Origin of the sequence: Bifidobacterium choloepi (assembly GCF_010667615.1) — a bacterium.
Taxonomy (GTDB): Bacteria; Actinomycetota; Actinomycetes; order Actinomycetales; family Bifidobacteriaceae; genus Bifidobacterium; species Bifidobacterium choloepi.
In genome coordinates this window covers 1-54,646 of sequence record NZ_VYSG01000005.1, presented here as the reverse complement: position 1 = coordinate 54,646, position 54,646 = coordinate 1, and the positions used below count along the sequence as shown (strand labels likewise).

The window sequence follows — 54,646 nt, the reverse complement described above, 5'->3', positions numbered from 1 at the left end:
GGCCGAACTGGCAATCATTTGACTATAAAGAAGTAGTACAGTACACGCTCTTGAGTTCTCAAACCACCACCACGCGCAAGACCGGAAGCGGCCGGAGAAGCACTCCGGGGCGGCCGTGCGGCAGCAAGAGATAAACTTACACTCGATGCCCAGTTTCCGCAACCGGGCATGGCAAAACCCGCGCGGGAGAACACCTCCACGGCGTGTCGCGCACGGCGCGGGAACCCGGACACCCGCCTCCTGGGCGGCCCCAAACCGGCGAAAATAGCTTCGACAATGTCTTTCCGGGCGTGTCGTCATCCACGCTAACCGTCGGGAGCATCGTCCGGAAGACGTTTTCCGCATTGCGAAACGAAATGTCTAATAGAAGGAACGGCGCTACGCTCCGCGATAACAACCGGCTTCTTCCTGCCGGCCTTCTCTTGTCATGTCGCCAATCCGGGCTGCCGGCTCGGGTTCGTGACATGAACAGGGCGGAGGAATCGTTCGCAAATCTATAATTGGCGGCATGACGAAGAAGATTGCTGTACTGACGGGCGCCGGGATTTCGACGTCGGCTGGAATTCCTGATTTCCGCGGGCCGGAGGGCGTGTGGACGAAGCATCCCGAGCAGATGTCCGTCTACGACATCGAGCGATTCCTGACCAGCAAGGAAGACCGCGAGTATTCCTGGCGCTGGCAGAAGGAGTCGCCGGTGTGGAACGCGCAGCCCGGCAAGGCGCACTATGCGCTGGCCAAGCTCGAGCAAGCCGGCTTGCTGACGCTGCTGGCGACGCAGAATTTCGACGCCCTCCACGAGAAGGCCGGCAACACCGACAATGTCATTGTCAACCTGCATGGCACGATCGGCACGTCGCACTGCATGAAGTGCCATGCCGAATACGAGACCGCCGACATCATGGCGCGGCTCGACGAGGAGCCGGATCCGCATTGTCACCGCCGGCTGCCGTACAGCGGCAACATGCCGTGCAACGGGCTCATCAAGACTGACGTCGTCTACTTCGGCGAGCAGCTGCCCGACGGCGCGATGGAGAAATCCATGCGGAAGGTCCAGCAGGCCGACGAATTCTGGGTCATCGGATCCACGCTGGAAGTGTTCCCGGCCGCGTCGCTCGTGCCGGTCGCCGCGCAGGCCGGCGTGCCGATCACGATCATGAACATGGGCAAGACGCAGTACGACTACCTGGCCGACCGGCTGATCCACGAAGACATCGCGGTGGCGCTGCCGGAACTCGTCGAGCAGGCGATCAACGAGAACAAGTAATCAGTAGATCCGCTTCGGCTGGAAGCCGGCGGAGCGGAGGGCCGTCAGGATCTGCTCGATGTGTTCGGGGCCGTTCGTCTCGACCGTCACGCCGAGCGCGACCGAATTCGTGTAGTGGCCGGAGGCCTTGAACTGGTCGTGGTCCAGCGCGATGACGTTGGCGCGCTCCTTCGCGAGCAGCGTGGCGACCTTGACGAGCTGGCCGGGGACGTCCGGCAGCTCGACCTCGAAGTTCATGATGCGGCCACGCGCGATCATGCCCTTCTGGATGACGGCGCCGATCGTGACGGTGTCGATGTTGCCGCCGGAGACGATCGGGACGACAACGTGGTCGCCCTCGGCCGCCGCGAACTTCCGCGAGCGCAGGTTCAGGTGCTCCAGCGCGGCCAGCGAGACGGCGCCGGCCGCCTCGACGACCATCTTGTGCTTCTCGAGCATCAAGAGGATCATCTCGTTGATGTCGCGCTCGGAGACCTCTACTAGATCATCGAGGAATTCGTTGAGCAGCGCGAACGTCAGGTCGCCGGGCCGCTTGACGGCGACGCCTTCGGCCGACGTCGCGACCTGGTCGGCGGCGACGACCTTGCCGGCGGCGAACGACTTGCGGAAGGCTGGGGAGCCTTCGGGAATCGCGCCGATGACGCGCACTTCGGGACGGAACATCTTGACGGCGAGCGCCACGCCGGCGCCCAGTCCGCCGCCGCCGAGCGGCACGACGATGTCGGTGACGTCCGGCACGTCCTCGAGGATCTCCATCGCGATCGTGCCCTGGCCGCACAGCACTTCGTAGTCGTCGAACGGCGGCACGTAGATGAGGCCTTCGCTCTGACTGAGCTCCATCGCGTAGGCGGCGGCCTCGTCGAAGACGTCGCCGTGCAGCACGACGTTGGCGCCGTAGGCCTTCGTCGCGTCGACCTTGAGCGGCGGGGTCGATTCGGCCATGCAGATCGTCGCCTTGGCGCCGCGTTCGCGCGCCGCGTAGGCGACGCCCTGCGCATGGTTGCCGGCCGACGCCGTGACGATGCCGCGCTCGAGTTCCTCGTCGGTCAGCGACGCGATCTTGTTGTAGGCGCCGCGGATCTTGAACGAGCCGGTCACCTGGAGGTTTTCCGGCTTGAGCAGGATCCGGTGGCCGGTCATCTCGGAGAGCACCGGCGACTCGATGATCTCGGTGTGCCTCGCCGTCCCGTCCAGTCGTTCCTTGGCCAGCTTGAGTTCGGCGGCATGGTCGCGCCTCATCGCCTGCAACACGTCTTTTTGTTCCATGCATTGCATTGTATGGATCGTTCGTTGCCCGCCCGGCCGTCCGTCCGGCAGTCGAACGGGAGAATCGTGTCGAATATATTGGCACGATTCGCACGACGGAAGCTTCTCCTTCCTGATGTCGCGAACCCGGGCTGCCGGCCCGGGTTCGCGGCATCAGGACTGTTCTCAGCGGACGTTGCGGATACGGGTGATCAGGAAGGCGGCGACGAGGACGATGCAGATCGCGACGACGAAGACGAAGGCGTAGGCCTGTACCGGCGCCTGGGTGGTGCCGAGCGCCGACTTGACGATCAGCACGACGGCCGACGTCAGCAGCGAGCCGATGACGGTCGACAGCGTGTTCGCGAGGTTGAGGATGCCGAGATCCTTGCCGGCTTCCTTCGGGTTCGGCAGCACGGCGACGTTGAGCGCCTGGTCGATCGCGTTGTAGATGCCGTAGCCGAGGCCGGCGATGCCGGCGAACAGGTACATGCCGACCGGCGAGCGGAACAGCAGCGGCATCAGCGAGCCGACGGCGAACAGGCAGCTCGCGAACGCGACCGGCAGCTTGCGCATGCCGAGCCGGTCGGTGATCGGGCCGGCGGTGACGGCGGCGACCAGCGAGACGATGAGCGTGACGATGGCCATCGACGCGATCAGCGCGGCGGCCTTCTTGGTGGCGTTCGGGTCGCCGGCGTAGATGTAGTCCTGTGCAATGTAGAGCTGGTAGGTGTTGATCATCCAGTAGCCGCCCATCATCAGCGTGCGGCCGGCGAGCGCGTAGTAGAAGTCCGGAGCGTGGCGCGGCGGACGGAAGCTCATGACGACGCTCTTCGCCGTGATCGGCGCGCGGACCTCGGTCTTGTTGCCGCGTTCGCGCGGCCAGACGGCAACGACGAAGATGCCGCACAGGCCGAAGATGCCCATGCCCATCATCCAGGCGGAGAAGATGCCGGAGCTGCCCCGGGCGAGCAGCAGCGCGCCGACGAACGAGCCGAGTGTCTGGCCGATCGCGATGCCGGCGCCGTAGAAGCCGGAGATCGTGCCGCGGACCTTGTCGGGGACGCGGTCGGACATCGTCGCGACGTACGGGGCGAGCATCATGTTGTAGCCGATCTGCGCGCAGCACCACAGCGTGACGATGACGGCTTCGTTGTTGACAATCGAGATCAGGCCGATCGAGGCGCCGGTCACGAGGCCGCCGGCGACGATCCACGGCGTGCGCTTGCCGAAGCGGGAGCGCGTCAGGTCCGACAGCGTGCCGAAGACGATGTTGGCGAGCAGCGCGGCGATCGAGCCGATCGCGTTGACGAGGCCGAGCATGGCGACCTTCGTGTCCGGATTGATGAGCTCGAAGACGCGCGGCAGGATGATCGTCGACAGCGCGACCCACGGGATGGCGCAGGCGACGGCGGAAATCGTGAAGCCGACGCCGAGGCGGATGAGCTCGGCCGTCGTCGGGCGGTGGCCGTCGGCGGAGACCATCGGGTCGCGCATGTCCATGAACGCGGAGGCTTCGTCCGGCACGGCGGTGTCGACACTGGCCAGCGTGGCCAGGCCGCCGGCCACGGTCTCGTCGCCGGTCGCCAGCTTCGCCGCCTGCACCGGCACGCTCGTCGCGGTCGGCGCGGCGGAGGCCGGTGCGGCCGGCTGGCCTGATGTGGTTGGTGTGGTTGATGTGGTTGGCGTAGTTGGTGTGGTTGATGTGGTCGACGTGGTTGACGACTGGGCCGGCGCGGCGGAGTCGGCTGGCTGCTTGACGTCGTTGTCATCGGTCATCTCGGTCATCTTCTTCCTTGAATGGCGGGGATTCGATCGGTTTGTGCTGTGGTTCTTGGACGGATGAATATGGCACATGACCCGGGTCCGCGGCTCGGGCCGCGGGCTCGGGTCATGTGGCAGAGAGGAAGGAAAGGAAAGCGAAAAACAAAAACGGGACGTTCCAGTGCGCGGCTACGCCGCGGTCGACCCCCTCGGGGGATTCGTGGCCTAGCGGAAGACCGGAGGGTTCGCGAGGAGGTCGGTGGTGGCGTGGGAGCCTTCGTGGTCGGTCCAAGACAAGGAGGCGACCGGAGTCGGGTCCTGCGAGTCGCGCGCAACGCCGGGCATGAACGTCAGCGTGGCCGAATAGTCGCCGTTGATCCACGTGAAGCGCAGGGCTTCGGCAGCTTCGTGCGAATCGTTCGACGCGGACGAATCGTTCAGCTCAGCCCAGCTGAAGTCGCCGTCGAACGCGGGCGAAGCGTTGCGGAAGCGGGCGAGGGCGTTCAGCGCGGCGACGACGGGACGCTCGAGAGCCGCGTCGATTTCCGCCGGCGTGAAGTAGTGGCGGTTGATGTCGCGGCCGACACCGGTGCGGCGCAGCAGTTCCATGTCGTTCTCGCCGGCGAGCGCGCCGACGTAGTAGACCTGCGGGACGCCGGGCAGGAAGAACTGGACGGCGCGGGCGGCGAGGTAGTGCTCGTCGTTGCCGGCGAGCGCCGAGTAGTACGTGCAGTTGACCTGGTAGAGATCGAGGTTCGACGCGGCGGCGCCGGTCGCCTCGCGCGACTGGCCGTCGCTGTTCGCGGCGATCCGCTCGACGAGCCGGTCGACGTCGTCGTCGGCGACGAGGCCGGCGAGCGAGCGGTCCTGCTGGTCCGAACCGATGTCGATGACGCCGATGCCGTCATGCGTGTCCAGCACGGTGACGGCGTTCTCCGGGCGGATGTCGATCCAGTGCGCAAGCGCGGCGACGTCGCCGGTGAACAGCGAATGCAGCAGCAGCGGCGGCAGCGCGAAGTCGTAGACGCGGTCGACCTTCTTGGCGATCTCGACCTGCTTGCGGTAGTAGGAGTGCACTTCGATCAGGATCTCGAGACCGCGGCGGGCGGCTTCCTCGCGAAGGCGACCGATCAGCGCGAACGTCTTCGGCGTCATGAAGCAGCTCGTGCCGGCTTCCTTCGCGCCGTAGCCGACGGCGTCGAGACGCAGCGACTTGACGCCAGCACCGGCCATCGTGTCGAAAATCGACATCAGGTAGTTCCAGCCGACCTGCGAATCGGTGTCGATGTCGACTTGCTGCGGCGTGAACGTCGTCCAGACGAAACGATTCTTGCCGGCGAACTTGTACGGAGTGAACGGCAGGCCCGGGCGCGGGCGGTAGATGCCGGCGAGCTCCTCCTCGGTGGCGCCGTCCGGAAAGACCGAGCTCATCGTCAGGAACAGCGGATAGTACGGCGATTCCTCGCCGCGGGCGAGCACGTCCTGGAACTGCTTCGAGTCCGAGCTCATGTGATTGACGATCGCGTCGACCATGATGTCGTGCGTCTTCGAAAGCTCGGCGATGTCGTCCCAGCTGCCGAGGCGGGGATCGACGGCGGTGTGGTCGATCGGGTCGAAGCCGGCGTCGGCGCCGTCGAACGGCGTGAAGAACGGCAGGACGTGCACGCCTTCGTAGGCCCCGTCGAACTTCGTGCGCAGGATATCGGTCATTGTTTCCAGGCCACCGCAGCCGAGACGGTCGGCGTAGGTGATCATCTGTACCTTGTTCTTCATGGTTGCTGGTCTCCTCCTCGAGATTTCACCGGATTGGTATTGGTTCCGTGGCGGTTCCGTCTTGGTTCCGTGATGGCGAGCCACCGGCGGCCTTCATCGGTGCCGACTTCAGCGCCGACATCGGTGCCGGCGCCCGCGAAACAACGTTGCGGGAACCGTTTCGCCACCCGAGCTCCGTCCAGCAATCTTGCGGTCCTCGATCTCGCGATCCCGGACCCTTGCCATCCTGCGCGACCGGATTGGCGATCGCGCCCGCGCCCCGCATCCCCTCTCGAGGCGCAGATGCACACAGAACAGATCGATGGTTGCAATTTCAGGTATCGAACCGGTTCGATATATAGATATACACCGCCATGCCCCCGTTGGCAACGATTTTCGCTCCACGCGGCGTGTCGAACCGGTTCGATAGACGTTCGGGAATCGTTCGACCAGTGGCCGGCGAGAGATCCGGAGCCAGCGGCGACGAGAGAATCGTGACAACATGAACAATCTTTTTGAAAACCGGACAATTAGTCACGGAAACGACGGCCCGAACGTGAGAAAACATCCGTCCCACAGACGAACAGACGATTAGTCATGAAAACCAAAGAAGGAACGCGACCAAGTGGACGGTTCGCTGGCGGATCGGGCCGGACATGTGAAAAGGGTGCCGTCTAGAAGCGACGGCACCCTTTCTCCCCCACTGCGTGTCCCCCAACAGTCGGAGAGTCCTTGAGGAGTGTTCATGAGAAGCATGCGCCGGACGATCCGCACACTCCCCCGGGCGAATCGTTGCCGAGAAGATGTCCGGGATTCCACGGGTACCAACCAACAAGCACCGGCGGCGCGATCGTTGCGCCGGGGAACCGGCCGGCGTTCCGTTCATCCCCTTTCGATCGGAACGCCAGCTCACCACCCATCAAACCGAAAACCTTCTCGCCACCCAGCATACCCCCTTTTCGGCGGGAAACCACCGGAATACCAAGATTTTCCCGGCGCCGGCCAGCCAACCACTTTTGCAAAATCGTTACGAAAATAGGCCGGGATCCGTTCTGGCGAGTCGATTCTGCCGGGCGACCGAACGATTGACGGACGGGAAAATCTTCACAATTGGGGGCCGCGCAAGGCGGCCAAGAGGCGGACCAATTCCCCACCCAGTCGACAACGGATGCACCCGGGAATTCGCGTCGAACCGCGTAATCAGGTGTTTCCACCCTTTCCCAATGGGCATGCCGGTTACGAAAAAGACCCCAGATCGCACATATACGGCGAGTGGACGCACCAAATTTTTGCCCCGAAAAAATCTGGTGCGCTTCCGCACAAAACCTAACATTGGAAATCGGCTTAATTCCAACGTTCCCGGCACATTCCAGAAAACGCGTGACGCACCCGATTTTTTCGGGGCAAAAATCTGGTGCGTCATTCCACGATATTTTCCGAAAACACCCCAACTCCGCCCCGGAATCTCCGAAATGATGGCACAAAATCCAGGCCGCCAGCCCGGATCCGCGCCATCAGGAAGCGGCAGCGGCGACACTGGTACAGTGGGCGGCAGTAGTGGGGAAACAATCAGGGCAATAAACAATCAGGGCAATAGCCGCGACCAAGACGGTATTTGAATATGTGGAATGTGGGGGCGTGACCGACATGGGGATCGGCAACAGCAGCGAGAAATCGGGCGACGATAGTGCACGGATCAGGACAGACGGAGGCGACAGTGCACGGATCAGGACAGCCGAACGCACGAGTGCACGCACCGGGACGGTCGGAGGCGTGAGCGTGGAACGGGTGCTCGAACGGCTGCACCGGTTCGACGGGCAGCTGTACCGGGCGGCACATCGTCTGCGGCGCACGGCGCCAGTGCCGGACGCCCCCGAACCCGTGCTCGGCGCGGTCGGCAAGGAGTCCGAGGCCGCGAATCCGGCATCGGCCTCGTGCATGATGTTCGTCGATTTCGACGGCGTGCTCAACCCGATGCTCGACGACCCGCGCATTTCCTACGCCGACATCGGCCGGCTCGACAGCCCGGCCGACGCCGCCGGCAAGCCGGATGCCGGGCTGTTCGGCTCGACGACGGCATTCGTCGTCGACGACGACGCGATAATCGTCCTGCACGACGACGACGGGATGCGGCACGGCTATCACGTGCGCTGGTCGGGCGAGCTCGCCGACAGCCTGTTCACGCTGATCGCGAGCCGCCGCGTCGACTTTCGCTGGCTGACGACATGGCAGCCGTACACCGCGCGGCTCGCGATGGCGCTCGGCTGGGATCCCGACCGGCTCGCGACCGTCGAATGGTACGATCCGGACAGCCGGCTCGGGCTGTTTTCCGGCAAGTTCGCGACGATTGCCGGAGAGGTCGAGCGGCAGCGTGAACGGCGGACCACGGGCGAGCGGCCCCGGCCGATCATCTGGATCGACGACGAGGAAATCACCGACGAGACGAGCAAGGCGCTCGCCAACGCGCGGCCGGCGGCGCCGGTGCTGCTCGTCAAGCCGGACGGCAGGATCGGTGTTTCACGTGACCAGTGGAAACAGATTGTCCGGTTCGCCGTCACGCCGCCGGCCGATCCGGCCGTCTACCTCGCGCCGGTTACCGGGCACGAGTTGCGGCGCGTGGAGCCCGGTAACGACAAGGCCGCCCCGGCGCATTGGCGACCGGGGCGGCGGACGGAACACAAGGGGTTCTAGTTGATCGCCTTGCCGTTGACGTAGAGCTTGTAGCCGTTGAAATCGATGTTCGAGTAGCTGCTGTCGGCGTCGTCGAGGGACGTGACGTAGGTGTCGGCGGTCAGCTTGAGCTTCGAGTCGGCGCTGAGCTTCAGCGTGATCGACTTCGCCGTGTTGTCGGTGTTGATCGCGCCGGTGAACGAGGAGCCGTCGGCGAGCGACAGCGCCAGCGTCGAGATGTCGTCGACGACGATCGTGCCGGAGGCTTCCTGGTCGCTCAGGTTCATCGTGACGTCGCCGCCGTTCGAGCCGGAGTTGCCCCACGAGTCGGCCTGCACGCGCAGGAAATTGCCGGACGAATCGTTATTGACGAACGTGTTGCCGGACAAGTTGATCGTCGCGGTCGTGTTCGTCACGTAGAACGTGTCGCCGTTGTTCGTCGTGATCGTCGAGTTCGTCGCGTCGAACTCGCTCGTGCCCTCCGCCGCGTCGCCGGACATCGACTGGTACAGGAAGATGTTCTTGTACGTCGTCGACTGGCCGTTGAGCTTCGTGTTGCTGTCGGTGAGCTTGACGTTGTTCAGCGTGATCTTGTTGCTGCCCTCGATGACGGCGCCCTCGCTCGCCTTGGAGACGAGCGTCGCGTCGTTGACGGTGACGTCGGCGGTGGAATACACGGCCGGCGAGCCCTGGCCGGTCGTCGTGTACGTGCCGTCGTCGACGGTGACGGTGCCGCCGCCACGGTCGGTGCGGATGGCCGCCGAGCTCGTGCCGGCCGTCGTGACGGTCAGGTTCTTCGCCGTCATCGTGCCGCCGCCGGTCGTCATGATGCCGCCGGAGTTGTCCTGCTTCGTCGTGATCGTCGAGTCGGAGATCGTGACGGAGGTGCCGTCGGAATTCGAATTGTCGGTCGTCGCCGATCCGCCGTAGCTGAAGACGCCGTTGGCGCCGGTCGCGTCGGTCGTGATCGTCGCGCCGGTGATCGTCAGGTTCGCGCCGTCCTTCGCCAGGATCGCCGAATTCGTGCCGTAGAAGCTCGTGCTGTCGCCGCCGTCGGAGTCGCCGGTCTTCGTGACGGTCGGGTCGGTCAGCGCGACGTCGACATCGCCGGTGACCAGCAGCGCGTTCTGGTCGGCGGTGGAGGAATCGTACGATCCGTCCTTCAGGTCGCCGGACTCGGTGACTTCAGTCGCGCCGTTCCACGTGACATTTGAATTGGACGATCCGCCCGGCTGCATGCCGCCCGCGGTGTTTCCCGTGGAACCGGCAACCTGCGACGTCGTGACCGACGGCAGCACGACGTCCCTGGCGACGAAGTAGTCGGCGAGCGCGACGTTTTCGGCGACAAGCGCCGTCGCGAGCAGGAAGACGGCGATGCGACCGCCGCTGCTGAATGTCTCCCTGAAGCCGCGCTTGTTGCCGCGCGAGCAGATCAGGTACATGCCGGCGCCGGCGAACACGATCGCCTCGACGACGAACAGCGTGGTGTACAGGGCCGGGACCGAGGTGGTGGTCGAGGAGCCGGCCGTGCCGATGGTGCCGGGCATCTGCATGCCGCCGCCCATCTGGGTGCCGGTCGAGCCGCCCGACTGGCCATCGGTTGAGCCGGAGCTGCCGCCCGGCAGGTCGGGTGGCGTCTGCGACGAGCCGTCGCCGTTGGCGGTGCCGCCCGTGGAATTGTCGGTGGAGCCGTTGCCGCTGGTGGTGCCGTCGGTCGAGTTGCCGGTGGAACCGCTGGATTCGGAATCGGTGGCCTGCGTGACGGTGCCGTCGGTCGAGTTGCCGGTGGAACCGCCGGAGTCGGAATCGGTGGCCTGCGTGACGGTGCCGTCAGTCGTCGTCGACGACGCAATCGTGCCGGAACCGGAGGCGGACGTGGAGCCGGTGCCGGACGACGAGCTGCCCGAGCCGTTCGAGCTGCCGGAGCTGCCGGAGCTGCCGGAGCCGTTCGAGTCGCCCTGCGTGCCGGACTGGCCGCCCGACATGTCGCCGGGCATGTTGCCCATCTGGCCGCCCATGCCGCCCATCTGGCCGTCGGACGAGCCGGACGATCCGTCGGAGCCGGTGCCGCCCATCTGGCCCATCTGGCCGCCCATGCCGCCGGTACCGCCGGACATGTCGCCGCCGAACATCTGGGACGTGTTCGACGTCGAGGTGGTGGCGATCGACGAGTCGTGCCTGAGTGCGTAGAACGTGCCGCCGGCTGCCGCGAGCGCGGCGACCATGACGGCCGAGCAGATGATGTTCTTCGCCGCGCGGCCGAGGCCTTTCTTGTTCGGGGCGGCAGCGGGAGCGCCGGCCGGACCGCCCGGATAGCCGGCACCCGCGGGGGCGTACGGCGCATACGGCGGCACCGGACCGCCGGATGCGTGGCCGCCGGATGCCTGACCACCGGATGCCGGACTACCGGTTGCCGGACGGCCGGCCGCCGGTTGCGGTGCCGGGGTGGCGTACCGCCCCTGCGGAGATGCCGCCGGGGTGCCGGCACTTGCCGGATCCTGGCCGCCGGTGGCGGCGGTCCCGGCTGCCGGCCGGGCGGCGGAAACGGATGAATCGTCGCCGGCGGAAGTACCGGTGGAAGACGTGACGGAAGAATCGCCTTCTACAGAAGTGTCGTCGACGTACGACGGCTGCCAGTCGGCGGCGCTCGTCGCGCGGAAGCTCGGCTGCTCGTCGCCGCCGGTCGGGTTGGTGTGGTCGGTCATTGCAGTCCTCTCGCTACGTTGTGATCGAAACAGGAATGCCCCCGATACTAGACAGACTCGCTGGAAGCCGACCGAAAGCCCGCTGGGAAGGAAACCGGCGGATGTCGAGATTCAGTGGAGGGCCGGCATCCCGTCCTCGCGTTCCAGCGCGCACTCGTCACCTCGCGACGTCGTGCGGTCGACCCTCAGGCCGCTTCGCGGCCAGCTTCCTCCGGGGAGCCCGTTCCGGAATGTCAGTGGACGAGGAAGACCATGATCAGGATCAGGGCGAAGCCGACGAAGTCGGTGGGCAGGAAGACGGCGCCGGTCCACAGGACGGCGGTGATCGTGGCGACGACGGGCTCCATCGTGCCGAGCATCGTGGCGCGCATCGAGCCGACGCGGACGACGCCGGCCATGAACAGCCAGTAGGCGAAGAAGCCGCCGAGAATGACGTAGGCGGCGAACAGCCACCAGCCGCGGGTATCCATCTGCGGCACCGAGTTCCACGGCTGCACGAACGGCATCAGGCACAGGCCGGCGACGAGGAACATGATGCCGTTGATCGGCAGCTCGCCGTGACGGGCCATCAGCTTGACCGGCATGATCGCCAGGCACGCGCAGGCGAACGCGTTGACGAGTCCCCAGAACAGCGCCTGGGGCGCCATCGTCAGCGTCGAGAAGTTGCCGCCCGTGGCGATCAGGAAGACGCCGGCGAACGCGAGAATCGTGCCGACGATTTCCCTGGGGGTCGGCCGGCGATGGCCGGTGACGCAGACGTAGACGAGCACCATGACCAGGTTGACGGTCTGCAGCACCGTCGCCGTGCCGCCGTTCGTCCAGTGGACCGAGAACAGGTAGGCGACCTGCTCGAGCAGCACGCAGAACAGCGCCGACAGCAGGTACATCGGGTACGACCGCACGTCGCGCAGCGCGCCGGTCATCTCGTCGCGGGAGCGGCGGCTGCCGGCGAGCGCCGTCAGGATGTACAGCAGGCCGATAGTCGTCTGCCGCACGCAGGCGAGCCAGAGTTCCGGCACGCCGTACCAGTCGAGCAGCATCTTCGACAGCGAGCCGTTGACGCCCCACAGCGCGCCGCCGACGAGGACGAGCACGACGCCGAACATGATGCGGCGCGGCGTCTCCTCGAACCGGCCGGTGCGCTCGGATGGGTCCTCGGCGAGCTCGGCGGCCGCGAGCGCCGCGGAATCCTCGTCGGTGCCGGTCATCGTCCGGTCGTAGTACTTGCTGAATTCGGTGGTTGGATGGTCGGTCGTTGGACGGCCGGCGTCCACCCCAGTGGCCGGCCTGTTGGCAGTCTGCTCCCCGCGCACGGTGTTCCTCGTCAAAGCTCTCTTGAATGGTGTCGTGCCGAAATCGAAACAATGGCACGATTCTTCCGACGATTCTAGTAGCGGGACAACGACGACGGGCCCGGGAACTCGACTCCCACCGGCTCGCGCTTCCTTCATGGCATAAAGCAGGGGTGCGGAATGCGGGAATCTCGCGTTCCAGCGCGCACTCGTCGCTTCGCGACGTCGTGCGGTCGACCCCCAGTCGGCTTCGCCGACAGCCCCCTTCCAGGGGGCTCGGGGCTTGCGCATGACATCTCCTCTACGCAACAAAACCGACAGCCCCCCCCTTCCAGGGGACTCGGGACAAGGTCAGGCGAGGACGGTGACCTTTTCGCTGGACTGGAGGTAGCGCAGGATGCGCTTGAGGTAGGGAGCGTAGACGGCGTTGGGCATCGAGAAGATTTCGTGGGCGGACTTCGGGATGCGGTCCATCTCGATGCGGCCGCCGGCGCGGTCGAGCTTCTCCTTGAACTCGTTTTCGGCGACGTTGAGGACCCACAGGTCGTTGCCGGCCTGGAACATCAGGATCGGCGTCTGGATGCGGCGGACCATCTTGTCCTGCAGGATCGCGTGCGACAGGCGCACGGCCTGCTTGACCCACATGTTGGCCGCGGCCGTCGTCTGGTAGTGCGAATCGTTCATGCGAAGATCGTGGAACCACTGCACCCTCGCGACGCTGGCGCCCGGATTGTCTTTCCAGTTGACTTCCGGCTCGAAGTTGTGCATGCCGGGAGCCTTCGCCTTCGCGAGCCCCAGGTCCGACAGGAAGCCGGTCGTGCCGGCGGCGAGCCAGTTCGGGATGTGCGTGTCCGGCGCGATCATCGGCGACGAGAGCACGGCGCGGTCGATGAGCTTCGGGTAGCGTTCCAGCAGCGCCGTCGCGATGCCGCCGCCCATCGAGTGGGCGAACAGCGCGAGCCGGCAACCCTTCGCCGCCGGCCGGCCGACCTGCGCGGCGAACTTGGCGAAGTCGGCGACGTAACGGTGCCAATCGTCGATGTAGACGATGTCCTTGTCGTCGACGTCGCGCGGCGAGTAGCCGTGGCCGCGATGCTCGAGAATGCAGACGGAGAAGCCGGCGAGCAGGAAGTACCACGCGAGCTCGCGATACTTGTCGGCGAACTCGGAGAAGCCGTGCGACAGCACGACGGCGCCGTGGAACTGGCGGCTGGCGCCCGGCACGCCGAGCTTCTGGAACTCGGCTACGTCGTACGTCACGTAGTGCAGCTTGCCGAGCGCGCTCGTGCCGTTCGGATGCCGCAGCGCCGGCAGCGGATGGCCGCTGTAGATCTCGTGCGCCGGTTCCATGTAGCCGTCCGTCCGGCACGACTCGAGCGCCGGCAGGACGGTGCCGTCGATCGCCGCGGCAAAGTTCGTTTCGTCGAGCATCGCAATTTCCATGCGGCCCATCCTAGTAGGACATGAACGATTCTTCCGCTGTGAGCCTCCCCGGCTGTGCCGGGGACTCCCACCGGCTCGGCTTCGCCTCGCCGACTCCCTCTGAAGAGGGAGTGGGCGTTCCTCACCCCTCTTCAGGGGAGGTCGAAATTGCGCGGCAATTTCGGGGGCCTCAGTCGGCCAGCGCGCGCTTGAGGAAGTCGCGCTGGAGGATCAGGAGGTTGCGGGCGACGTCGGGGTCGTTGGTCATGTGGGTGACGCCGGTCAGCGGCAGGAACGTGTGGTCGCGGCCGGCCTTCATCAGCGCGTCCGACAGGCGCAGCGAGTGGGCGACCGTCACGTTGTCGTCGGCGAAGCCGTGGATCAGCATCAGCGGACGCTTGAGCTGCGGGGCGTCCTCGATGATGCTGTTCTTGACGTACGTCGCCGGGTTGAGACCGAGGTAGCGCTCCGTGTAGTGCGTGTCGTACAGCGTCCAGTCGGTCGGCGGGGCGCCGGCGCAGGCGGCGGCGAACGTCGCCGGCGCGTCGAGCACGGCCGTCGCCGACAGGAAGCCGCCGTACGACCAGCCGATCATCGCGACATGCGCGAGGTCCGGGCGCGGCAGGTGCCGGCGCTCCGGCACTTCGGCCGCTTCGGCGGACGCATGCCTGCCGTGGGCGCTGTGACGGCCGTGGCCGACGCCGGCCGTGCCGGCGGTCCGCGTCGCGAGGTCGGCGGACTCCGGCGACGCCGTGGCCGACGCGCCATCGAGGGCCTTGTCGAGGTCGCGGTTGAGACCGTCGACGGCGGCCGACAACGATTCGACGGCGGCGACCTGGTCGGCGAGCGTGACGGCCTTCATGTTGTGCCAGATCGCGCGGTCCCACAGCGGGCCGCGGCCGGTCGTGCCGTGGCCGTCGGCGATGACGACGAGGAAGCCCTGGTCGGCCCACCACTGCGCGTCGAGATACGCCGAGCGGTCGAACGTCACCTCCTGGAAACCGGGGCCGCCGTACGGCGTCATCAGCACCGGCAGCTGCGTCATGTTCGCGTACGGGCTGGCCGGCGACGGCGCGACGATCGCCGCGAACAGGCCGTCCTCGCCGAGCTCAGTGAACGTGACATGCGGCTCGAAGCCGGGGACCGTCGCGTGGTTCTCGATGACGGCGACGCCGTCGGGATTGGCCGTCGACAGCGCGGCGGCCATGCCGGACGAATCGTTCCCGTCGTCCACGCCGGCGGCGGCGAGCGCCGTCGCGCCGGGGTTCGCGTAGACGTGCGTCATCGTCAGGCGGTCGCCGTGCATCGAGCGGCCGGCGACCATCAGGCCGCCGCCGCGACGGCCGGCCGTCCAGACGCCCGGCTCGCCGGTGACGGCGTGGACGGAGCCGTCGAAGCCGAACATGACGACGTCGTGGCTGCGCGCGTCGTGCGCGCGCTCGCCGGTCGGCAACGTGCCGTCGGCAGCGAGCCAGGAAGCGGGAATCGTCGCCGGGTCGGCGAGCTGCGGCGTGAGCTGCGCGACGGCAAGCACCGACTCGTCGTCGACGTCGAGCACCGTGCGCACCTGCCAGCCGGCCGGCGTGAACGGCTTGCCGTCGACGGTCAGGCGGTTCGTGTCGGCGGCCATGTCGGCGAGCGCGCCGACGAGCCGGCCGTCCGGCGTGAACGCCGGCGTGCCGGCGCGCAGGTCGAGCCACTGGTCGTTATGATGGCGCTCGAGTTCGCGGGTGAGGATGACCGGGAACGATCCTTCCTCGGCGGCGTTCGCCTCGGAGTCGTCGTCGGCCGGCTGGATGTCCTGCCGGAACGATTCGACCGGCTGCTCGCCGGCCCGATGTTCCGCCTTCTCCGCCTGCCTGGCCGCGTGCAGCGCGACATGCCGGCTGTCATGTTCGTAGCGGCGCCACGTTTCGGCGTCCGGCATCGCGATCTCGAGGACGAGGTCGTCGGTCTGCGCGCGGTTCTGCACGAGGATGACCGGCTGGTGGCCGACCTGCCAGTCCACGACGGCGAGATATTCGTAGGCCTCGGCGTCCCATTCGACGTGCGCGACGCACTTCGTCTCGAGCCGGCGCTCGCGACGCTCGACGAGCTCGCCGCCCTCGCCGAGGTCGGTCGTCACGCTCGTCTCCTTGAGCGGGCCGGCCTCGCCGATCCGCACGGCGAGCAGCGACACCTTCGCGTTTTCGGTCAGCGCCCGCGGATAGCGGTGGGCGACGGGGCCGTCGGCCGGATTGGCCGGGTCGCTGATATACCACAGCGGCTCGGCGGACGAATCGTACCGTTCGACGAGCAACGTGCGCGAGTCCGGCCCCCACCAGAAGCCGGCATAGCGGTCCATTTCCTCCTGCGCGGCGAATTCGGCGAGGCCGAGCCGCACGGTGCCGGCGGCGCGCTCGGCGGCCGTCAGCTCGAGGACGGTCGCCGGGTGCCAGCTGGCCGTCGTTGCGCCGTCGAGCGTTTCCGGCAGCCTGCCGGCGACGATGCGCGTGCCGGTCGTGCAGGCGACGACCGTGCCGTCCGGGGAAATCTCGGCGGAAACCGGCGCGTCCGAAGGCGAGGTGGCGGCCATATCCGGCGCGGGCCGCGCGGCGGCCGCGGTGCCGGCGGCCGCGCTACTGCCGTCGGCGGGAGCTTCGAGACGCACGACATGACGCGACGCGATGTCGACGACATAGACATGTTCGTCGAGCAGGAACGCGGCGCGGTCGCCGGCGGCGTCGACCGAATAGCGCACGATACCGGTGCCGGTCTCGCGGGCGCGCTGGCGGCGCATCAGTTCTTCCTTCGAGACGGCGATGCCGGCGTTCGCGTTGTCCGCAAGCAGGTCGCGCGGGTCGGCGAGCTTGATTTCATGATGGGCCAGCGGCGAGCCGGCGAACTCGCTGAGCCACAGGCTCGTCACCGTGTCCTCGGGGCCGTCGGAACGCAGGAACAGCATGCGCGATCCGTCGCCGAGCAGCGTCGCCGACCGGGGCGCGCCGCAGCTGAACTTCACCGTCCGGGCCTTGAGCCGCGGATACTCGTCGATCGCATGGATCGTGGCAGCACTCTGAGCAGAAACATCAGTCATACCGCCAACTTACTCCGCCCGCTGCGAGAACACTTCCCTTTTCACGTCACAATCCTGAGATCCGCTCACGCGTTTGCAGTCCCGCTGACAATACTTTCCTTCCAGCAGCATGCAAGAACTGGAAGAAAGATCACGTCTACAGCCCCTCCGGCCATACCTTTCTTCCAGCTGCATGCAGAAACTGGAACCAAGGTGCTGTCTGGACACTACTGGACGATACCTTTCTTCCAGTTTCCGGCGGATTCGGGAAGGATCAGTTATCGTCGTCGTCCTTGATGACAGTGGCGTATTTCAGGGAGGTCAGGATTGCCGGGGTGGCGTCGAAGTGGAGGTATTCTTCCTGGACGCTGTAGCCGAGGCCATACACGGCGACGTACTGCTGGTAGATCTGGATCGCCTCGGAGTCGGCGAGGGCCTGCATCATCTGGTCGACGGGGCCGATCGCCGAGATCGTGAACGGCGGCGAGTACTTCTTGCCCTGCAGCATCAGCACGGTGCCGGAGCAGATGACGGCGGAGTTCGACAGCACGCGCTGGTCCATGATCTCCATCGACTCGGCGCCGCCGGCCCACAGCGCGTCGACGACGGCCTCGACATCCTGCTGGTGGACGACGTAGTTGTCGATGTCGGCGGACGAGCCCGACGAGCCGACGTTGTTCTTCCAGAGGGACGAATCGTTCAATGTCACGACGACGCCCTCCCCCTCGACTGCCGGAAGCATCGTGCTGGAGCCGGAGTCCTCGCTGTTCGTCGACGATGACGATTCGTCCGACGAGGCCGCCGACGAGAGCTTGTCGACCTGCGCCGACAGGTCGTTGACCTGTTCCTGCAGCTCGTTGACCTTGGCGACGCGCTGCTCGATGAGCTCGGCCGTGTCGTTCGAGACGGTCGCCGAGCTGTTCACGCGGATGTTCGTCGAGACGAGGAAACCGACGAGGGCGACGACGAGCATGACGGCGATGCTGCCCGCCAGCGACTTGCGGCCGCGATGCTTCATCGAGTGTCTCGCCACGCCCGCTCCTTTCCCGGACAATGTTCCGCCGGCGACGGTGCCGGAAGAATCGTGCGAACCCTGTAATTCTCCCAGCCGGCGGCCGCGAACGCAAGGATTTTCAGCGCTGCTCGACCGATTGTCCACACACGTCCGCGAGTTGCCACTATGATAGCTTCTTAGCCTATTAAAGGAGACTAGACAAATGGCTGACGAAGAGCTGCACGAAGCCGCCGGGGACAAGGACATGCAGTCCGCGACGGCCGACCAGGACACCGCGACCGCCACCGCGACGACGACCGTGACCGAGGACGTTACCGAGGACGTCGTCGCCGATGCCGACGATGCCGCCGACGCTGACGGCGTGACGGAGACCGAGGAGACCGAAGTCGTCGAGGAAGGTGACGCGGCCGCCGACGCGGAGGACACCGTCACCGACGACGAGGACAACGACGACGACATCCCGATGGACAAGGTCGAGGCCGTCCTCAACGCCGCGATCAACAAGAAGGACATGACGCCGCAGATGCGCCGCATGATGGCGCGCCAGAGCGAGAACACGAAGCGCGTGGAGGAATCGATCAAGGGCACGAAGGCGAACCCGGGCTGGTTTGTCCCGCTGTTCTGCGCGCTGATGATCATCGGCCTGGTGTGGGCCGTCGTGTTCTACCTGACCTACGACTACCCAATCCCGGGCATCCACCAGTGGAACCTGCTCATCGCGTTCGCGTTCATCATGGTCGGCTTCATCATGACGATGTGGTGGCGCTGACTTTCCGCGTACCCAATCCCACTTTCTGCATACCTAATCCCCTGGAAGGGAATCGCTGGGCGGCATGGCCGCGAAGCGAAGGGCCGACTTGCACACCAGCCAGTTGCGTTCCGCAAGTCGACCCTTCGGCTCGGCCTGGCCTCGCTGATCCCCTTCCAGGGGATTGTTGTGTTCAGGATGCCCGCGTCTCGGTGATCGTCTCGGTGATCGTCACGCCGATCCCCTTCCGGGGGATTGTTTATTGGGCCTTCCGGCACAGCAGCAGGACGTGCTCGGGCTTGCCGGGGCGGCCGGAAGCGTCGACGGTAGCGGCGGTCGTCGCGAAGAGGTAGTCGGCGCCGCCGTCCTTGAGCTTGAGTTTCTTTCGCAGCGCGGCGACCGGCATCGGGAAGTTGCGCACGGCGACGTTCGCCTTCGTCACGCCGTCGAGCACGCGGCGGATCTCCTTCTTGTTGAACGATCCTTCCCGCACGATCTCGAATCGTCTTCCCGGGAAGTCCGGCACATCGTGGTCCGCCGTGAACAGGTGCGAATTCGGCCCGACCTGCGCGACGCCGAACCGCTCCTCCACGGCCCGCCAGCATCCGGCCTTCATGACGGCCGGATTCGGCTCGAACAGGTGCGTCGCCTCCGTCAGCGGAACGGCGGCGATCCCGCCCTGGCCGGCCGCGGCATGCGGCTGGCAGGCCGCGCCGTCCGCGATTGCTACGGCACCGGCCCCGTCCACGGCAGTCCCGTGCCGCTCCCCCATCGCGAACTCGACGGTCGAGTCGTCGTCGATGCAGACCAGGCGGGCAGGGTCGGTCGCCGGCCCGGCCGGGGATCCAGCCGGCACGGACGAATCGTGGCCGCTGCTTCCCTGCAGCACGACGGTCAGCTCCTTGCAGTCGCCGTCGCTGGCGATGAGCAGGACGGCGGCGACGTGCGCGCCGGCGGCCTCGAAGTCGGCGACGGTCTTGTCGACGTCGAGCATCGGCGACAGCTTGATCATGACGATCCGCCCGCGGCTCACCAGCGCCGGCGCGAGCGCGAGCACGTCCGGCGTGCAGTCGGCGATCGCGTACGTGCGGCCACCGTGGCCGTCGCGCCGCGCCGGATCGACATAGATGACATCGACGGGATCGGCGGCGGTCAGCTCGGCCGTCAGGTAGCCGGTGCCGTCGCCGTTGACCATGGTGACGATTCGTCCGTCATCGAGCCCGAGCGCATGGACATTGTGCCGCACGAGTTCGCACAGCTGTTCCTGCCGCTCGACGTAGACGGCATGCCGGAACCCGCGCGCCAATGTCGAGAAGTCGACGCCGAATCCGCCGGTCAGGTCGACGAGCGTGCCGGCGAACATGCCGGACGAATCGTTCGAAGTCGGGAACAGCGAGCGCAGGAACGCGAGCTTCGCGGCGGCGGTGCGCTCCGACGAGCACTGTTCCATCGCGAGGTGCGGCGGGTAGAGGATGCCGGGCGCGGCGGCCCACGACGGCAGCTTGCGGCGCGCGGCCTGGCGGCCGGCGATCTGGTCGAGTGCGAACGGCAGGTCGACGCCCGCCGGCGTCTTGCGGCCGCCGGCCGCCAGCGCCAGCTGGCGAACATCCTCGCCCGCGTGCGCCTCGACGAACGCGAGCGTTTCCGGGGAAGGCTGCATGACGGCTGGTCAGTCCTTCTTCTTGCTGCTCGAACTCGAGGAGGACGAGGAGCTCGAATGCGAGGAGGACGGGGATTCCGAGGAGGAGGACGAGGACGACGAGGACGATTCGTCGCCGGAGGAGGCGGCCTGCGTCGTCAGCGTGACGGTGGAGCCCTTGTCGACGGTCGTGCCGGCGGCCGGGGAGACGTTCGTCACGACGGCGTCGTCGTCGCTCGGACCGCTGACGGAGACCGCGAAGCCGGAGGCCTCGAGGATCTGCTTGGCGGAGGCGAGCGTCGTGCCGCTCGGGATCGTCGGGATGGTGACCTGCTCGGGGCCGAGCGAGACGGTGACGGTGACGAGGTCGCCCTGCGAGACCGTCGTGCCGGCGGACGGCGAGACGCTGATGACGTTGCCGGCGGCGACGCTATCCGAGTATTCCGATTCGATCGACGAGGTCAGGCCGGCGTTCTTGATCGCCGTGATTGCGTCGTCCTGGCTCATGCCGACGAGGTTGCTCGGAACCGTCGTCATGCCGGTCGAGACGTACAGCTTGATCGTCGAGCCCTTGTCGACGGTCGTGCCGGCGGCCGGGTCGGTGCGGGTGACGTCATCCTTCGGGATCGTCGCGGAGTCCTCGCTCTGCACAGCCGTCGAGACGGTGAAGCCGGCGTTCTCGAGCGTCGTGCGCGCCTCGTCCTGCGAGTAGCCGGAGACGTCCGGCACCGAGACGGAGGCCGGGCCGGCCGAGAACCAGACGGTGACGGTCGAGCCCTGCGCGACCGACGTGCCGCCGGCCGGCGACTGCTTCGTGAACGTGCCCTTCGCGAGCGCCGAGTCGGTGTCCTCCTCGACCTTGATGTTGAGGCCGAGGGCCTCGAGCTGCTGCTTCGCGCGGTCTTCGGTCGTCGTCGAGTTGAACGTCGGCACCGTCACCATCGTCACGGTGTCGCGCTGCGAGTTCCACCACAGCCAGCCGCCGACGATGCCGGCGACGAGCAGCACGCAGACGACGATGACGGTCACGACGATCCGCTTCTTGCGCTTCTTCGCCTCGGCTTCCTTGCGCGCGGCCAGCCGCGTGCCGGTGTTCGTCGTCTCGGCGGCGGGCACCTGCTCGAACTGTCCGGTCGCCGGGTTGAACTGCGTCGTCGTCGAGCCGGCCTCGCCGGCGGTCGGCGTCATCACCGTCGTGGCGGCCTTCGTCGCCGTCAGGTCGGTCAGCGGGTTGACGGCCGCGGCGACCGGCTGGCCGCCGCTCATGAACGTCAGGATGTCGTTCTTGAACTGCGTCGCCGTGGAGTAACGATTCTGCCGGTCCTTGGCCATCGCCTTGGCGCAGATCGAGTCCCACATGGCCGGCAGGCCGGGCACGATCGCGGACGGCGGCGTGGCCACTTCCGAGACGTGCTGGTAGGCGATCGCGACGGCCGAGTCGCCGGTGAACGGGGCGCGGCCGGTCAGCATCTCGTAGAGCACGCAGCCGGCCGAGTACAGGTCGGAGCGCATGTCGACGGTCTCGCCGCGCGCCTGTTCCGGGGACAGGTACTGGGCCGTGCCGACGACGCCCTGCGACTGCGTCATCGTCGTCGCCGAGTCGTCGAGCGCGCGGGCGATGCCGAAGTCCATGACCTTGACGACGCCCTGCTCGGAAATCATGATGTTGCCGGGCTTGATGTCGCGGTGGATGATGCCCATGCGGTGCGAGTACTCGAGCGCCGACAGCAGGCCGATCATCACGTGTTCGGTGTCGCGCTGCGACAGCGGGCCGTTGGCCTTGATGATGTCGCGCAGCGTCTGGCCCTTGACGTACTCCATGACGAGGTACGGGATGCGTTCGGTCTGGCCGTTGTCGAGCGCGATCGTCTCCTCGCCCGAATCGTAGATGTTGACGATGTTCGGGTTGTTCATCTGCGCGACCGAGTGGGCCTCGCGGCGGAAACGCGTCAGGAAGATCTCGTCGTTCGCGAAGTCGGCGCGCATCATCTTGATCGCGACGGTGCGTCCGAGGCGGGTGTCGAGGGCGACATGGACCTCGGCCATGCCGCCGCGGCCGACAAGCTGGCCGAGCTGGTAGCGCCCACCGTCGAGGGTCGCGGGCATCTGGCTACTCATGTGATTCCTCCGTTTCCCCCGAAGGGCGGTCGGATCGGGCTTGCGACGGCATCGTGCCGTGGACGTCGCGATAGTCGTGGAGCTGGTAGGCGGCGTGCTCGCCGGTGTCGGGGACGCCGTAGTCGGGGTCGAGCGACGGGTCGACGAAGCGGTAGCCGTTGGCCGAATGCGTCAGCGGATCGTGGTGCGGGGCGCTGGCCACGCGGCGCGGCACGCGCCGGCCATACGCCATCGTCGGCTGCTCGGCGCGGGCGGCCTGCTGGTCGAGCAGGCGGCGCTCGATCCTCGTGAAGATCCTCGCGACCGTCAGCGCGTCCTTCGGCCGGTCGAGCGGATCCTTCGCGAGCATCGACATGACGAACTGCGACAGCTGCACGTCGACGGTGTCCGGCAGCGGCGGTACCGGGTTGTTGACGTGGGCCGCGGCGATGTCGACGGGCGTGGCGCCGGTGAACGGGCGATGGCCGCAGAGTCCTTCATAGGCCACGACGCCCAGCGAGTAGATGTCGGACTGCGGCGTGGCCTGCTGGCCCTGCGCCTGCTCCGGCGAGATGTACTGGGCCGTGCCGACGACCATGCCGTCCTGCGTGATCTGTTCCTGGTTCGTCGAGTAGGAGACGCCGAAGTCGGTGATCTTGACCTCGCCGTTGTCGGACACCATGATGTTGGCCGGCTTGACGTCGCGGTGGATGATGCCGTGCGAATGCGCGACGAACAGGCCGCGCGCCGTCTGGGTCAGGATGGGCAGCAGGTCGATGGCCGGCATCGGCCCGTCGAGCTCGTGGAACAGGTCGGCGAGCGACTTGCTCGGCACGTACTCCATGATGATGAAGCCGATGCCGTCGTGCTCGTAGTACTCGAACAGCGCGGCGATGTTGGGGTGCGCGAGGTTGGCGGAATTGCGGGCCTCGGCGCGCAGTCGGCGGAGCTTGGACTCCTGGTTCGTCGTGTCGGTCCGCAGCGCCTTGATCGCGACGGGCCGGCCAAGCTGGATGTCGTAGCCTTTCCAGACTTCCCCCATGCCGCCCTGTGCCAGGCGCGAATCCAGCCGGTATCGGCGGTGAATGAGCTGGCCTTCGATGAGTTTCATTCGCTGAGCGCCTCCTCCATCATTGCCTTCATGATCGGGCCCGCGGCAAACGAGCCGTACAGATCGACGTTGTGGACGACCACCGCCACGGCGATGACCGGATCTTCGGCCGGGGCGAAGCCGATGACCCATCCGTCGATCGATTCGTTGTTCTCGCCGATCTGGGCGGTGCCGGTCTTCGCGGCCACGTTGACGCCGTCGATCTCGAGGTTCTGGTTCTCCTTCGTCACGACGGACTCCATCGCCGTCGTGATCTTGTTCGCGGTGTCGGCGCTGAACGGCTGGCTCATGACGGTCGGCGTCGTGTCCGGCATGACGGACAGGTCGGCGTACCGGACGCGGTCGACGAGCGTCGGCTGCATCAGCTTGCCGTCGTTCGCGATCGCCGCGGCGATCATCGCGTTCTGCAGCGGCGTCTCGAGCGTGTCGCCCTGGCCGATCGAGGCGAGGGCCAGCTTGTCGGCCGTCACGTCGGTCGGGAACGACGAGGCGACGGCCGTCATCGGCGTGCCGGTCGCGTCGGTGCCGTCGACGGTGATCGTCTTGTCGAAGCCGAGCTTCTGCGCCATGTCGGAGATCGCGTCGTCGCCGAGCGCCACGCCGAGCTGCGCGAACGCCGTGTTCGACGAGTACGCGAGCGCGTCCTCGAGCGAGATCGTGCCGTCGGTGCCGTTGCCGCCGGTCGACGCGTTCGTCAGCGACGTCGCCGTGCCGGGCAGCGTGTAGCTCGCGCCGGCCGGGATCTGCGTGTCGAGGTCGTACTTGCCGGACTCGAGCGCCGTCGCCATGACGACGGTCTTGAACGTGGACCCCGGCGGGTACAGCTGCGAGATCGCGCGGTTGAGCATCGGGTTCGACGAGTCGCTGGCGAGCGCCGAGTAGGCCGCGTTCGCAGCCGTCGTGTCGTGGCTGGCCAGCGTGTTCGGGTCGTAGCTCGGCGTGCTCACCATCGCGAGGATGCGGCCGGTGCTCGGCTCGATCGCGACGGCCGCGCCGTCGTTGTCGCCGAGCGCGTCGTAGGCGGCCTGCTGGATCTTCGGGTCGATCGACGTCTCGATCGTCGCGCCCTCGTTGTCGGTGCCGGTCAGCATCGCCTTGAGCCGCTGCCAGAACATCGAGTCGGAATCGCCGGTCAGCAGGCTGTTGCGGCTCGCCTCGATGCCGCGGTCGGCGTTGCTGGTCACCGAGAAGTAGCCGGTGACGGCGGCGTACAGGTCGCCGCTGGAATAGGACCGCTGGTACTGGAACGAGTCGTCGGACGGGTCGGACTTCGCGATGACGGTGCCGTCGGAGGCGAGGATCGATCCGCGCGGCGAATCGTACTGCTCGTACAGCGCGCGCACGTTCCGCGAGTCGTTGTCGAGCTTGTTCGCGTTGACGACCATGATCAGCGACGCCGCGATGCCGAGCACGACGAACAGCACGATGACGGCCGTGAAGATCTGTCGCAGGTTGCGGTTCAACGGGCACCTCCCGTGGTCGGCCAGCCAGTCGTCGGCGGCAGGATGTCGGTCAGCTCGCCGTCGGAAGCATCGTGCGAATCGTCCGGATTACCGGAACGATTCTCCCCGTTCTCTTCGGTGCCTGCCGACACGACCGAGCGCGGCTGGCGCACGGCGGCGGCGCGCTGGCGGTTCTTTTCCTGCAGCGCGGCGACCGCTTCCATCTGGAACGTGTCGCTCGAGATGTCGGCTTCCGGCTTGTTCGCGGCGTTCGAGACGACGACGAGCAGCGCGACGAGCAGGTAGTTCGCGACGAGCGACGAGCCGCCGGCCGCCATGAACGGCAGCGTCAGGCCGGTCAGCGGGATGACGAGCGTGATGCCGCCGACGACGGTGAAGACCTGGAACGCCATCGTGAACGCGAGGCCGCTGGCGAGCAGCTTGCCGAAGCCGTCCTTGATCTTCATCGACGCGAGCAGTCCGATCGCGACGATGAGCAGGTACAGCACGAGCACGACGAAGACGCCGGCCAGGCCGAGTTCCTCGCCGATCGACGAGAAGATGAAGTCCGAGTTGGCCAGCGGCGTGATCGCCGGGTAGCCGTTGCCGAGGCCGGTGCCGGTCAGGCCGCCGTTGGCGAGGCCGAAGATGCCGGTGACGAGCTGGTACGAGCTGCCGTACGCGCGGCCGTAGATCGCCGAGTCGAACGGGTGCAGCCACGCGTCGACGCGGTAGCCGACGTGCGCGAAGACCTTCGCGGCGACGACGCAGCCGACGGCGAACGCGAGGCCGCCGATGACGAGCCAGCTCGGGCGGTCGGTCGCGACGTACAGCATCGCGACGAACATCGCGAAGAACATCAGCGACGTGCCGAGGTCCTTCTGCAGGATCAGCACGCCCATCGCGGCCACCCAGACGACGATGATCGGGCCGAGGTCCTTGAGGCGCGGCAGGCGCAGGCCGAGCACCTTCTTGCCGCCGACCGACAGCTGGTCGCGGTGGCTGAACAGGTAGCCGGCGAAGAAGAACGCGAGAAACAGCTTGGCGAACTCGCTCGGCTGCAGCGAATACGGGCCGATGCCGATCCAGATGCGCGAGCCGTTCGCCTCGCGGCCCAGGCCGGGCACCATCGGGCTCAGCAGCAGCACGAGGCCGATGACCATGCTGACGTACGAGAAGCGCTTGAGCACGCGGTAGTCGCGCATGAACACGACGAGCAGGTCGAAGCCGACGAGCGCGAGCAGCAGCCACATGAGCTGCCGTTCGGCGACGGCCGTGTCGTTCTCGCGGTCGATGCGCGCGATCATCAGCACGCCGAGCGCGGTGAGCATGAACGCGCAGATGCAGACGGCCTGGTTGGCGTAGGGCTGGAACTTCGTGACGAGGGCCCAGCTGACGAGGAACATGACGGCGGCCGCGATCAGCAGCCACGTCATCGTGCCGGTCGGCGGCGTGGCGGTGCGCTCGAACATCTGGAAAAAGCCCAGCGCGCCGATGCCCACGGCAAGCAGCAGCAGGAACAGGTAGCGGATTTGCCTGGCCATCAGTCGGCACCGCCTTGCGTGGTCGCGGACGGCGAGGAGGACGAATCGCCCGAACTGCTGGCCGAGCCGCCGGAACTCGCCGAACTGCTTGAACTGGCCGAACTGCTGGAACTTGCCGAGCTGCTCGGCGACTTCAATTCCGTCGATTCCTTCGCCTTCTTGTCCTGCAGCTCCTGCCACTGGTCCTTGATCAGGTCGACGTGCTCGACGGCGTCCTCGTAGTTGTCGAACGTGATGCCGGCCTCGATGCGGTCCTGCCACTGCTCGGGCAGCTCGTCGGTCTTGATGTCGGTCTTCGCGGCGACGTGCGACAGCTCGAGGCCGAAGATGTTCGTGGGCACGCCCTGGTAGATCGCGACGGTGCCGTTGTCGTTGCCGATGTAGTACTGCGTCTGGCTCCACATGTACGCGAGCCAGCCGCCGACGGCGACGGCGGCGATCAGAACCAGGGTAACCACAGTTCCAATGACGCGGTTGCGAAATTTGCGCGAGCGGACGGCCTTCTTCTCTTCCAGCTGCTCCTTGTGGATGGCCTTGGCGACCTCCGGATCGTTCGGGTCGGCGGAGAAGCGGCCGTCATTCTTCTGGACGACCGGAATCTCGCCGGTGTCGAGGTCGGGACGCTCGCCGTTCTTCTCACGCACGTCGCTCGGCACGGCGATCTGCTGCGTGACGGCGTCGGCGGACGGTTGCGCGGCGTGGGCGGCGTTCTGGGCCGCCTTGGCGTGCGCCGGCGAATTGTCGGACGATCCGCCCTTCGAGGCCTTGTGCGCGCCGCTGGCGGCGGCCGCGGCGGCCGCTCCGGCGGCGACGCCCTGCGCGAGCGCGGCGGCCCGCTGGGCCGGCGAATCCTTGCCGTTGACGAGCGCCGGCGCGCTGGCGACCGGCTCGTGGATGATGTCGGCGATGGCCGCCATGTTCTGGCTGGCCGCGCCGCCGATCAGCGGCGTCTGGTGCGGCAGGTCGAACTTGCCGGCGTTGAGCGCCAGCGTCGCGTCGGCGATGACGGCCGTGACGTTGTCGGTCGATCCGGCCTTGAGCGCCATGCCGACGAGCGTCTGCGCGCACTCCTCCGGATTCGAGTGGGCGAGCATCGTCTCCTGGATCGTCTGGTCCTTGAGCACGCCGCACAGGCCGTCCGAGCACAGCAGCAGCCGGTCGCCCGGCGCGGCCTTGCGCACGGCGATGTCGGGGTGCGCGTCGATGTCGAAGTCGCCGAGCACGCGCATGACGACGTTGCGTTGCGGATGGTTGCGCGCCTCCGACTCGGAGATGCGCTTCGTGTCGATGAGGTGCTGGACGTAGCTGTGGTCGGTCGTCAGGTGCTGCAGGTGGCCGTTGCGCAGCAGGTAGGCGCGCGAATCGCCGATGTGGGCGATGACCCAGTAGCCGGAGACGAGCGACATCGCCGTGATGGTGGTGCCCATGCCGGCGAGCTTGCGTTCGCGCTTGGCCTTGCCGACGATCGCGTCGTGGGCCGCCATGACCGACGTCTCCATGATCTGCGCCTCGTGCGCGACGTCGCCGTCGGCGTCGGCCGTCTCGATGTGGGCGAGCGAGCGCACGGCGATTGTCGACGCCGTGTCGCCGCCGGCATGGCCGCCCATGCCGTCGCAGACGGCGACGAGGTGCTCGCCGGCGAACGACGAGTCCTGGTTGTTCGAGCGCACGGTGCCGACGTCGGAGACCGTCGTCGAGTACATGTAGAGCGGGGCCGACTGGGCCGGCTGCGCGGAGCGGCCCGGCTGGGCAAGCTTCGCCGTCGGCAGGCCGGCGTCGGAAGCCGAGCCGGAGCCGGCTCCGGCGTCGGCCGTCATGATCGGCGCGGCGCCGAACGTCGGCGGAAGCGGTATGCGGGAGGAATCGTTCGACAATGGAGCCATGGTCACCTCAGTTCGAAGGTGGTGGCGCCAATCCGAACGGGAATGCGGGGCGCGAGCATCGTCGGCGCGCTGATCCGCTGCTGGTTCACGATAGTGCCGTTGGTACTGTTCAGGTCCTCGATGGCCCAGGACTGGCTGGCCGGGTCACGGTAGACGCGTGCGTGGTGCGACGAGACGAACTCGTCGTCGAGCACGACGGTGTTGGATGCCGCGCGGCCGAGCGTGATCGAGGCGCCGTCGTTGAGCGGCACCGACGTGCCGGCGAGCGGCCCGTCGATGATGACGAGCAGCGACGGTCCGCCGGGAGCCGTGGCGGCGTTGGCTTTCGCGGCGGCACGCACGGGCGCCGGCGCGGAGGGCATGTCTCCGGTCGGCGGCATCTTGCTGGCACGCGCGGGACGGGCGCTCGGGGCCGGGGACTGGGCGGTCTTGCGAGCTTGGCGGTCCTTGCGGCGGCGTGCGCGCGATTTGTGCGGGCTGAACACCTCGACGTCCCGGTACAGGGAGCGTACGGTGAGCCATACGAATACCCACAACAGGATGAGGAATCCGTATTTCAGCGCCGTGAAAGTCAGTTCGGTAATCATAGGCTAGGAGTGCGTGGTCGGGGGCGGGCTGGCCCTTCCTTATTCCTGGTCCTGCGAGGAGGCCCAGTACAGGATGCGGGTGCGGCCGATCGTGATCGTGTTGCCGTCGAGCAGCGTGGCGGCCGGGACCTGATGGCCCTCGACATAGGTGCCGTTCGTCGAGCCGAGATCGCGGGCGACGACGCCGTTCTCGGTGATGTCGATCTCGAGGTGCTTGCGGGAGATGCCCGGGTCGTCGATGACGATGTCGCAGCCGGAGCCGCGACCGATGATTGTCTTGTCCTTCGTCAGCAGGTACTGGCTGTTGTTGACCTCGAGCATCGGGCAGTCCTGCGTCTGGGCGTCCGTCGTCACCGGGACGGCGTTGCCCTGCACGGACTCGCTGGTGAGCTTGAAGTTGCCCTTCGTCAGGTCAAGATCCTCCTCGAAGATGACGACGACAGGGCCGACGAACGCGTAGTGCTGGCTCTTCGCGTACTGCGTGAGGTTGTCGGCGAGCTCGTTGGCCAGCGCCTCGGAACCCCACTGGTCGATGCGGTCGAAGTCGGCGGTGCTCAGCTTGAACCGGTACTCGTTCGGCGCCACCGTTCGGTCGCGGCCGACCGGCATCGCCTCGGCGTCGATCTCGCGCTCGAGCGCGCTCGACAGGTCGACCGGCTGGAGGTCCTTGGAGCCAAACTTCGCAAAAACACCGTTCACCGCGCCTTCGACGCTCTTCTCGAAACGGTCAAGAACGCTCATTGTAGTCCCTTTCTGAATGCTTGTTCCATCCTACGCTCCCGAACAAACCATGCCAATTCGCCGGGCGGCTCTTTGCACAAAAGCCATTACTGTACCGGACCGTGCCGGCATTGTGCAACATCGCATCGTACGCGTGGAAGCTGTGAACCTGGCTCCGGCGGTTCAATTCCCCGGCGCCCATCCATATATCATTTCTCTTATTTATACGTGGTGCTCCGAACAGCTCCGCATAATGCGGCAAACAGTCCGTCCTCCGTCGTGCTCCTGCATGTCACGAGCCCGGGCTGGCGACATGCAGGAGCACGACGGAGGACGGAGCGGCGCGGATGAGGGCGGAACCGGCCGGGAACCTCAGGAGGCGACGGTGTAGTTGCTCATCGCGCGCAGGAACGGGATCGTGCTGGAGGCCCAGGGGCAGAGCCATTGCATGACGGCGGCGCTGGCGGCAAGCAGCAGCAGGATCACGAGGAGCCAGCGCACCGGAGCCGGGCCGGGCTGGTGGCGCAGCAGCCACGAGTAGAAGCCGTAGCCGGGTTCCTTCGGCTTGACGGGCCGGCCGCGTCGCCGGCGCCGGTTGCCTTCGGCGCGGCCGCCACTTCCGGATGCACCGCCGCTTCCGGTACCGCCGCCGGCCATGGCCGTGGCGGCGACCGAACCGGACGAATCGTTCATGCCGAGTTTCCATGCCCTGACGGCGCGCAGTGCCGGCCAGCGCCAGATGGCGGCGGCGAGCAGGAACAGCACGCAATAGGCGACCAGCAGCGCGACGAAGAACGGCGTCATCGAGCCGATGCTGACGAACACGTTTGGCGAGCTGGATGCGGCCGCGAAGACGACGTCGCCGCCGGCGGTCGTGTCGGCGAGCTCGGCGGGAATGCCGTCGGCAACCTTCGCCCAGTATTTCAGCTCGCCGTACGCAATCCAGCGGTGCGTCGGCGTCGAGTATTTCGGCTCGCAGGTCGTCAGCGTGATCATCCGTTTCGTCGGCGCGGCACCGGGGTCCTCCGGATTGTCGACGATGACCGAAGTGTCGTCGGCGGTCACGATCCGGTAGCTCGTGTACTCGTAGACGTACCAGTAGTCCTGCGTGCGGATGACGATCGCGTCGCCGGCCTGCAGCTTGTCGATGTCGCCGAGCGGCTGGCCGTAGCCGTTGCGGTGGCCGGCGATCGCGACGTTGCCGAGGGCGCCGGGCATCTGCGTGTTGACGTAGTGGCCAAGGCCGGCGAGGTCGAGCTGCGCGAGCTCGGTACCCTGCACGAGGTTGCGGTTCCAGCCGTCGCCGAATCGCGGGATGTAGACGACGCCCATCAGCTCGCCGACGTCGGCCGACGTCGGCTGGACGGGCGGGTCGCCATCCTGCGGCTCGGCGATCGAGACGGTGCCGTCGGCGCCGTCATCGACCGTCGTCGCCCAACCGCTGTCGGCGCGCTGCGCGAGCTGCGCATGCTCCGACTCGACGCCGGTCCACCACTCCATCCAGCCGAGATAGAGTCCGCAGACGCCGGCGAACGTGATCAGCAGCTCGGCCAGCAGCGTCGCCGCCGCCACTCCCCGCCTGCGCCGTCGGCGTCGCGTCGCCGCCAAGTTTCCCTGTGTCCCCATCGCCACCCCGTTTCCGTAGTCCTCCCACGTTACCGCACCGTCGCCTGCAATGCCGAACGATTCCCGCGACAATTCGCCATGCGTCCACAAGGCGCCGTGCCAACTGTCACGGCACGGGCCTGGACCTGTCCTCCATCCTCCGGCCTCCACAAGCCCGCATTGTTCCACTCCTGACCACGGGCTTGCGCCCGCTCGCCCACCCCGCCCCTGCCTCCATAACCCCTCACCGTCTGGCGCCACGTGCAGGTGGCAGGGCACCGGAGAATGCACGGAGAGTGGGCAGTTGGCCGAACGGGAGGGACCGGGACCGTAGACTGGGACACAGGCGTGAACGAGGGAATCGTTCACGGCGACGCAACGGAAGCTTGACGGAAAGCGGGCATGATGACTGACTCGGCACGGATTCTCGTAATCGACAACTACGATTCGTTTGTCTACACGATTGTCGGCTATCTCAAGACACTCGGCGCGAGCGTCGACGTCGTGCGCAACGACGCGCTCGATCCGGCCGCCGACGGGCTGCTCGACGAGTACGACGGCGTGCTGATCTCCCCCGGCCCGGGCGCGCCGGCCGATTCCGGCGTCTCCGAGGATGTCATCCGGCGCTGCGCCGCCGAGAAGAAGCCGATGTTCGGCGTCTGCCTCGGCATGCAGGCGCTGGCGGAAGTGTATGGCTGCACGGTCGGCCACGCGCCGACGATCATGCACGGCAAGACGAGTCCGGTCGAGCATGTCGACGACGAGATCTTCGCCGGCGTCGCCAACCCGATGACGGCGACGCGCTACCATTCGCTCGCCGTCGAGCCCGGCTCGGTGCCGGACGACCTCGAGGTGACGGCGTGGACGGCCGACGGCGACCGGATCATCCAGGCGATCCGTCACCGCGAGCTGCCGCTGTACGCCGTGCAGTTCCATCCGGAGTCGGTGATGACGCAGGACGGCTACCGCCTGCTCGCGAACTGGCTCGCCGTCTGCGGTCAGGACAACGCCGTCGAGAAGAGCCGTGGCCTGCAGCCGAAGCTCGACGCGTAGCGCGGCGACGATTCTTCCCCCATGGCCGGCCAGTTATCCACATTTCCCCCGACGTTCAGCGGACGTTCAGGTTTTGCTGACAATTTCTTCAAGATTGAAACCCTATATAGGCGCCGATCCGGTGGAAAACCCTAGGTCTAGTGGTCCGTTTTGCCGCCGAAACCGGCTGTGGAAAACCAGTTTTCCACATGCACTGCGCTTGGAAACTCAAGGAAATAGCGGTTTTGTGGGAAACTGTGTGGAAAACTTTCACGGTTATCCAACGCCTTTCCCCAGCTTTTCCACACCATTTTCCACAGACGGTGGAAAACTACACCGATGTAATTCGAAAACGCCCAAAAATAATCCCCTGGAAGGGGATCGCTGAGCGGCGTAGCCGCGAAGCGAGGGGTCGACTTACGGAACGTCACCACTTGCGTTTCGCAAGTCGACCCCTCGGCTCGGCTACGCCTCGCCGATCCCCTTCCAGGGGATTATTTTCGGGGCGAGCAAGAAGACCGCCCCGCCGCCCGGACAACTTACGCGCTCGGGATCGTGATCACCGAGGACAGCGCGAGGAGCGGGTTGACGGTGTTGCACAGGACGACGATCACGACAAGTATCAGCAGCATGACAATGCCGTAGATGACCGAGCGAAGCAGCAGGGGCCGGATTCTCAGCGCGCGAATCGGACCATAGATCAGCAGCATGGTCAGGATGCCGCCGACGAGGAAGCCGAAGACGTGCGCCTGCCACGCGATGTTCGGGATGACGACCGGCATCAGGAAGTTGATGATCATCCAGACAAGTGCCGAGCGCAGGTCCTCGCCGACCTTCCTGTACACGACGAGCATGGCGGCGAACAGGCCGAACAGCGCGCCGGACGCGCCGTAGCAGGCGCTGTACCATTCGGTGCCGGTCAGCCCGAGCACCGACGCGACGGTGCCGCTGCCGCTGCCGGCCGACGAGCCGAACGCCGCCCACGCCATCATGCCGACGTTGCCGCCGATGCCGGACAGCACGTAGAGAATAAGGTACGGCCAGTGGCCCATCAGTCGTTCCAGGAACGGCCCGATCGCCCACAGCGTCAGCATGTTGAACAGGATGTGCCACAGCGACGACGGCGAATGCAGGAACATCGACGTGACGAACGTCCACGGGTGCCACAGCGCCGTCGCCGGCTGGAACATGCCGAAATCGAGCAGCGCCGCGTAGCCGGTGCGCCACGTGAAACGGAACAGCATCTCGAGAATCCAGACGACGACGCAGACGACGATGATCAGCTCGGTCAGGACGGGATCGTTGTTGCGCCACCGCACGCGGAACCGCCGCCGCGAGAACACCTGCGACAGCCGCGGCGAATCGGGAAACAGACTGAAACTTGCCATACTGCAACGGTACCAGCCGGCAGCCGGCTTCAGGAGACGGCGGAATCGTGCCGAATTGGACGACGGACGGCACGATTCCCACGACAGTCCGCCGGCCGCTGTCCGGTAGCCGGGCGCGCGGCGGCCGCGGAAAACCGGGAAAATGCTGGCTGTTGGCTTGCTATCGGCACAATCCTGTCCGAAGGCGCGAAAAATGGCTTTATGATGGAAGGCAGGACTCTTCGGGGAACCGAAGCAGCCGCTCACAATACACGGAAAGGAGCCGTCATGAAGAACAAGTCTTCTAACGGTTGGAAGTTCTTCGCGCTGCTCTTCGGCGCACTGCTGGCCGGCGTGGTCGGCCTGTACATCTACAAGCAGCAGAACCCGGATTATGATCCGTGGGAGGAGCCGTGGGAGAACAGCTCGTCGCCGGTCGACCTCAGCCTGTCGAAGGACAAGGACGAGGACGCCGAGGACGACGCCAAGCCGGCCGATGCCGCTCCGGCCGCGGCCAAGGAAGCCTGAGTCGCTTCTCGCAAGCGTCGAACGGGCCCCGCGTCACGCACGCGGGGCCCGTTCGTTTTGTCGTCGCTCAGGTTTGTGACATCCAGAAGACAAACGCAGGAAGTCCCGCTTTCCCGAATGTTCGGGGAAAGCGGGACTTCTCATGTCCAGTCGGCCGTCCGGCCGGATGAATCGTTCGCTGTTTCGAACGATTCATCCGGCCAGGGCGAGACGACCGTCTCGACTCACTTGAGCGGGCCGGTCATCCAGACGCGCTCGAGGTAGTCCTCGATGGAGCGGTCGGAGCTGAAGTAGCCGGAGTTGGCCGTGTTGAGCAGGGCCTTGCGGTTCCACTCGAGCTGGTCGGCGTACAGCGTCTCGATCTGCGACTGGATGTCGTGGTAGGCCGTGAAGTCGGCCAGCGTCATGAACCAGTCCTTGGTCAGCCAGTCGGAGACGAGCGGCGCGTAGGTGTTGCGGTCGCCGTTCGAGAACGTGCCGCCGGCCACCATGTCGATCGCGGCCTTCAGGCGCGGATCGGACTCGTAGTACTTCGCCGGGTTGTAGCCGTTGGCGTACATCGCCTCGACCTCGTCGACGGTCATGCCGAACAAGAAGAAGTTGTCGGCGCCGACGCGGGCGCGGATCTCGACGTTGGCACCGTCGAGGGTGCCAACCGTCAGGGCGCCGTTGAGCGCGAACTTCATGTTCGACGTGCCCGAGGCCTCCTTGCCGGCCTGCGAGATCTGCTCGTCGAGCTCGGTGGCCGGGATGAGGTTCTGGGCCACGCGGATGTTGTAGTTGACCGGGAAGATGATGTTCAGCTTGCCCTTGATGTCCGGGTCGTTGTTGATGACGCGGGCGACGTTGTTGATCAGCTGGATCGTCAGCTTGGCCATGTAGTAGCCCGGGGCCGACTTCGCGCCGAAGATGATCGTGCGCGGCGTGACGTCCTCGATCTTGACCTTGCCGGACTTGATGTCGGCGTACTGGGCGATGACCTCGAGGATCTTCAGCGACTGGCGCTTGTACTCGTGCAGGCGCTTGATCATCGTGTTGAACATCGTGTTCGGGTCGACGTCGTAGCCGTATTCCTTCTTCGCGAAGTTCGAGAAGCTGACCTTGTTCTGGTGCTTGACTTCGGCGAACTTCTTGACGAACTCGTCGTCCTGCGCCAGCGGGACCAGGCCCTCGAGCAGGTCGAGGTCCTCGAGCCACTTGTCGGTGCCGAGGCCCTCGGTGATGAGGTCGGACAGGCCCGGATTGGCAAGCTTGACGAAGCGACGCGGAGTGACGCCGTTGGTCACGTTCGTGAACTTCGAATCGTACAGGTCCGAGAAGTCGCGCAGCGTGACGTCCTTGAGCAGCTGCGAGTGCAGCTCGGCGACGCCGTTGACGTGCGAGCCCGCGTAGGTGGCCAGGTAGGCCATGCGGACAGCCGGCTTGTCGCCGCCGGTGACGATGCGCATGCGCTCGATCTTGGCCTCGTCCTTGGTGAGCGTCTTGAGCTCGGCCATGAACTGGTCGTTGATCTTCTCGATGATCTCGAGGTGGCGCGGCAGCAGCTTGCCGATGAGGTCGGCCGGCCAGACTTCCAGCGCTTCCGGCAGCAGCGTGTGGCAGGTGTAGTTGAACGTCTTGTTCGTGATCGTCCAGGCGGTATCCCAGTCGTAGCCGTACTCGTCGATCAGGACGCGCATGAGCTCCGGGATGCCGATGACCGGGTGGGTGTCGTTGAGCTGGAACGTGATCTTGTCCGGGAACGTCGTCAGGTCCGGCTTGTCCTCGCCCGGGTAGAAGACGCGGATGGCGTCGTGGATGGAGGCGCAGGTGAAGAAGTACTGCTGCTCGAGGCGCAGTTCCTTGCCGACCTGGGTGGAATCCTCCGGGTACAGGATCTTCGAGATGTTCTCGGCCTTGACCTGCGGCTCGACGGCCTCCATGTACTCGGACTTGTTGAAGGCGAGGAGGTCGAACTCGTCATAGGAGCGGGCCTGCCACAGGCGCAGCGTGTTGACGCGGCCGGACTCGTAGCCCGGAACCATGTAGTCGACCGGGATGGCACGGACGGACCAGTCCGGCTGCCAGACGCGCTTGCCGTCTTCCTCGACGACCTTGCCGCCGAAGGAGACCTTCTGGTCGCGGCCGTAGTCGACATGGCCCCACGGGTCCTCGTTGGCGAGCCAGTAATCCGGGTGCTCGACCTGGCGGCCTTCCTCGTCGAACTCCTGGCGGAAGATGCCGTACTTGTACTGGATGCCGTAGCCGAAGGCCGGCACGCCCAGCGACGCGAGCGAATCGATGAAGCAGGCGGCGAGACGGCCCAGGCCGCCGTTGCCGAGGCCCGGCTCGTATTCGGCGTCGACGACGTCCTGCGGATCGAAGCCGAGTTCCTTGACGGCCTCGTTGAACTGTTCGGTCAGGCCGGCGTTGAGCAGCGCATTGCGCAGCTGGCGGCCCATCAGGAATTCTGCGGACAGGTAGCCGACGGCCTTCGTGTTGCCGTTGACCATGTCCTGCTGGGTCTTCATCCAGGAATCCATCAGGTGGCGGCGGACAGCGGTCGACGCAGCAACGTAAACGTCGGCGGCCGTGGCCTGTTCAGGGGTCACGCCCTGAGTGTACTTGAGTTGTTCGCGAACCTCATCGGCAAAGTCCTTCGAGGAAATCGGGGACTTCGGTGCGGTCATTTCGGTCATAACCTAACTCCCTTGGATAGTGAGCAATCTGGGAACGGGTGACGAGAAGAGGAGGAAGCCCCTTTGCGTACCAGCAGAATCTCTTTTGCGCATGTGAAGATAGTGCATACGTTCTCAGAGATAATCGTAACATAACGAAGAGGCCCAAACTCCCGCAAGGTTGCAAACGTAATCATTTCTTGCGGACATGCCAACCGGATTGTCAGCCGATGCATGGCTTGACGACATGATTGCATGGTTCGCTTGCGCAGTTCGTCCACCTCCTCGTGCGACCCTTTCCGGCGTCGTTGAGGCATGATTCTACCCAACTGGCGCCATGCTTGCCAAGACTTTCATTCCAACGCTGAGACGGCCGCCGCGTTGCCGGTCAACCGTCGCCCGACTGCCGCAACGGCCCCACACCGGACCGTGATCCGCCGAACAACGTGGCCACGCCTGGTCCCTTGTCATGGTCACCGCGCATGGCCGCCGCCGCGCATCGTCGCCGTACAATGGCACACATGGCAGTGATCAGGGAACAGGACATTCCGGCGGGAGAAGCCGCATTTTTCCAGTGGAGGGAACAGGCGATCGAGGCCGCCCATCAGGACCCGCGACGGGAACACCGCCTGGCTATCGCGCCGAAGCTGCCGCGCCGCGACATGGCGATGGCGGTGCGCTACTCCTTATATATGCTGCAGAAGCGCGCGCCGGGGCCGGGTGTCGAGGTGCGCGTGGCGCCGTTCGCCGCCGTCAAGATCCTCGACGGCCCGGCCAGCGACCCGCACAACCTCACTCCCCCGGACGTCATCGAGCTCGACCCGGCCGTCTGGCTGCGCGTCGCCACCGGCATCACGAACTGGAACGAGGAACGGGACGCCGGCCGCATCGCCGCCGTCGGCGAACGCGACGACCTGTCATCACTGTTGCCGCTGATCAGCCCATCTCGGGCGTGATGGCGCCCGATGGCAACATCGTTGCGTGAGTCACCTGCCAAGACACCCCCGACATTGGCAACCGTCCCACGCCAATGACTTCGTTGCGTGCGCGTACTGACAATATTGATCTCACGGTGGCAACCGTCCCACGCCAATGACTTCGTTGCGTGCGCGTACTGACAATATTGATCTCACGGTGGCACCCGCCTCACGCTTGGGACTTCGTTGCGTGAATCATTTGCCAATGATGGCGTCACAGTGGCATCAGCCTCACGCTACGGCGCTTGCAGCGTGTCGGAAATGACAAAACCGGCCACCATATGGTGACCGGCTCATGCGTCTTGTCGTTTATTGCACCGATATCAGTGCTTCCACTGGCCCGGCACTGGCATCGGGATGGGCTTGTGGGGCTTGGGAACGGGACGGGAAGCCGTGTCGGCGTCACCCGAGGCGCCGTCGGCCTCGCCGGAAGCGTCCGTGCCGGCTGCGGAGCCGGCGGCACCGGAAGCGGATCCGGCGGCCGGCATCTCGCCGGTGTCGCTGGCCTTGGCGGCCGCCTCGGCGGCCCACTTCGCGTATTCGTCGAGGTCGTCGCCGTAGCCCTGTTCGCTCTCGGTGACGCTCTCCCCGGTTTCCTCGGCGGCGTAGTCGGCGTCGGCGTACTTGGATTCGATGTCGGAGAACGGGTCGAACGATCCGGAGCCGGGTTCCTGGGCGCCGAGTTCCTTCGCGAGCTCGTCATAATCCGTGTCAGTGGTCAGGTACTTGAGCTTTCTGGCGATTTTCTGCTGCTTGGCTTTCTGACGTCCGCGGCCCATCTGACCCCCTGCATTGCTATGACATTCGATTCATCATCTAAGAGAGTACCACTTGTTCCGAATCGTTTCGATGTCTGCTCAGATTTCTACGATTTTCGCTATAGGACAGCAAACGGGCGAATCGTGCCGAATTGGAACGATTCTCCCGACCGAACCGCAAGCCGGAAGGACAATCATGACCGACGAAACCGAAGCGCAGCGCGTGACCGCTGCCGGCAACGAGATGAGCGCGAGTTTCCTGGCGGCGCAGAAGCGCAGCGACGCGACGATGGCGGCGCTCGAGGCCGACCCGTCGAAGTTCACGATGCTGACCGGCGACCGCCCGACCGGCCGGCTGCACCTCGGCCACTTCTTCGGCTCCATCCGCGAGCGCGTGGCGATGCAGGACCGCGGCGTCAACACGAACATCATCATCGCCGACTACCAGGTCATCACCGACCGTGACACGACCGAGCACATCGAGGACAACGTGCTCAACCTCGTGCTCGACTACCTGGCCGCGGGCATCGACCCGGAGAAGACGATGATCTTCACGCACTCCGCCGTGCCGGCCGAAAACCAGCTGATGCTGCCGTTCCTGTCGCTCGTCACCGAAGCCGAGCTGCACCGCAACCCGACCGTCAAGTCCGAAATGGAGGCGTCCGGCCACGCGCTGACCGGCCTGCTGCTCACCTACCCGGTCCACCAGGCCTGCGACATCCTGTTCTGCAAGGCCAACGTCGTGCCGATCGGCAAGGACAACCTGCCGCACGTCGAGATCACGCGCACGATCGCGCGCCGCTTCAACGAGCGCTACGCGCAGGGCGCGCCGGTGTTCCCGGAGCCGGCCGCCATCCTGTCGAACGCGCCGGAGATCCCGGGCCTCGACGGCCGCAAGATGAGCAAGTCGTATGGCAACTCGATCATGCTCGGCGCCACCGCCGAGGAGACGGCGAAGCTGATCAAGAAGTCAAAGACGGATTCGGAACGATTCATCACGTTCGATCCGGTCGCCCGTCCGGAAGTCTCGGCGCTGCTGACCACCGCCGGCCTCGTGACCGGCCGAGATCCGGCCGACATCGCCGCCGAGATCGGCAACGGCGGCTCCGGCACGCTGAAGAAGTACGTGACCGAGTCGGTCAACGAGTTCCTCGCCCCGCACCGCGAACGCCGCGCCGAGCTCGCCAAGGACATGGACACCGTGCGCGACATCCTGCACGAAGGCAACCGCCGCGCCAACGCGATCGCCAACCAGACCCTCGACGAGGTCCGCGAGGCGATGGGGATGAAGTACTGATCATCGGCGCCACAAATGCAAATCCCCTGGAAGGGGATCGCTGAGCGGCGTAGCCGCGAAGCGAGGGGTCGACTTACGGAGCGCGTGTGGTTGCGTTCCGTAAGTCGACCCCTCGGCTCGGCTCCGCCTCGCCGATCCCCTTCCAGGGGATTTCTTTCTATTTATATGTCGTAGCGCCAGCTGCGGTCGGTGAGAACGCGGGCCATGACCAGTCCGATCGGCAGGCAGATGATGATCATGAACGCGCGGAACGCCCAGTCCATCGACGCGTTCGTGTTGAGCTGGCCGAGGTTGAACATCGCCTGGTACATATACAGGCCGGGCACCATGATGACAATCGACGGGACCGTCAGGCAGATGCGCGGGTAGCCCAGGTGCGGCGGCAGCATGCCGCGGCGGACGGCGGATCGCCATGCGGACGCGAGCAGGCCGGCGAGCAGCGCGCCGATGAACGCGCCGGCTTCCGGCGCCAGGCCCCAGTCGATCATCTCGAGGCGCAGCGTGTCGGTGATCAGGCCGATGACGGCCGCGACCAGGCACATGCGCTGCGGCGAATTGAACAGCACCGAGAAGCCCCAGACGCCGATGAACGCGAACAGCGCGCGCAGTCCGCAGTTCACCCACGGGTTCAGGCCCAGCGGCTCGAAGCCCTGCGGGTTGAGCCGTACCACCGCCGCGACCATCCAGCCGGCGAGCGTCGCCATGATGATGACGGTCAGCACGTACGCGACGCGCTGGATGCCGGACGGGAAGTCGACCTTCGCCATGTCCATGCCGCCGGTGATCAGCGGGAAACCGGGGATGACGAACAGGATGGCACCGATGTAGGCCGTATCGTGCTGCAATGCGATCGGATTGAACAGGCCGATGAGCCGCAGCGTGCCGACGCAGCACAGCGCGGCGACGGCAACGGCGACGAACGTCACGAAGAACTGGTTGATCCGCTTGCCGAGCATGATGCGGCGCAGCCACTGGCCAATGCCGGCGCCGACGAACGCGCCGACCATGTCGATCGGGCCGCCGCCGAGCAGGAAGACGAAGGCCGCGCACGCGCAGGCCGCCGCGAAGCCGGAGAACGCCGGCGAATACAGCGGCGCGCGATGCTCGATGAGGTCGAGCCGGCGGTGCGCCTGACGGACCGTGACGCCGCGCTCGCGGTCGACGGCCATCGAATCGTCCATTTCGGCGCGGATCTTGCGCAGCATGCGCTCGCGGCGGTCGGCGCGCCGCTTGAGCCGACGCTTCGGCGCCTCGCGCGCGGCGGCGGCCGAACCGGCGACGGAACGGTCGGCGGAAGCGGAAGCGGCCGCCGGGCCGGATGCGGTCTCGGAGGCGGCCGTGGCGGAAGAATCGTTCGCCGTCTTGCCAACCTGTGCCGCCGCCTGCGCCGACTCGTCGGAGGCAAGCTTCATCTTCGCCTGCATCGACGCGACGCGGGCGTCGACGCTGCCGGCCTCGACGCCGATCGCGTCGGCGGCGTCCTCGTCGCCGGCGGCGGCCGCCTCGGCGAGCTCGGCCTCGGCGTTCTTCTGCGCCGTGCTCGCCGCGTCGAGCCAGACGGCGGTGCCGAGCTTCGCCTTCGCCTCCTCGTCCTTCTTGTCCTCCTCGCGCAGCTGCGACGAGATGTCGGCGGACACCTGCGAGGCGTCGCGGACGTCGAGGTTGTTCATGAGTTCGGTGGAGACTTCGGAGCGCGAGTGGTACGTCGCGCCGGTGCCGAGGTTGACGCTGAACCAGTCGGCGAAATGCTCGAGCAGCCAGATGCGCTCGGTATTGACGCCGGTCGTCGGCAGGTTGACGACTTCGGTGATGCGATTCTTCCCGTCGGTGCAGGTCGCCTGGATATCGGTCAGGTTGACGTCGGCACGAACGTGCACGCCGAGCGGATACGCGATCCGGTGCATCATCTCGCGCACGCGGAAGCTGCCGGTGCCGGCGCCCAGGTCGAGCATGCCGACCCTGACGATGACGCTCGCCTTCGCCGCGATGCCGGCCTCGGTGATCGGCTTGTCCCAGTCCTGCTCGATGTCTTCCATGTCGAGCGGGATAGCGTGGGTATGGAACTTGCGCACGGCCGACGCGTTCTTCTGGCTCTCGGCCCGCTTCTTCAGCGACCGCGTCGCCTTCCGGACCGGATTGCGGTCGGGATATTCAACAGACTCTTCCTCTATGCTCACACTGTCATTTCTACCCCGCCGCTGGGAGTTTGGGACATCCCGAAAGACCGGCGAAGGTCACTATGTGACCACAAATGGCGGCAAATCAGGCTTCTGTCAGTTACGGGGGAATACAATGGGCCGTGCAACTGAACCGAAACCGAACAAGGGCTGTGGGCTCGCAACGCCCGGTCTCACACAACTCCGGAGGAGCCGGAGAAGACCGGATGACCGAGCAACCCGACGTTTGGAGAAGGAGGTCATGAGTGACTGATCAAGAGCAAGCTGCCCTCGATGCCAACGTTCGCGACAATGCGAACGCCGGCGCCGGCGAGCAGATCAATCCGGCCGACCAGACGATCATCTCGTCCGGACACGGCCACAAGGGGCCCGAGGAGCAGGCGCTTCCCGAGTCATTGCAGGCCAACATGGACCTGTGCCTGAGCATCCTGCGCGACGTGCTGCGCGAATACGACGAGGACCTGCTCAAGTCGTTCGACACCGTTCGCGGCTACGCCGTCGACGCTTCGGCCGAACGATTCTCCGGCATCCTGGCCGACACGCATCCGGAACGCAACGACCTCGAGATGGCCGTCAAGACGATCGACGCGATGAACCTGCACGACGCCCAGCTGCTGGCGCGCGCGTTCGCGACCTATTTCCACCTGGCGAACCTGTGCGAGGAGAACTACCGCGTCTCCGTGCTGCACGAGCGCGAGGCGGAGGTCTCCGAGGATTCCGCCATCGATCCGGTCAACGAGATGACGAAGGCCTACCACCAGCTCATCGCCGAGTGCGGCCCAGCCAAGGCCAAGGAGCTGCTCGAGCAGCTCGAGTTCCACCCGGTCTTCACGGCCCATCCGACCGAGGCCCGCCGCAAGGCCGTCGAGGGCAAGATCCGCCGCATCTCGCAGCTGCTGAGCGCCCACAACATGCTCGGCGGCTCCGACAAGAAGGAGAACGACCGCCGGCTGTACAACGAGATCGACGCGCTGTTCCGCACGTCGCCGATCGCGCTGAAGAAGCCGACGCCGGTCGAGGAAGCCGACACGATTCTCGACATCTTCGACAACACGCTGTTCAAGACGATTCCGCAGGTCTACCGCCGCTTCGACGACTGGGTCCTCGGCGACAAGGCCGGCCTCGTCGAGCCGGTGTGCCCGGCGTTCTTCAAGCCGGGTAGCTGGATCGGCTCCGACCGCGACGGCAACCCGAACGTCACCGCGAAGGTGAGCCGCCAGGTCGCCCGCAAGTTCTCCGACCACGTCATCGCCGCGCTCGAGGAAGCCACCCGCAACGTCGGTCGCAACATGACGATGGAATCCGAGACGACGCCGGCGAGCGACGAGCTCAAGGCGCTGTGGAACCACCAGAAGGAGATCTCCGAGCGACTGACCGGCAAGGCGTCGCTGATCTCGACGAAGGAACTGCACCGCGCCGTGCTGCTCGTCATGGCCGACCGCCTGCACTACACGATCAAGCGCGACACCGATCTCATGTACCACTCGTGCGAGGACTTCCTCGCCGACCTGCACACCGTCCAGCGCTCGCTGGCGGCAGCCGGTGCGAATCGTGCCGCCTACGGCCCGCTGCAGGACCTCATCTGGCAGACCGAGACGTTCGGCTTCCACATGGTCGAGATGGAGTTCCGCCAGCACTCGGTGGTGCACAGCCGCGCCCTCGACGACATCCGCGAGCACGGCCTGCACGGCGAACGCGGCCCGCTGCAGCCGATGACGCACGAGGTGCTGGACACGTTCCGCGCGCTCGGCGCCATCCAGAAGCGCAACGGCCAGAAGGCCGCGCGCCGCTACATCATCTCGTTCACGAAGGACGCCCGCAACATCCGCGACGTCTACGAGCTCAACCGCCTCGCGTTCGCGAATCCGGAAGACTGCCCGGTCATCGACGTCATCCCGCTGTTCGAGCAGCTCGAGGACCTCGAGAACTCGGTCAACGTGCTCGACGAGATGCTCAAGATCCCGGAGGTGCAGGCGCGCCTCAAGGCAACCGGCCGCAAGATGGAAGTCATGCTCGGCTACTCCGACTCCGCGAAGGACGCCGGCCCGACGACCGCGACGCTGGCCCTGCACACGGCGCAGCAGCGCATTGCGCAGTGGGCCGAGGACAACGACATCGACCTGACGCTGTTCCATGGCCGCGGCGGCGCCGTCGGCCGCGGCGGCGGCCCGGCCAACCGAGCGGTGCTCGCGCAGCCGGCCGGCTCCGTCAAGTGCCGCTTCAAGCTCACCGAGCAGGGCGAAGTCATCTTCGCGCGCTACGGCAACCCGGTGCTGGCCATCCGCCACGTCGAGTCCGTCGCAGCGGCCACGCTGCTGCAGTCGGCGCCGAGCGTGGAGCAGATGAACACGAAGATGACCGAGAAGTACGCCGATCTCGCCGCCTCGCTCAACGAGACGTCGCACGAGAAGTACCTCGACCTGCTCCACACGCCGGACTTCACGCCGTGGTTCTCGACCGTCACGCCGCTGACCGAGGTCGGCCTGCTGCCGATCGGCTCGCGCCCGGCCAAGCGAGGCCTCGGCGCCAAGTCGCTCGACGACCTGCGCACGATCCCGTGGATCTTCTCCTGGGCACAGGCCCGCATCAACCTGGCCGCCTGGTACGGCCTGGGCTCGGCCTGCGAGAAGTTCGGCGACCTCGAAACGCTGCGCGAGGCCTATGAGGAATGGCCGCTGTTCTCGACGTTCATCGACAACATCGAGATGTCGCTGGCCAAGACCGACGAGCGCATCGCGAAGATGTACCTCGCCCTCGGCGACCGTGACGACCTGCGCGACAAGGTGCTCGACGAGATGGAACTCACCCGCCGCTGGATCCTCAAGATCGTCGGCGACGAATGGCCGCTGCAGCACCGCCACGTGCTCGGCCAGGCCATCCGCGTGCGTTCCCCGTACGTCGACGCGCTGTCCGTCACCCAGGTGCTCGCCCTGCGGTCCCTCCGCAAGAAGGTCGACAAGGAGGAACTCTCCGAAAGCCAGCAGGCCGGGTTCATCTACCTGATCCTCTGCACCGTTTCCGGCGTCGCCGCCGGCCTCCAGAACACGGGCTGATCGGTAGTCGGGCGTTCCTTCCGGGCCGGCGCGTCCCGGAATGCCTGACATACCTTCTCTGATGTCACAAACCCGGGCTGCAAAGCCCGGGTTCGTGACATCTCAGGGGGTTCTGTAGGTTCCTGTGCCATGCCTACTTGCGCAGGAATACTTCCATCTGCGTGGCGCCGCGGTTGGCGTGGGCGTAGTACGGCACGAGTCGCAGCGTCGTTGCCGTCTCGCCACCGGCCGTGCCATCGCCGGTCGGATCCCCGTCGGCGGCGTACAGCGGCGCGTCGGGCCCGTCTTCCGGCTCGCGAATGGCCGGCAGGTCGATGACGAAGACGCCGCCGAGCAGGTCGGGCCGCTCCTGGATCAGCACGTTGCACGGGCCGTCCTGCGGCGCGAGCCGGTAGTTCCACAGGTCGCCGGGGTTGTCGACCTGCTCGGCACAGTAGACGAGCGGTCCGCGCATGACGGCGATCTTGCCGGCGTCGGCCGCGACATGCGAGTTCGCGCGGATCTTCCTGACCGACATGTCGAGATCGAGCGTCAGCTTGAGCTCCGAGCCCCGCCGCACCGTGAAGTAGACGAAGCCATGTTCCGGCCGGGCGTTCACGTGGCTGCGGTCGACCGTGAACGAGAAGTTGCGGCTCGACCACGACGGCACGCGGACGCCGAGCCTCACCTGCCCCAGCGGCGAGTCGGCCGGCAGCGCCGCCTGAAACTCGATGTGGCCGCTCCACGGGAAATTCGACGTCTGTCGCACCGTCAGCCCGGAGTCGAACCGCGCCTCGTTCGCGACGAACTGGTGGGCGAGCACCGTCGCGCCGCCGTCGAGTTCCGCATAGAGATAGCGGTCGACGGACGCGATCATCCGGGCGATGTTCGCCGGACAGCACGCGCAGCCGAACCAGTCGACGCGCTCGGCGAGCACATGGTGCCGGTCGGGATTGTCGGTTCCTTCCGGCGTAATCTCGAGCGCGTTGACGTAGTAGTACTGCCGCCCGTCGAGCGAGATGCCGGCGAGCGCCCCGTTGAACAGCTCGCGCTCGATGACGTCGGCGTACTGGCCGTCCGGCTCGGCGGCGAGCAGCTCGCGCCCCGCCATCGCCATCGCCACCGACGCGCAGGTTTCGCCGTACATCGTCGCGTTCGGCAGGTCATAGTCATAGGTGAACGATTCGCCCACATGCGTCGAGCCCACGGCTCCGGTCACGTACATCCGTTTCGCGACGATGTTCGTCCACAGCCGCTTCGCCGCCTCGAGCAGCCCGTCGTCGCCGGTCAGGGCGGCGACCGACGCCATGCCGGTCAGCAGGTAGCCGACGCGCACGGCGTGGCCATCGGCCGTCGCGTGCTCGCGCACCGGCTCCGCGGCCTGCAGGTACGACGGCGGGAACCGGTCGAGTCCCTCGAAGATGCCGTCGCCGCCGGTCGCCTCGAATTCGCGGCGATAGAAGTCCGGATCGGTGCCGCGCACGTCGAGCAGATAGGACGCGAGGTCGAGGTAGCGGCGCTCGCCGGTGGCGCGGTACAGTCTCGCGAGCGCGAGCTCGATTTCCGGATGACCATCGGCGCCGTGAATCTTGCCGTCCTCCGGGCCGAAGTGCCGGTCGAGGCAGTCGGCCATCTTGCAGGCGATGTCGAGCGCCTGCCTGTTGCCGGTGACGTCGTGGTAGGCGGCAGCGGCCTCGATGAAGTGGCCCATGACATACATCTCGTGGCTCTGGCCGAGTAGCGAGAATCGTTCGCGGCGTGCCCATTCGCCGGAGCCGATCTGGTAGGGCGTGTCCAGATAGCCGTCGTCGTCCTGGGCGCGGGCGATCAGCGCGACGACGTCGTCGCACAGCTGCCGCAGCTCGTCGTCGGGATGGTAGGCGAGCACGTAGGCCGCCTCCTCGAGCCACTTGTAGACGTCGGAATCCTGGAAGACCATGCCGTGGAACTCGCCGTCGCTCTCCCCCGCGGCGATCCGCAGGTTCTCGACGGCGTGGCTGCGGCTCTCGGTGCTCTGGTTGCCGGCCGGATCGTCCGGCACGGCGACGTCGATCTCGTCGTCGATGACCTGCCACTGGTACGGCACGACGTCCTCGGCGACCTGTCGCCGGCGCTCGGCCCAGAACGGCGACGTAACGGTAACGTGCATGATGACGCTCCTTGCTTATGAAGACGGCCATCGCCTGGGCGACGGCCGTCATGTTCGGTTGGTTGCAATGGTTGGGAAGGGTCAGGACTTGACCGAGCCGGCGGTGAGTCCTCCGACCCAGTAGCGCTGCAGGAACAGGAACGCGAGGACCATCGGGATGATCGAGATGAACGATCCGCTCGTCACGAGGTTCCACACCTGCTCGGAGGCGGCGCCGGCCTGCGACTGGGATTGCCACTGCGTGAGGCCGACGGTGATCGGGAACAGCTTGCTGTTCGTCAACACGACCTGCGGCAGGAAGAAGTTGTTCCATGCGCCGACGGTCGACAGCAGGTAGACGGTCGTGATGGCTGGCGTCATGATCGGCAGCGAAACCTTGAAGAACGTGCGCAGCTCGCCGGCGCCGTCGACGCGGGCGGCCTCGATCATTTCGTCCGGCAACGATTCCTGGCAGTAGATGCGCATCAGGTAGACGCCCATCGGGTTGAGCAGCGTCGGCAGCAGGACGGCCCACATCGTGTTGACCATGCCGACCTTGCTCATCAGCAGGAAGATCGGGATGACGAGCGCGGTCGACGGGATCATCAGTGCGCCGAGCACGAGGTTGAAGAACGCCTTCTTGCCGCGGAACTGGAACTTCGCGAAGCCGTAGCCGGCGCACACCGAGATGACGGTGGAGGCCAGGCCACCGAGCAATGCGTAGATGAAGGAGTTGAGGATCCAGCGCCAGTAGATGCCGTTCTGGTACGTGCACAGCTGCTTGATGTTGTCCCACAGCGCGAACTTGTTCGCGAACCACAGGGCGCCGTGCTCGCCGAAGAACAGGCCGCTGTTCGTCTTCGTCGCGGCGACGATCAGCCACCAGACCGGCAGCAGGAAGTAGAGCATGGCGACGATCAGCACGACGATCGTGAAGACGTGCTTGTTGCCGCGGATCTTGTTGGTCTTCGCCTTCTCGGCGCCGCGGTTGCGGCGGCGTTCGGTGTTGCGGCCGGCGGATTGCGAGGCGTTAAATGTTGCCGTAGACATGGGTCAGTCCTCCAATCCAGACTGCTTCTTCGTGAAGTGCATGAAGATGACGCTGAAGATGACGACGATGAAACCGAGCGCGAACGAGATCGTGGCGGCGTAATTAGGCTGGTTGTAGCTGAAGGCGAGCGCCTGCGCGTACATGTTCGGCGTGTATTGCGAGTCGATGACGGTCGGCGCCTGATTGCGCAGGACGGTCGGTTCGGTATAGAACTGCAGCGTGCCGATCAGCGAGAAGATCGTGACCATGACGATCGAGCTCGAGCACATCGGCACCTTGATGCTCGTCGCGATGCGCAGTTCCGAGGCTCCGTCGATGCGGGCCGATTCGTACAGCTCGCTCGGAACCGACTGGAGCGCGGAATACAGGATGACCATGTAGTAGCCGGTCCATTGCCACGTGACGACATTGACGAGGGCGCCGAAGATGCCGTTCGTCGACAGGAAGTCGGGCGCCTGCAGTCCAAACAGCTCGAAGATCGACGTGAACGGACCCATGTTTTTCGAATACATGAAGCCCCACATCAGGGCGCCGATGACGCCCGGGATGGCGTACGGCAGGAAGATGACCAGGCGCGAGACCGATGCGAACTTGTTCTTGAACGCATCGAGCAGCAGCGCGAAGATCAATGCGAGGCCAAGCTGGATCGGCACCATGACAATGGTGTAGAGCACCACCCTGCCGAGGCCGCTGAGGAAGAGCGTATCGGTGAAGGCCCTGGCATAGTTGGCCAGGCCGGTGAATTTCGTGCCGAACACGTTCGACGTGTACAGCGACATGATGAATGCGTAGACGAGCGGAATGACGAGGAACAGCAGGAAGACGATGCCGAACGGGATGGTGAACACCCATCCCCACAGGTTGCCGCGACGGGCGGCCATGCTTGTTCCCCCGACCTGCGCGTTGTTCTTCTTGAACTTTGCCATGGGAAACCTCCGGAAAGGAAAGCGGGAACCGGCAGCGGTCCGGCCTGACAGAGGCCGGACCGGTTGGTTGACACGATGTCAGGAAGCCGGTGCCGGTTCCGGTTTCCGTTGCCGGGAGAGCGGGCTACTCGACGGTGTAGCCCTGCTGCTTGGCGTAGTTGTTGAGGGTGTCGTCGAGGGCGGATAGCGCCGTGCTGACATCGGTGTTGTCCTGGAAGATGCTCTTGAGCGTCTTGTCCTGCTCGTCATAGGCGTAGGTCTGGAACGGCAGGAACGAGTAGCCCTTGTAGCCTTCGGCAACCGGAATCGTGATCTCGTTGGCTTCCTGGTCGCCGAGGAACGCGATCTTTTCGGTCTTGAAGTAGTCGGAGTCGAGCATGCTGGTCCAGGCCGGGAACAGGCCGCCGGTCGTCACGCCGATCTTCTGGGCGGAGTCGGACGAGAACAGTTCGCGGGCGACGGTGTAGGCGGCCTCGGTGTCCTTGGCCTGGTCGGTGACGGCCCATGCCGAGCCGCCCTGGTTGACGTCCGGCGTGGAGGAATCCCAGACCGGGGCCTTGTAGATGCGGAAGCCGGAGTCGGCGTCGCCGTCGTCGGAGTCTGCGGCCAGGTAGCCGGTCTGCCAGGACGCTTGCACCCAGGTCGCGTACTTGCCGCCGAGGATGTTCGTCGTCCAGTCGGTCGTGTTGGCGTCGGTCGTGTCGACAAGTCCCTCGTCGACGAGTTCCTTCCAGTACTTGAGGACCTTCTGGGCGCCGTCGGAGTTGTAGTTGACCTTGACCTTCGTCGGGTCGGACGCCGAGTAGGTGTAGACGTCGTCGCCGGTCTGGGCGAAGAACGCGAGCAGCATGGCCGTGCTGTTGAGCGGGAAGTCGGTCAGGTAGCCGTCGTAACCGGCCGCCTTGAGTTCCTTGCCGGCTTCGGCGAACTCGTCCCACGTCGTCGGCACGTCGACGCCGTACTGCTTGAAGATGTCCTCGCGCACATACATGACGAACGGGCCGAGGTCGACCGGCACGCCGTAGACCTTGTCGTCGGTGCCGAGCTGGACGCTCTTCCACGAGCCGGCCGTGTAGTCATCCTTGTAGTCGTTGAAGCCGAACTGGGACAGGTCGACGAGATGCTGCTCGTTGCCGGTCATGAACTGCGGCATCGCCTCGTATTCGAGCTGGATGACGTCGGGCGCGCCGGTGCCGGCCTTGATGGCGTTCTGGAACTTCGTGTACTCGCCGCCGCCCTGGCCGCCGTTGTTCCAGCAGACCTGCAGGTCGTCGTGGTTCTCGTTGAAGTCGTCGACGACGTCCTGGATGCCCGGGTACCAGGCCCAGACGGTGACCTTCTCGACGCCGGTCTTCTTGATCGTGTTCGTGCAGGACGCGTTGTCGTTCGCTGTCTTGTCGGTGTTGACGCTGGCGGAGCTTCCGCTGCTCGAGCTGCTCCCTCCGCATGCGGCGATCGATACCGCCATCACGCCGGCCGCCACCGCGGCCAGCAGCTTCGTTGCCTTGTTCATGAGTGGTCCTCCTTTGGATTCCTCATTGGTGTTGTTGTGGATTGGTTGATGATGGAAAGAAAGAGTTGGAAATGACGCCCCTGTTCAGCGTTCGATGCGGATGGCTGTCCAGCTGACCGGCGGCAGCGCTACACGGACGGTCTCGCCGTCGAGACGGGCCGAATCGTTCAACTTCGCCGTGACATGTTCCTGATCGTCGCGAGTGTTCTTCGCCCACGGATCGTCGTCGTGGACAGTCGTCGCGGTGACTGACGACGCGGCGGTGCCGGCCGGCAGCTCGACGTCGAAGTCGGCCGCTTCTTCCAGTGAACGATTGACGACGAAGACGTTGACCGAGCCGTCGGCGCCGCGAACGGCGACCGAGTTGACGAGCGGCACTTCGCCGTAGCGCGGCGTCTCCATCGTGCCGCCGTCGAGCTTCGGCTCGAGAACGGTGCCGCCCTTCGCCAGCTTCGCGGTGATCGAGAACGGATAGAACGTTGTCTGGCGCCACGCCGGTCCGTCCTCCTCGGTCATGATCGGCGCGATGACGTTGACGAGCTGGGCCAGGCAGGCGGAATGGACGACGTCGGCGTTCTTCAGCAGCGTGATCAGCAGGTCGCCGACGACGACGGCGTCGGCCGCCGAGTAGATGTCCTCGAGCAGGTGCGGGGCGACCGGCCAGTTGCCGATGCCTTCCGGGTTCTTGCTCGGTTCCTCGTTCATGTACCAGACGTTCCATTCGTCGAACGAAATGAACACGTCGTGGTCGCTCTTGAGCCGCGCCTTCGTCGACTTGATGAACGACGCGACCTCGTGGATGAAGCGGTCCATGTCGACGCCGGACGCGAGGAAGCTGGCCATGTCGCGCTTGCCATCGGCGTCGAAACGCGGCCAGTAGTACGAGTGGCAGGAGACGAAGTCGACGTTCTCGTAGGTCTTCTCGAGGACCGTCTGTTCCCAGCTGCCGAACGTCGCCATCTCGTGGGATGCCGAACCGCAGACGACAAGCTCGAGGTCCGGATCGATCATTCGCATGCCGAGCGCCACCGAGTTCGCGAGCGTGCCGTAGTCTGCCGCCGTCTTGTGGCCAATCTGCCAGTCGCCGTCCATCTCGTTGCCGAGGCACCACATGCGGATGTCGAACGGTTCGTCGGCGCCGTTGGCACGGCGCTCCTCGCTACGCGCGGTGCCACCGGGAACGTTGGCGTATTCGAGCAGGTCGAGCGCCTCCGGCAGTCCGCGCGTGCCGAGGTTGACGGCCTCCATCAGCTCGTTGTCGCCGGTCTTCTTGAGCCACTTCGCCATCTCGTGCAGGCCGAACTGGTTCGTCTCGGTCGAGTGCCACGCGAGGTCGAGGCGGCGTGGCCGGTCTTCCTTCGGGCCGACACCATCTTCCCACTGGTAGCCGGAGACGAAGTTGCCGCCCGGATAGCGTACCGTCGTCACGCCGAGTTCCCTGACGAGATCGACCACGTCCTGACGGAAGCCGTCCTCGTCGGCCGTCGGATGGCCCGGTTCATAGATGCCGGTGTAGACGCAGCGGCCGAGGTGCTCGACGAACGAGCCGAAGAGACGGTCGTTCACCGGTGCGATCTCGAATGCGTCGTCGACGACGAGCGTCGCGGCTTGGTTGGTGGGTTCTACCATCGAAGGTCCTCCGTTTCCTGCGATAGTGCGGTGGTCATTGGTTTTGGTTCCGGACGATTCCCGCGGCGGATGTCCTAGACCGTCTCGTCGACGACGAGCTTGCCGTCCGGAGGCAGCACGTCGCAGGTCGCCGGCGTCCATCGGGTGTCCTGCAGCGGCGTGCCGAAGTCCGGCATGCCGTTTTCCGTCCATCGGATGCGGCCGACGCGGGCGTGGCGGTTCGGGTCGAACAGCGGGTCGCCGAGTATCTCGACGTAGTTGCGGCAGTGGTAGACGAGCAGGTCGTTGCCATCGGCGTCGACGGTGAACGAGTTGTGGCCCGGACCGAACTGACGAACCGATTCATCGGACACGAAAATCGGTTCCGGCAGCTTGGTCCAGACGCCGCTGTCGAGCAGGTCGGTCGGTCGGTCGTCGTCGGCAAGCGGCGCCGTCAGCATGCCCATCGCGTATTCGGGCCCGGTGCCGGACGCCGAGAACGTGACGAAGACGGTGCCGTCATGCACGAGGATGGCCGGTCCCTCCTCGACCGTGAAGCGGACGCGTTCCCAGTCGTATTCGGGCGACGAGAGCCTGGTCGCCGGACCGTCAAGCGTCCACGGATTGGCCATGCGGGCGATGTAGAGGTTCGAGTTGCCCTCGATCGCGAGGTCCTGCTGCGCCCAGACGAGGTACTGGCGCCCGTCGGTGGAGACGAATGTCGTCGCGTCGAGCGCGAACGTTTCCATGCCGGTGTCGACCTGGCCGCGTTCGGTCCAGGTGCCGGCGATCGGATCTTCGTCATCGCAGGTCAGGCAGAAGACGCGGTGCTGGAACGTGTGACCGTCCGGCGAGAGTTCCATCGTCGGAGCGGCCGCAAAGTAGATGACCCAGCGTCCGTTGATGCGGTGAATTTCCGGCGCCCAGATCAACCGGCTCATCGGACCGGTCTCGTGGTGGCGCCAGATCGTGTGTTCCTCGGCCGACTGCAGGTCGGCGAGCCGGTCGGCGCGGCGCAGCACGATACGGTCGTAGGCCGGGTAGGAGCCCGTGAACAGGTAGCCACTGTCGGTGCGCAGCACGAATGGATCCGCACGTTGCAGGACGATTGGGTTGGGCAGGAGCATCGTCGTCTTCTCTCATCCGGTGTCGCGACGATCATTGTCGCGGCGTTCGGTGGAACCGTGCGGGGTGGTGTCCGTAATCTTCTGTGACAGGGACTGTGCACGGTTCCAGTTCCCATGATACGGCGATTCAGCAGTGTCGCCGACCAGCAGCACATCCGACGAATCCAATCAAGAATGCAACATGTGCACGTTCACATTTTTCGCCAGATTTCAATGGTTTTCGGATGGATTTTCGCTCGAAAAATACTGGAAAATAGCCGTTTTGTTCGAGTTGATAAAACGTTTGACTGTCCGAAAAACACATGAAAAATTCGCTGACAGAGAACATGCTCGGGCGTGTCGCCAACAAGCGGAACAAGTACCCTCCAGCGTCCGGAATCGGCGTTCGCATCACGCCGACAATACCGGAAACTCTGCCATATTGCAGGCAAAACCTGTAAACGGTTTCAGTCATGGAACGGAATAGTGAGTAGTTTGTCACTTCACATGAAACATAAAGTCATGCGAGACATCACGTCTTTGATTCACATGAAACATGGATTCGTCATGCCGCAACACGAAAACGCAGATTCATCGGGTGGTCTGCCGCACGACGAGTTCACACGGCAACGTGATGCCGAGCGGCTGGCTGCCGTTGATCAGCTGCATGAGCTGATCAACGAGATGGCGCGCAATGCCGTCGAACGGCTGGCGAATCGTCGTCAGCGGAGGATCGGCCATCGACGCGATCGTCGAATCGTCAAAGCCGACGACCTGAATGTCATCCGGGACCTTGAGACCGTGTGCGCGGATTGTTGCAGTCAAGCCGCGCACCCGGGCTCAAGGGGCCGGCGGGGAGTCCGGTCGGCGGCGTTGGCGCGTCGCCGATCGGGTCGATGGCCGCGCCTCCGCGGCCGCCGATTCGCCAG

Annotated in this window: 36 protein-coding genes; 8 read left to right on the top strand and 28 right to left on the bottom strand. The window is 65.7% G+C overall.

The genetic code is table 11. The annotated features are described in order from the left end of the window. Nucleotides 1–508 precede the first annotated feature (508 nt). Complete coding sequence (locus tag F6S87_RS08325; protein ID WP_163228201.1) at nt 509–1,264, top strand: Sir2 family NAD-dependent protein deacetylase; 756 nt, start codon at nt 509–511, stop codon at nt 1,262–1,264. On the opposite strand, the gene ilvA is transcribed toward F6S87_RS08325, so the two are convergent. The 3 genes from ilvA to gtfA form a co-directional block, all read right to left on the bottom strand. Beyond that, entirely contained in the window at nt 1,265–2,530 is a 1,266-nt protein-coding gene (ilvA, locus tag F6S87_RS08320) for a threonine ammonia-lyase (protein WP_163228200.1), read from the bottom strand. A 165-nt stretch (nt 2,531–2,695) separates the two neighbouring features. Continuing rightward, nucleotides 2,696–4,297: an MFS transporter gene (locus F6S87_RS08315; RefSeq protein ID WP_196779179.1), complete on the bottom strand. Its 1,602-nt coding sequence runs from the start codon at nt 4,295–4,297 to the stop codon at nt 2,696–2,698. 201 nt (nt 4,298–4,498) lie between these two features. Then, the gene (gene gtfA / locus F6S87_RS08310) at nt 4,499–6,046 is read right to left on the bottom strand and encodes a sucrose phosphorylase (protein WP_163228199.1); all 1,548 of its coding nucleotides are present in this window, start codon (nt 6,044–6,046) and stop codon (nt 4,499–4,501) included. 1,752 nt (nt 6,047–7,798) lie between these two features. Here gtfA and F6S87_RS08305 point away from each other — a divergent pair. After that, nucleotides 7,799–8,716 (top strand): hypothetical protein, encoded by a 918-nt coding sequence (locus F6S87_RS08305; RefSeq protein ID WP_163228198.1) that lies wholly within the window; start codon nt 7,799–7,801, stop codon nt 8,714–8,716. Here the strand turns inward: F6S87_RS08305 and F6S87_RS08300 are convergent. The 5 genes from F6S87_RS08300 to F6S87_RS08280 all read right to left on the bottom strand — a co-directional run bounded on the left by F6S87_RS08300 (nt 8,713) and on the right by F6S87_RS08280 (nt 18,202). Further along, nucleotides 8,713–11,400, bottom strand: a complete 2,688-nt coding sequence (locus F6S87_RS08300) for a beta strand repeat-containing protein (protein WP_163228197.1) — start codon at nt 11,398–11,400, stop codon at nt 8,713–8,715. The two genes, F6S87_RS08305 and F6S87_RS08300, sit on opposite strands and share 4 nt — an antisense overlap. A 233-nt stretch (nt 11,401–11,633) precedes the next feature. Continuing rightward, nucleotides 11,634–12,608 carry a DMT family transporter gene (locus tag F6S87_RS08295; protein WP_163228205.1) on the bottom strand — a complete coding sequence of 325 codons (975 nt, stop codon included), beginning with the start codon at nt 12,606–12,608 and terminating at the stop codon, nt 11,634–11,636. A gap of 435 nt (nt 12,609–13,043) precedes the next feature. Next, on the bottom strand, nt 13,044–14,135 hold the full coding sequence (locus F6S87_RS08290; protein WP_163228196.1) for an alpha/beta fold hydrolase: 1,092 nt from the start codon (nt 14,133–14,135) through the stop codon (nt 13,044–13,046). Between the two features lie 169 nt (nt 14,136–14,304). Continuing rightward, the gene (locus tag F6S87_RS08285; protein WP_163228195.1) at nt 14,305–17,190 is read right to left on the bottom strand and encodes a prolyl oligopeptidase family serine peptidase; all 2,886 of its coding nucleotides are present in this window, start codon (nt 17,188–17,190) and stop codon (nt 14,305–14,307) included. Nucleotides 17,191–17,443: 253 nt separating this feature from the next. Continuing rightward, on the bottom strand, nt 17,444–18,202 hold the full coding sequence (locus F6S87_RS08280; RefSeq protein WP_163228194.1) for a DUF881 domain-containing protein: 759 nt from the start codon (nt 18,200–18,202) through the stop codon (nt 17,444–17,446). 184 nt (nt 18,203–18,386) lie between these two features. Here F6S87_RS08280 and crgA point away from each other — a divergent pair, with 184 nt between their 5' ends. Next, on the top strand, nt 18,387–18,953 hold the full coding sequence (gene crgA / locus F6S87_RS08275; protein WP_163228193.1) for a cell division protein CrgA: 567 nt from the start codon (nt 18,387–18,389) through the stop codon (nt 18,951–18,953). Nucleotides 18,954–19,191: 238 nt separating this feature from the next. Here the strand turns inward: crgA and F6S87_RS08270 are convergent, their stop codons facing one another. The 9 genes from F6S87_RS08270 to F6S87_RS08230 all read right to left on the bottom strand — a co-directional run bounded on the left by F6S87_RS08270 (nt 19,192) and on the right by F6S87_RS08230 (nt 31,455). Then, nucleotides 19,192–20,592 carry a class I SAM-dependent methyltransferase gene (locus F6S87_RS08270; RefSeq protein WP_163228192.1) on the bottom strand — a complete coding sequence of 467 codons (1,401 nt, stop codon included), beginning with the start codon at nt 20,590–20,592 and terminating at the stop codon, nt 19,192–19,194. Between the two features lie 9 nt (nt 20,593–20,601). After that, nucleotides 20,602–22,689, bottom strand: coding sequence for a Stk1 family PASTA domain-containing Ser/Thr kinase (pknB, locus tag F6S87_RS08265; RefSeq protein ID WP_163228191.1), 2,088 nt, complete (start codon nt 22,687–22,689; stop codon nt 20,602–20,604). After that, nucleotides 22,682–23,779: a serine/threonine-protein kinase gene (locus F6S87_RS08260; RefSeq protein WP_163228190.1), complete on the bottom strand. Its 1,098-nt coding sequence runs from the start codon at nt 23,777–23,779 to the stop codon at nt 22,682–22,684. The genes pknB and F6S87_RS08260 overlap by 8 nt, the downstream gene beginning before the upstream one ends. Beyond that, complete coding sequence (locus F6S87_RS08255; protein WP_163228189.1) at nt 23,776–25,242, bottom strand: peptidoglycan D,D-transpeptidase FtsI family protein; 1,467 nt, start codon at nt 25,240–25,242, stop codon at nt 23,776–23,778. The genes F6S87_RS08260 and F6S87_RS08255 overlap by 4 nt, the downstream gene beginning before the upstream one ends. Next, nucleotides 25,239–26,768 carry an FtsW/RodA/SpoVE family cell cycle protein gene (locus F6S87_RS08250; RefSeq protein WP_196779181.1) on the bottom strand — a complete coding sequence of 510 codons (1,530 nt, stop codon included), beginning with the start codon at nt 26,766–26,768 and terminating at the stop codon, nt 25,239–25,241. Before F6S87_RS08250 ends, F6S87_RS08255 begins: the two co-directional genes overlap by 4 nt. Further along, nucleotides 26,765–28,468, bottom strand: a complete 1,704-nt coding sequence (locus tag F6S87_RS08245; RefSeq protein WP_163228204.1) for a PP2C family protein-serine/threonine phosphatase — start codon at nt 28,466–28,468, stop codon at nt 26,765–26,767. Before F6S87_RS08245 ends, F6S87_RS08250 begins: the two co-directional genes overlap by 4 nt. Nucleotides 28,469–28,650: 182 nt before the next feature. Continuing rightward, nucleotides 28,651–29,235: an FHA domain-containing protein FhaB/FipA gene (locus F6S87_RS08240; protein ID WP_163228187.1), complete on the bottom strand. Its 585-nt coding sequence runs from the start codon at nt 29,233–29,235 to the stop codon at nt 28,651–28,653. A gap of 39 nt (nt 29,236–29,274) precedes the next feature. Then, complete coding sequence (locus F6S87_RS08235) at nt 29,275–29,976, bottom strand: FhaA domain-containing protein (RefSeq protein ID WP_163228186.1); 702 nt, start codon at nt 29,974–29,976, stop codon at nt 29,275–29,277. 351 nt (nt 29,977–30,327) lie between these two features. Beyond that, on the bottom strand, nt 30,328–31,455 hold the full coding sequence (locus tag F6S87_RS08230; protein WP_407925123.1) for a class E sortase: 1,128 nt from the start codon (nt 31,453–31,455) through the stop codon (nt 30,328–30,330). Between the two features lie 510 nt (nt 31,456–31,965). Here F6S87_RS08230 and F6S87_RS08225 point away from each other — a divergent pair. Next, nucleotides 31,966–32,613 carry an anthranilate synthase component II gene (locus F6S87_RS08225; protein WP_163228203.1) on the top strand — a complete coding sequence of 216 codons (648 nt, stop codon included), beginning with the start codon at nt 31,966–31,968 and terminating at the stop codon, nt 32,611–32,613. A gap of 518 nt (nt 32,614–33,131) precedes the next feature. Here the strand turns inward: F6S87_RS08225 and F6S87_RS08220 are convergent. Next, the gene (locus tag F6S87_RS08220; RefSeq protein WP_163228185.1) at nt 33,132–33,980 is read right to left on the bottom strand and encodes a rhomboid family intramembrane serine protease; all 849 of its coding nucleotides are present in this window, start codon (nt 33,978–33,980) and stop codon (nt 33,132–33,134) included. 267 nt (nt 33,981–34,247) lie between these two features. On the opposite strand from F6S87_RS08220, the gene F6S87_RS08215 reads away from it, so the two are divergent. Beyond that, nucleotides 34,248–34,487 carry a hypothetical protein gene (locus F6S87_RS08215; RefSeq protein ID WP_163228184.1) on the top strand — a complete coding sequence of 80 codons (240 nt, stop codon included), beginning with the start codon at nt 34,248–34,250 and terminating at the stop codon, nt 34,485–34,487. A gap of 224 nt (nt 34,488–34,711) precedes the next feature. On the opposite strand, the gene F6S87_RS08210 is transcribed toward F6S87_RS08215, so the two are convergent. Next, nucleotides 34,712–37,165 (bottom strand): glycogen/starch/alpha-glucan phosphorylase, encoded by a 2,454-nt coding sequence (locus F6S87_RS08210; RefSeq protein WP_163228183.1) that lies wholly within the window; start codon nt 37,163–37,165, stop codon nt 34,712–34,714. A gap of 500 nt (nt 37,166–37,665) precedes the next feature. Here F6S87_RS08210 and F6S87_RS08205 point away from each other — a divergent pair, with 500 nt between their 5' ends. Beyond that, the gene (locus F6S87_RS08205) at nt 37,666–38,100 is read left to right on the top strand and encodes a sterol carrier family protein (RefSeq protein ID WP_163228182.1); all 435 of its coding nucleotides are present in this window, start codon (nt 37,666–37,668) and stop codon (nt 38,098–38,100) included. 344 nt (nt 38,101–38,444) lie between these two features. On the opposite strand, the gene F6S87_RS08200 is transcribed toward F6S87_RS08205, so the two are convergent. Continuing rightward, complete coding sequence (locus F6S87_RS08200; RefSeq protein WP_163228181.1) at nt 38,445–38,900, bottom strand: DUF3073 domain-containing protein; 456 nt, start codon at nt 38,898–38,900, stop codon at nt 38,445–38,447. A 175-nt stretch (nt 38,901–39,075) separates the two neighbouring features. On the opposite strand from F6S87_RS08200, the gene trpS reads away from it, so the two are divergent. Next, nucleotides 39,076–40,176 (top strand): tryptophan--tRNA ligase, encoded by a 1,101-nt coding sequence (trpS, locus tag F6S87_RS08195; protein WP_163228180.1) that lies wholly within the window; start codon nt 39,076–39,078, stop codon nt 40,174–40,176. Nucleotides 40,177–40,337: 161 nt separating this feature from the next. Here the strand turns inward: trpS and F6S87_RS08190 are convergent, their stop codons facing one another. Further along, nucleotides 40,338–42,212: a threonine/serine exporter family protein gene (locus F6S87_RS08190; protein ID WP_163228202.1), complete on the bottom strand. Its 1,875-nt coding sequence runs from the start codon at nt 42,210–42,212 to the stop codon at nt 40,338–40,340. 458 nt (nt 42,213–42,670) lie between these two features. Here F6S87_RS08190 and F6S87_RS08185 point away from each other — a divergent pair, with 458 nt between their 5' ends. After that, nucleotides 42,671–45,406: a phosphoenolpyruvate carboxylase gene (locus tag F6S87_RS08185; RefSeq protein WP_331270784.1), complete on the top strand. Its 2,736-nt coding sequence runs from the start codon at nt 42,671–42,673 to the stop codon at nt 45,404–45,406. Nucleotides 45,407–45,539: 133 nt separating this feature from the next. On the opposite strand, the gene F6S87_RS08180 is transcribed toward F6S87_RS08185, so the two are convergent. The 7 genes from F6S87_RS08180 to F6S87_RS08150 form a co-directional block, all read right to left on the bottom strand. After that, nucleotides 45,540–47,534 (bottom strand): glycoside hydrolase family 127 protein, encoded by a 1,995-nt coding sequence (locus F6S87_RS08180; RefSeq protein ID WP_163228178.1) that lies wholly within the window; start codon nt 47,532–47,534, stop codon nt 45,540–45,542. An 81-nt stretch (nt 47,535–47,615) separates the two neighbouring features. Next, nucleotides 47,616–48,563, bottom strand: a complete 948-nt coding sequence (locus F6S87_RS08175; RefSeq protein WP_163228177.1) for a carbohydrate ABC transporter permease — start codon at nt 48,561–48,563, stop codon at nt 47,616–47,618. Nucleotides 48,564–48,566: 3 nt separating this feature from the next. Further along, nucleotides 48,567–49,490, bottom strand: coding sequence for a carbohydrate ABC transporter permease (locus tag F6S87_RS08170; protein WP_163228176.1), 924 nt, complete (start codon nt 49,488–49,490; stop codon nt 48,567–48,569). Between the two features lie 124 nt (nt 49,491–49,614). Next, nucleotides 49,615–51,003, bottom strand: coding sequence for an ABC transporter substrate-binding protein (locus tag F6S87_RS08165; RefSeq protein WP_163228175.1), 1,389 nt, complete (start codon nt 51,001–51,003; stop codon nt 49,615–49,617). Between the two features lie 84 nt (nt 51,004–51,087). Continuing rightward, nucleotides 51,088–52,632 carry an arabinosylfuranosidase ArfA gene (arfA, locus tag F6S87_RS08160; RefSeq protein ID WP_163228174.1) on the bottom strand — a complete coding sequence of 515 codons (1,545 nt, stop codon included), beginning with the start codon at nt 52,630–52,632 and terminating at the stop codon, nt 51,088–51,090. Between the two features lie 74 nt (nt 52,633–52,706). Further along, nucleotides 52,707–53,738, bottom strand: a complete 1,032-nt coding sequence (locus tag F6S87_RS08155; RefSeq protein WP_163228173.1) for a glycoside hydrolase family 43 protein — start codon at nt 53,736–53,738, stop codon at nt 52,707–52,709. A gap of 570 nt (nt 53,739–54,308) precedes the next feature. Beyond that, complete coding sequence (locus F6S87_RS08150; protein ID WP_196779178.1) at nt 54,309–54,542, bottom strand: substrate-binding domain-containing protein; 234 nt, start codon at nt 54,540–54,542, stop codon at nt 54,309–54,311. Nucleotides 54,543–54,646: the final 104 nt, after the last annotated feature.

What these genes read in the sequence shown, in the direction of transcription:
- F6S87_RS08325 (WP_163228201.1), top strand. Translation starts at nt 509, where the DNA reads ATGACGAAGAAGATTGCTGTACTGACGGGCGCCGGGATTTCGACGTCG.
- ilvA (WP_163228200.1), bottom strand. Translation starts at nt 2,530, where the DNA reads ATGGAACAAAAAGACGTGTTGCAGGCGATGAGGCGCGACCATGCCGCC.
- F6S87_RS08315 (WP_196779179.1), bottom strand. Translation starts at nt 4,297, where the DNA reads ATGACCGAGATGACCGATGACAACGACGTCAAGCAGCCAGCCGACTCC.
- gtfA (WP_163228199.1), bottom strand. Translation starts at nt 6,046, where the DNA reads ATGAAGAACAAGGTACAGATGATCACCTACGCCGACCGTCTCGGCTGC.
- F6S87_RS08300 (WP_163228197.1), bottom strand. Translation starts at nt 11,400, where the DNA reads ATGACCGACCACACCAACCCGACCGGCGGCGACGAGCAGCCGAGCTTC.
- F6S87_RS08295 (WP_163228205.1), bottom strand. Translation starts at nt 12,608, where the DNA reads ATGACCGGCACCGACGAGGATTCCGCGGCGCTCGCGGCCGCCGAGCTC.
- F6S87_RS08290 (WP_163228196.1), bottom strand. Translation starts at nt 14,135, where the DNA reads ATGGAAATTGCGATGCTCGACGAAACGAACTTTGCCGCGGCGATCGAC.
- F6S87_RS08285 (WP_163228195.1), bottom strand. Translation starts at nt 17,190, where the DNA reads ATGACTGATGTTTCTGCTCAGAGTGCTGCCACGATCCATGCGATCGAC.
- crgA (WP_163228193.1), top strand. Translation starts at nt 18,387, where the DNA reads ATGGCTGACGAAGAGCTGCACGAAGCCGCCGGGGACAAGGACATGCAG.
- F6S87_RS08270 (WP_163228192.1), bottom strand. Translation starts at nt 20,592, where the DNA reads ATGCAGCCTTCCCCGGAAACGCTCGCGTTCGTCGAGGCGCACGCGGGC.
- pknB (WP_163228191.1), bottom strand. Translation starts at nt 22,689, where the DNA reads ATGAGTAGCCAGATGCCCGCGACCCTCGACGGTGGGCGCTACCAGCTC.
- F6S87_RS08260 (WP_163228190.1), bottom strand. Translation starts at nt 23,779, where the DNA reads ATGAAACTCATCGAAGGCCAGCTCATTCACCGCCGATACCGGCTGGAT.
- F6S87_RS08245 (WP_163228204.1), bottom strand. Translation starts at nt 28,468, where the DNA reads ATGTACTCGACGACGGTCTCCGACGTCGGCACCGTGCGCTCGAACAAC.
- F6S87_RS08240 (WP_163228187.1), bottom strand. Translation starts at nt 29,235, where the DNA reads ATGATTACCGAACTGACTTTCACGGCGCTGAAATACGGATTCCTCATC.
- F6S87_RS08235 (WP_163228186.1), bottom strand. Translation starts at nt 29,976, where the DNA reads ATGAGCGTTCTTGACCGTTTCGAGAAGAGCGTCGAAGGCGCGGTGAAC.
- F6S87_RS08230 (WP_407925123.1), bottom strand. Translation starts at nt 31,455, where the DNA reads ATGGAGTGGTGGACCGGCGTCGAGTCGGAGCATGCGCAGCTCGCGCAG.
- F6S87_RS08225 (WP_163228203.1), top strand. Translation starts at nt 31,966, where the DNA reads ATGACTGACTCGGCACGGATTCTCGTAATCGACAACTACGATTCGTTT.
- F6S87_RS08220 (WP_163228185.1), bottom strand. Translation starts at nt 33,980, where the DNA reads ATGGCAAGTTTCAGTCTGTTTCCCGATTCGCCGCGGCTGTCGCAGGTG.
- F6S87_RS08215 (WP_163228184.1), top strand. Translation starts at nt 34,248, where the DNA reads ATGAAGAACAAGTCTTCTAACGGTTGGAAGTTCTTCGCGCTGCTCTTC.
- F6S87_RS08210 (WP_163228183.1), bottom strand. Translation starts at nt 37,165, where the DNA reads ATGACCGAAATGACCGCACCGAAGTCCCCGATTTCCTCGAAGGACTTT.
- F6S87_RS08205 (WP_163228182.1), top strand. Translation starts at nt 37,666, where the DNA reads ATGGCAGTGATCAGGGAACAGGACATTCCGGCGGGAGAAGCCGCATTT.
- F6S87_RS08200 (WP_163228181.1), bottom strand. Translation starts at nt 38,900, where the DNA reads ATGGGCCGCGGACGTCAGAAAGCCAAGCAGCAGAAAATCGCCAGAAAG.
- trpS (WP_163228180.1), top strand. Translation starts at nt 39,076, where the DNA reads ATGACCGACGAAACCGAAGCGCAGCGCGTGACCGCTGCCGGCAACGAG.
- F6S87_RS08190 (WP_163228202.1), bottom strand. Translation starts at nt 42,212, where the DNA reads ATGGAAGACATCGAGCAGGACTGGGACAAGCCGATCACCGAGGCCGGC.
- F6S87_RS08180 (WP_163228178.1), bottom strand. Translation starts at nt 47,534, where the DNA reads ATGCACGTTACCGTTACGTCGCCGTTCTGGGCCGAGCGCCGGCGACAG.
- F6S87_RS08175 (WP_163228177.1), bottom strand. Translation starts at nt 48,563, where the DNA reads ATGTCTACGGCAACATTTAACGCCTCGCAATCCGCCGGCCGCAACACC.
- F6S87_RS08170 (WP_163228176.1), bottom strand. Translation starts at nt 49,490, where the DNA reads ATGGCAAAGTTCAAGAAGAACAACGCGCAGGTCGGGGGAACAAGCATG.
- F6S87_RS08165 (WP_163228175.1), bottom strand. Translation starts at nt 51,003, where the DNA reads ATGAACAAGGCAACGAAGCTGCTGGCCGCGGTGGCGGCCGGCGTGATG.
- arfA (WP_163228174.1), bottom strand. Translation starts at nt 52,632, where the DNA reads ATGGTAGAACCCACCAACCAAGCCGCGACGCTCGTCGTCGACGACGCA.
- F6S87_RS08155 (WP_163228173.1), bottom strand. Translation starts at nt 53,738, where the DNA reads ATGCTCCTGCCCAACCCAATCGTCCTGCAACGTGCGGATCCATTCGTG.